This is a genomic window from Pseudomonas jilinensis, from assembly GCF_003586265.1.
GTDB lineage: Bacteria > Pseudomonadota > Gammaproteobacteria > Pseudomonadales > Pseudomonadaceae > Halopseudomonas > Halopseudomonas phragmitis.
Map to the genome: position 1 here is coordinate 1 of NZ_QJSA01000019.1, position 51,253 is coordinate 51,253.

Annotated in this window: 48 protein-coding genes and 2 pseudogenes; 27 read left to right on the forward strand and 23 right to left on the reverse strand. The window is 61.0% G+C overall.

What is annotated here, in order from left to right; genetic code table 11:
• Nucleotides 1-234: 234 nt before the first annotated feature.
• Complete coding sequence (locus tag C2846_RS17205; RefSeq protein WP_119702057.1) at nucleotides 235-1,758, reverse strand: fumarate hydratase; 1,524 nt, start codon at nucleotides 1,756-1,758, stop codon at nucleotides 235-237.
• Nucleotides 1,759-2,027: 269 nt separating this feature from the next.
• On the opposite strand from C2846_RS17205, the gene C2846_RS17210 reads away from it, so the two are divergent.
• Genes C2846_RS17210 through C2846_RS17220 form a run of 3 tightly spaced genes read left to right on the forward strand, consistent with a single transcriptional unit; the run spans nucleotide 2,028 to nucleotide 4,860 of the window.
• Nucleotides 2,028-3,152 carry a GGDEF domain-containing protein gene (locus C2846_RS17210; RefSeq protein WP_165443856.1) on the forward strand — a complete coding sequence of 375 codons (1,125 nt, stop codon included), beginning with the start codon at nucleotides 2,028-2,030 and terminating at the stop codon, nucleotides 3,150-3,152.
• The gene (locus tag C2846_RS17215) at nucleotides 3,145-4,080 is read left to right on the forward strand and encodes an iron-sulfur-binding ferredoxin reductase (RefSeq protein ID WP_165443857.1); all 936 of its coding nucleotides are present in this window, start codon (nucleotides 3,145-3,147) and stop codon (nucleotides 4,078-4,080) included. The genes C2846_RS17210 and C2846_RS17215 overlap by 8 nt, the downstream gene beginning before the upstream one ends.
• Before the next feature lie 15 nt (nucleotides 4,081-4,095).
• Nucleotides 4,096-4,860, forward strand: a complete 765-nt coding sequence (locus C2846_RS17220; RefSeq protein WP_119702060.1) for an enoyl-CoA hydratase — start codon at nucleotides 4,096-4,098, stop codon at nucleotides 4,858-4,860.
• Nucleotides 4,861-5,090: 230 nt separating this feature from the next.
• Here the strand turns inward: C2846_RS17220 and C2846_RS17225 are convergent, their stop codons facing one another.
• Both C2846_RS17225 and C2846_RS17230 read right to left on the reverse strand, forming a co-directional pair.
• Complete coding sequence (locus C2846_RS17225) at nucleotides 5,091-6,248, reverse strand: phospholipase D-like domain-containing protein (RefSeq protein WP_119702061.1); 1,158 nt, start codon at nucleotides 6,246-6,248, stop codon at nucleotides 5,091-5,093.
• Nucleotides 6,249-6,256: 8 nt separating this feature from the next.
• The gene (locus C2846_RS17230; protein WP_119702062.1) at nucleotides 6,257-7,039 is read right to left on the reverse strand and encodes an oxygen-binding di-iron domain-containing protein; all 783 of its coding nucleotides are present in this window, start codon (nucleotides 7,037-7,039) and stop codon (nucleotides 6,257-6,259) included.
• Nucleotides 7,040-7,359: 320 nt separating this feature from the next.
• Between C2846_RS17230 and C2846_RS17240 the strand changes: the two genes are divergently transcribed.
• Together C2846_RS17240 and C2846_RS17245 are read left to right on the forward strand one after the other, a co-directional pair.
• Nucleotides 7,360-8,112, forward strand: coding sequence for a GNAT family N-acetyltransferase (locus C2846_RS17240; protein ID WP_080051300.1), 753 nt, complete (start codon nucleotides 7,360-7,362; stop codon nucleotides 8,110-8,112).
• A 5-nt stretch (nucleotides 8,113-8,117) separates the two neighbouring features.
• On the forward strand, nucleotides 8,118-8,909 hold the full coding sequence (locus C2846_RS17245; protein ID WP_119702087.1) for a lysophospholipid acyltransferase family protein: 792 nt from the start codon (nucleotides 8,118-8,120) through the stop codon (nucleotides 8,907-8,909).
• Here the strand turns inward: C2846_RS17245 and C2846_RS17250 are convergent.
• The gene (locus C2846_RS17250; protein WP_119702064.1) at nucleotides 8,843-9,478 is read right to left on the reverse strand and encodes an acyl carrier protein phosphodiesterase; all 636 of its coding nucleotides are present in this window, start codon (nucleotides 9,476-9,478) and stop codon (nucleotides 8,843-8,845) included. The genes C2846_RS17245 and C2846_RS17250 overlap by 67 nt on opposite strands.
• Nucleotides 9,478-10,383: a coiled-coil domain-containing protein gene (locus C2846_RS17255; protein ID WP_119702065.1), complete on the reverse strand. Its 906-nt coding sequence runs from the start codon at nucleotides 10,381-10,383 to the stop codon at nucleotides 9,478-9,480. The genes C2846_RS17250 and C2846_RS17255 overlap by 1 nt, the downstream gene beginning before the upstream one ends.
• 214 nt (nucleotides 10,384-10,597) lie before the next feature.
• Between C2846_RS17255 and C2846_RS17260 the strand changes: the two genes are divergently transcribed.
• Nucleotides 10,598-10,957, forward strand: a complete 360-nt coding sequence (locus C2846_RS17260) for a hypothetical protein (RefSeq protein WP_080051303.1) — start codon at nucleotides 10,598-10,600, stop codon at nucleotides 10,955-10,957.
• Here C2846_RS17260 and C2846_RS17265 read toward each other — a convergent pair.
• On the reverse strand, nucleotides 10,954-11,997 hold the full coding sequence (locus C2846_RS17265; protein WP_080051304.1) for an NAD-dependent epimerase/dehydratase family protein: 1,044 nt from the start codon (nucleotides 11,995-11,997) through the stop codon (nucleotides 10,954-10,956). The genes C2846_RS17260 and C2846_RS17265 overlap by 4 nt on opposite strands.
• An 81-nt stretch (nucleotides 11,998-12,078) precedes the next feature.
• On the reverse strand, nucleotides 12,079-12,975 hold the full coding sequence (locus tag C2846_RS17270) for a LysR family transcriptional regulator ArgP (RefSeq protein WP_080051305.1): 897 nt from the start codon (nucleotides 12,973-12,975) through the stop codon (nucleotides 12,079-12,081).
• A 100-nt stretch (nucleotides 12,976-13,075) separates the two neighbouring features.
• On the opposite strand from C2846_RS17270, the gene C2846_RS17275 reads away from it, so the two are divergent.
• From C2846_RS17275 to C2846_RS17285, 3 genes are all read left to right on the forward strand, one after another.
• Entirely contained in the window at nucleotides 13,076-13,693 is a 618-nt protein-coding gene (locus tag C2846_RS17275) for a LysE/ArgO family amino acid transporter (RefSeq protein WP_080051306.1), read from the forward strand.
• 92 nt (nucleotides 13,694-13,785) lie between these two features.
• Entirely contained in the window at nucleotides 13,786-14,367 is a 582-nt protein-coding gene (gene sodB / locus C2846_RS17280) for a superoxide dismutase [Fe] (RefSeq protein WP_080051307.1), read from the forward strand.
• Nucleotides 14,368-14,580: 213 nt separating this feature from the next.
• Nucleotides 14,581-16,647 (forward strand): putative bifunctional diguanylate cyclase/phosphodiesterase, encoded by a 2,067-nt coding sequence (locus C2846_RS17285; protein WP_119702066.1) that lies wholly within the window; start codon nucleotides 14,581-14,583, stop codon nucleotides 16,645-16,647.
• A gap of 6 nt (nucleotides 16,648-16,653) precedes the next feature.
• Here C2846_RS17285 and C2846_RS17290 read toward each other — a convergent pair whose 3' ends face one another.
• Together C2846_RS17290 and C2846_RS17295 are read right to left on the reverse strand one after the other, a co-directional pair.
• Complete coding sequence (locus C2846_RS17290) at nucleotides 16,654-17,586, reverse strand: GIDE domain-containing protein (RefSeq protein WP_080051309.1); 933 nt, start codon at nucleotides 17,584-17,586, stop codon at nucleotides 16,654-16,656.
• Nucleotides 17,583-18,164 carry a LemA family protein gene (locus C2846_RS17295; protein WP_119702067.1) on the reverse strand — a complete coding sequence of 194 codons (582 nt, stop codon included), beginning with the start codon at nucleotides 18,162-18,164 and terminating at the stop codon, nucleotides 17,583-17,585. The genes C2846_RS17290 and C2846_RS17295 overlap by 4 nt, the downstream gene beginning before the upstream one ends.
• Before the next feature lie 165 nt (nucleotides 18,165-18,329).
• On the opposite strand from C2846_RS17295, the gene C2846_RS17300 reads away from it, so the two are divergent.
• Nucleotides 18,330-19,448, forward strand: coding sequence for an efflux RND transporter periplasmic adaptor subunit (locus C2846_RS17300; RefSeq protein WP_080051311.1), 1,119 nt, complete (start codon nucleotides 18,330-18,332; stop codon nucleotides 19,446-19,448).
• A gap of 12 nt (nucleotides 19,449-19,460) precedes the next feature.
• Nucleotides 19,461-22,490 carry a multidrug efflux RND transporter permease subunit gene (locus C2846_RS17305; RefSeq protein WP_119702068.1) on the forward strand — a complete coding sequence of 1,010 codons (3,030 nt, stop codon included), beginning with the start codon at nucleotides 19,461-19,463 and terminating at the stop codon, nucleotides 22,488-22,490.
• A gap of 145 nt (nucleotides 22,491-22,635) precedes the next feature.
• Here C2846_RS17305 and rpoS read toward each other — a convergent pair whose 3' ends face one another.
• From rpoS to C2846_RS17350, 9 genes are all read right to left on the reverse strand, one after another.
• On the reverse strand, nucleotides 22,636-23,637 hold the full coding sequence (gene rpoS, locus C2846_RS17310; protein WP_080051313.1) for an RNA polymerase sigma factor RpoS: 1,002 nt from the start codon (nucleotides 23,635-23,637) through the stop codon (nucleotides 22,636-22,638).
• Between the two features lie 175 nt (nucleotides 23,638-23,812).
• Complete coding sequence (locus C2846_RS17315) at nucleotides 23,813-24,655, reverse strand: peptidoglycan DD-metalloendopeptidase family protein (RefSeq protein WP_240638226.1); 843 nt, start codon at nucleotides 24,653-24,655, stop codon at nucleotides 23,813-23,815.
• A 58-nt stretch (nucleotides 24,656-24,713) separates the two neighbouring features.
• On the reverse strand, nucleotides 24,714-25,658 hold the full coding sequence (locus C2846_RS17320) for a polyprenyl-phosphate transporter (protein WP_465261939.1): 945 nt from the start codon (nucleotides 25,656-25,658) through the stop codon (nucleotides 24,714-24,716).
• Nucleotides 25,655-26,329 carry a protein-L-isoaspartate(D-aspartate) O-methyltransferase gene (locus C2846_RS17325; protein ID WP_080051314.1) on the reverse strand — a complete coding sequence of 225 codons (675 nt, stop codon included), beginning with the start codon at nucleotides 26,327-26,329 and terminating at the stop codon, nucleotides 25,655-25,657. The genes C2846_RS17320 and C2846_RS17325 overlap by 4 nt, the downstream gene beginning before the upstream one ends.
• Entirely contained in the window at nucleotides 26,326-27,078 is a 753-nt protein-coding gene (gene surE, locus C2846_RS17330; RefSeq protein WP_119702070.1) for a 5'/3'-nucleotidase SurE, read from the reverse strand. The genes C2846_RS17325 and surE overlap by 4 nt, the downstream gene beginning before the upstream one ends.
• Entirely contained in the window at nucleotides 27,078-28,136 is a 1,059-nt protein-coding gene (truD, locus tag C2846_RS17335; protein ID WP_119702071.1) for a tRNA pseudouridine(13) synthase TruD, read from the reverse strand. Before truD ends, surE begins: the two co-directional genes overlap by 1 nt.
• A complete protein-coding gene (ispF, locus tag C2846_RS17340) occupies nucleotides 28,133-28,606 on the reverse strand; it encodes a 2-C-methyl-D-erythritol 2,4-cyclodiphosphate synthase (protein WP_119702072.1) in 474 nt (157 codons plus the stop codon). The genes truD and ispF overlap by 4 nt, the downstream gene beginning before the upstream one ends.
• A gap of 133 nt (nucleotides 28,607-28,739) precedes the next feature.
• Complete coding sequence (fghA, locus tag C2846_RS17345) at nucleotides 28,740-29,594, reverse strand: S-formylglutathione hydrolase (RefSeq protein WP_119702073.1); 855 nt, start codon at nucleotides 29,592-29,594, stop codon at nucleotides 28,740-28,742.
• On the reverse strand, nucleotides 29,591-30,715 hold the full coding sequence (locus tag C2846_RS17350; protein WP_080051319.1) for an S-(hydroxymethyl)glutathione dehydrogenase/class III alcohol dehydrogenase: 1,125 nt from the start codon (nucleotides 30,713-30,715) through the stop codon (nucleotides 29,591-29,593). Before C2846_RS17350 ends, fghA begins: the two co-directional genes overlap by 4 nt.
• Before the next feature lie 106 nt (nucleotides 30,716-30,821).
• Here C2846_RS17350 and C2846_RS17355 point away from each other — a divergent pair, with 106 nt between their 5' ends.
• Nucleotides 30,822-31,715 (forward strand): LysR substrate-binding domain-containing protein, encoded by an 894-nt coding sequence (locus C2846_RS17355; RefSeq protein WP_080051320.1) that lies wholly within the window; start codon nucleotides 30,822-30,824, stop codon nucleotides 31,713-31,715.
• A gap of 207 nt (nucleotides 31,716-31,922) precedes the next feature.
• Nucleotides 31,923-33,257 carry an ammonium transporter gene (locus C2846_RS17360; protein WP_119702074.1) on the forward strand — a complete coding sequence of 445 codons (1,335 nt, stop codon included), beginning with the start codon at nucleotides 31,923-31,925 and terminating at the stop codon, nucleotides 33,255-33,257.
• 56 nt (nucleotides 33,258-33,313) lie between these two features.
• Here the strand turns inward: C2846_RS17360 and C2846_RS17365 are convergent, their stop codons facing one another.
• Nucleotides 33,314-33,700, reverse strand: a complete 387-nt coding sequence (locus C2846_RS17365) for a DUF4168 domain-containing protein (RefSeq protein ID WP_165443858.1) — start codon at nucleotides 33,698-33,700, stop codon at nucleotides 33,314-33,316.
• 225 nt (nucleotides 33,701-33,925) lie between these two features.
• Between C2846_RS17365 and C2846_RS17370 the strand changes: the two genes are divergently transcribed.
• The 6 genes from C2846_RS17370 to C2846_RS17395 all read left to right on the forward strand — a co-directional run bounded on the left by C2846_RS17370 (nucleotide 33,926) and on the right by C2846_RS17395 (nucleotide 42,194).
• Nucleotides 33,926-35,386: a sensor histidine kinase gene (locus C2846_RS17370; RefSeq protein WP_165443859.1), complete on the forward strand. Its 1,461-nt coding sequence runs from the start codon at nucleotides 33,926-33,928 to the stop codon at nucleotides 35,384-35,386.
• Nucleotides 35,373-36,752, forward strand: a complete 1,380-nt coding sequence (locus C2846_RS17375; RefSeq protein WP_119702075.1) for a sigma-54-dependent transcriptional regulator — start codon at nucleotides 35,373-35,375, stop codon at nucleotides 36,750-36,752. Before C2846_RS17370 ends, C2846_RS17375 begins: the two co-directional genes overlap by 14 nt.
• 82 nt (nucleotides 36,753-36,834) lie before the next feature.
• Nucleotides 36,835-37,518, forward strand: a complete 684-nt coding sequence (locus C2846_RS17380) for a VOC family protein (protein ID WP_119702076.1) — start codon at nucleotides 36,835-36,837, stop codon at nucleotides 37,516-37,518.
• Between the two features lie 116 nt (nucleotides 37,519-37,634).
• Nucleotides 37,635-38,855: an efflux RND transporter periplasmic adaptor subunit gene (locus C2846_RS17385; RefSeq protein ID WP_119702077.1), complete on the forward strand. Its 1,221-nt coding sequence runs from the start codon at nucleotides 37,635-37,637 to the stop codon at nucleotides 38,853-38,855.
• Between the two features lie 2 nt (nucleotides 38,856-38,857).
• Nucleotides 38,858-40,804, forward strand: a complete 1,947-nt coding sequence (locus C2846_RS17390) for a MacB family efflux pump subunit (protein WP_119702078.1) — start codon at nucleotides 38,858-38,860, stop codon at nucleotides 40,802-40,804.
• 37 nt (nucleotides 40,805-40,841) lie between these two features.
• A complete protein-coding gene (locus tag C2846_RS17395; RefSeq protein ID WP_165443860.1) occupies nucleotides 40,842-42,194 on the forward strand; it encodes an efflux transporter outer membrane subunit in 1,353 nt (450 codons plus the stop codon).
• A gap of 105 nt (nucleotides 42,195-42,299) precedes the next feature.
• Here C2846_RS17395 and C2846_RS17400 read toward each other — a convergent pair whose 3' ends face one another.
• On the reverse strand, nucleotides 42,300-42,656 hold the full coding sequence (locus C2846_RS17400) for a BON domain-containing protein (protein ID WP_119702080.1): 357 nt from the start codon (nucleotides 42,654-42,656) through the stop codon (nucleotides 42,300-42,302).
• Between the two features lie 333 nt (nucleotides 42,657-42,989).
• Here C2846_RS17400 and C2846_RS17405 point away from each other — a divergent pair, with 333 nt between their 5' ends.
• From C2846_RS17405 to C2846_RS19220, 3 genes and pseudogenes are all read left to right on the forward strand, one after another.
• Entirely contained in the window at nucleotides 42,990-43,436 is a 447-nt protein-coding gene (locus tag C2846_RS17405; protein ID WP_119702081.1) for a hypothetical protein, read from the forward strand.
• A 128-nt stretch (nucleotides 43,437-43,564) separates the two neighbouring features.
• Nucleotides 43,565-44,329: pseudogene (locus tag C2846_RS19215) on the forward strand (PAS domain-containing protein); the annotation flags it as partial.
• A gap of 138 nt (nucleotides 44,330-44,467) precedes the next feature.
• Nucleotides 44,468-44,860: pseudogene (locus C2846_RS19220) on the forward strand (methyl-accepting chemotaxis protein); the annotation flags it as partial.
• A gap of 55 nt (nucleotides 44,861-44,915) precedes the next feature.
• Here C2846_RS19220 and C2846_RS17415 read toward each other — a convergent pair.
• Nucleotides 44,916-45,518: a pyridoxamine 5'-phosphate oxidase family protein gene (locus tag C2846_RS17415; RefSeq protein WP_205890264.1), complete on the reverse strand. Its 603-nt coding sequence runs from the start codon at nucleotides 45,516-45,518 to the stop codon at nucleotides 44,916-44,918.
• A 179-nt stretch (nucleotides 45,519-45,697) separates the two neighbouring features.
• Here C2846_RS17415 and C2846_RS17420 point away from each other — a divergent pair, with 179 nt between their 5' ends.
• The 3 genes from C2846_RS17420 to C2846_RS17430 are packed head-to-tail and all read left to right on the forward strand — an operon-like array spanning nucleotide 45,698 to nucleotide 47,611.
• Nucleotides 45,698-46,312: a TetR/AcrR family transcriptional regulator gene (locus C2846_RS17420; protein ID WP_080051333.1), complete on the forward strand. Its 615-nt coding sequence runs from the start codon at nucleotides 45,698-45,700 to the stop codon at nucleotides 46,310-46,312.
• Nucleotides 46,281-47,168, forward strand: a complete 888-nt coding sequence (locus C2846_RS17425) for an alpha/beta hydrolase family protein (protein WP_080051334.1) — start codon at nucleotides 46,281-46,283, stop codon at nucleotides 47,166-47,168. Before C2846_RS17420 ends, C2846_RS17425 begins: the two co-directional genes overlap by 32 nt.
• Before the next feature lie 11 nt (nucleotides 47,169-47,179).
• Nucleotides 47,180-47,611 (forward strand): PaaI family thioesterase, encoded by a 432-nt coding sequence (locus C2846_RS17430; protein ID WP_119702083.1) that lies wholly within the window; start codon nucleotides 47,180-47,182, stop codon nucleotides 47,609-47,611.
• A 119-nt stretch (nucleotides 47,612-47,730) separates the two neighbouring features.
• Here C2846_RS17430 and C2846_RS17435 read toward each other — a convergent pair whose 3' ends face one another.
• A complete protein-coding gene (locus C2846_RS17435) occupies nucleotides 47,731-48,525 on the reverse strand; it encodes an enoyl-CoA hydratase family protein (RefSeq protein ID WP_119702084.1) in 795 nt (264 codons plus the stop codon).
• Between the two features lie 167 nt (nucleotides 48,526-48,692).
• On the opposite strand from C2846_RS17435, the gene C2846_RS17440 reads away from it, so the two are divergent.
• Together C2846_RS17440 and C2846_RS17445 are read left to right on the forward strand one after the other, a co-directional pair.
• Nucleotides 48,693-49,391 (forward strand): spermidine synthase, encoded by a 699-nt coding sequence (locus tag C2846_RS17440; RefSeq protein WP_119702089.1) that lies wholly within the window; start codon nucleotides 48,693-48,695, stop codon nucleotides 49,389-49,391.
• Between the two features lie 40 nt (nucleotides 49,392-49,431).
• Nucleotides 49,432-49,776 carry a YajD family HNH nuclease gene (locus tag C2846_RS17445; RefSeq protein ID WP_119702085.1) on the forward strand — a complete coding sequence of 115 codons (345 nt, stop codon included), beginning with the start codon at nucleotides 49,432-49,434 and terminating at the stop codon, nucleotides 49,774-49,776.
• Between the two features lie 339 nt (nucleotides 49,777-50,115).
• Here C2846_RS17445 and C2846_RS17450 read toward each other — a convergent pair whose 3' ends face one another.
• Nucleotides 50,116-50,922: a glycerophosphodiester phosphodiesterase gene (locus C2846_RS17450; RefSeq protein WP_119702086.1), complete on the reverse strand. Its 807-nt coding sequence runs from the start codon at nucleotides 50,920-50,922 to the stop codon at nucleotides 50,116-50,118.
• Nucleotides 50,923-51,253: the final 331 nt, after the last annotated feature.

Consider the following 51,253-nt stretch of genomic DNA (forward strand, 5'->3'; position numbering starts at 1 on the left):
AACATGGCTTCAATCCTTGAAGTCGGGGGGCAAGTCGGTGCAGCAACGTCGCAGTGTAGAGATATTGCGACTCAAGACAAGGGCAGCCCATGGCTATCATCTGGAAACTTGAACCACTTCATACCTCCTGGAAACACTCGGCATAATCAAGGCGAACTGTGGCTGCAAAAAAGCCCACTCCGATATCGGCAGTGGGCTTTTTCTTTATCGCCTGTCGAAGCCGATAGCGGTTCTTCAGATCTCTACGGCCAGGCTCTTGGCGGCGATCTTTTTCTGCCAGATCTGCGGGCCGGTGATGTGCGCCGACTCGCCGGTGGTATCAACCGCCACGGTGACCGGCATGTCCTTGACCTCGAATTCGTAGATCGCTTCCATCCCCAGCTCGGGGAATGCCAGCACGTCGGCCTTCTTGATCGCCTGGGCCACCAGATAGGCGGCGCCGCCCACGGCCATCAGGTACACGGCCTTGTGATCCTTGATCGCTTCGATGGCGATCGGGCCGCGCTCGGACTTGCCGATCATGCCCAGCAGGCCGGTCTGCTCGAGGATCTGACGGGTGAACTTGTCCATCCGGGTGGCGGTGGTCGGACCAGCCGGTCCCACGACCTCGTCACGCACCGGATCGACCGGGCCGACGTAGTAGATAAAGCGACCTTTCAGATCGACCGGCAGTTGCTCGCCCTTGTTGAGCATGTCGACCATGCGCTTGTGCGCGGCATCGCGGCCGGTCAGCATCTTGCCCGACAGCAGCACGGTTTCGCCGCTCTTCCAGCTCAGCACGTCTTCCGGGGTCACGGTGTCGAGGTTGACCCGACGCACGCTGGAGCCCACTTCCCAAGTGATTTCCGGGTAGGCGTCCATCGGCGGCGCTTCGAGTACCGCCGGGCCGCTGCCATCGAGCACGAAATGCGCGTGACGGGTCGCCGCACAGTTGGGGATCATGCACACCGGCAGGCTGGCGGCGTGGGTCGGGTAGTCCTTGATCTTGACGTCCAGTACCGTGGTCAGGCCGCCCAGACCCTGGGCACCGATGCCCAGCGCATTGACCTTGTCCATGATTTCCAGACGCAGCTCCTCAACCCGGTTCTGCGGACCACGGGCACGCAGTTCATGGATATCAATCGAATCCATCAGCGATTCCTTGGCCAGTACCGCGGCCTTCTCGGCGGTACCACCGATACCGATGCCAAGCATGCCTGGTGGACACCAGCCAGCGCCCATAGTCGGTACGGTCTTGATCACCCAGTCGACGATCGAGTCGGAGGGGTTGAGCATGACCATCTTCGATTTGTTCTCGGAGCCGCCGCCCTTGGCCGCAACGTCGATTTCAACCTTGTCGCCGGGGACGATCTGGTAATGGATCACCGCCGGGGTGTTGTCCTTGGTGTTGGTCCGCTTGCCAGCCGGATCAGCTAGAATAGAGGCGCGCAGTACGTTCTCCGGCAGGTTGTAGGCCCGACGCACACCTTCGTTGATCATGTCGTCCAGGCTCATGGTTGCGCCGTCCCAGCGCACATCCATACCAATCTTGGCGAACACGGTGACGATACCGGTGTCCTGACAGATCGGCCGGTGACCGGTGGCGCACATGCGCGAGTTGATCAGAATCTGGGCCATGGCGTCACGGGCCGCCGGTGACTCTTCACGCAGATAGGCCTCATGCACGGCCTGGATGAAGTCCACCGGGTGGTAGTAGGAAATGTACTGCAGCGCGTCGGCCACGCTCTGGATCAGATCGTCTTGCTTGATAACGGCCATGCTCGGACAGGCTCCTCTATATAGGCACCGGGCCATGCAACCAGGAAATTGCATACCGGGTTCACGGATAAGACAGGCCATCTGCACCGCTTGAGGATAGCTGCGCCCAACGACCCGCCAGAAAACGGGGCTAGAGTATACCCGAGCTTGACGAGCAGGCCAGTGCCAAGGCTATAGCTTTATTCAATGACTAGACAAAAGGACTAGGCAAAGCGCCTGCACAGGGTTACATTGACGTCAAAATGCCATCACGGAAAAGCAGGCATAAAATGACGTCCATGGATCCCAATCAGGCCAAGTTCCAGGCCCTGCGCCTGCAGCGCTTTTACATGGCCCAGCTTAACTACCTGATCACCTATACCGTGATCTGCGCCGCTTGGCTGGCCGACCAGTATCAGGCTTCGGCGCCAATGCTGGCGGTCCACATCGGTCTGGGCGTGGCGACTCAACTGGGGTTCTACTGGCTGATCCGCAGCGGTCGCAACCTGCGCTATCGCGACCCTAGCCTGACCAGCGGCCAGATCATCGTCGCCACCCTGCTGCTGACCTATCTGCTGGCCTACCTGGGCAGTTTCCGGGGCAGCCTGATCATGGTCTACCCTATCATCCTGATGTTTGGTGTATTCCAGCTCTCACGTCGGGAGTTTCTCAGCCATTCACTGCTGGCTCTGACCGGCTATGGCAGCCTGATAGCCTATGACTACATCTACAACCCTGGCACCCAGGATTTGCCCCTGACCCTGCTACAGTGGTTCGTCCTGGCCTGCATCCTGGGCTGGCTGAGCATGTTCTGCAGCTATATCCGTGAACTGCGTGAACGCCTGCAGCGCCGCCACTATACCCTGCAAGCCCACCAGGAAACCCTCAAGGGCATGATGGGACAACTGCAGAACCTGGCCACCACCGATGCCCTGACCGGGCTGGCCAACCGCCGCTACTTCATCGACGAAACACGTCGCCGGATGGCTCTGCTTGGCCCGCGCCAGCAACTGGGTCTGGCGCTGATCGACCTTGATCATTTCAAGCGAATCAACGACCTTTATGGACATGCGGTGGGTGATGAAGTGCTGCAACGCTTCGCCCAACTGGCCCGCGACAAGCTGCGGAGCGACGATGTGATAGCCCGCTTTGGCGGTGAGGAGTTCATTATTCTGTTGAGTAACTGCGACCTGGAAACCCTGCACCAATGCGTGGAACGGATTCGCCAGGCCTTCGCCAAACTGCAGTTTTCCGGTTTGCCGGAAGATTACTCATGCACGCTGTCGGCCGGCCTGAGCGTGGTCCGCCCTGAAGATGATCTGGAGGAGCGTATCAACCAGGCCGACCAGGCGCTTTACCAGGCCAAGCAGGGTGGTCGCAACCGCTGCACCACCCACCAGGCCGCCTATGCCTGAACTACGCATTGGCCCACAGCGGTTGCAGGTCGCCAGTGGCAGCAATCTGCTGGACGAACTGCTCGCTGACGGCCAGCCTGTCGCCTGGTCATGTCGCTCAGGGCACTGCCAGAGCTGCCTGGTCCAGGCCCAGCCAGGGCAAGCCCCTGAAGCAGCCTGCAGCGAACTTGATCCCGAACAGCAGGCCCAGGGCTGGCTACTGGCATGCCAGTGCCAGGTCCGGCAGGATATGGACCTGCATCTGCTTGATCCGGCCCAGGATGGCCTACCAGCGCAAATCAGCCGCATGGAATATCTGGCTGAGAACATCCTGCTCCTGGGCCTGCGCCCCGAGCGGCCACTACGCTATCAGGCCGGCCAGCACCTGAGCCTGTGGCTGGATGCGGAACTGGCCCGCCCCTACTCTATCGCCAGTTTGCCGGGCGAGCCGGAATTGCAGTTTCATATGGCGCTCAAGGCTCAAGGTCAGTTTTCCCAGCGCATTCAGCGCATGAATATTGGCGAGCGGATTTATCTCGGCCGGGCCAACGGTCATTGCCATTACCAGAGCGACTGGCAGGACCGACCGTTACTGCTGCTAGGGCGTGGCACCGGCCTCTCACCACTCCAGGCAGTGGCCCGCGACGCCTTGAAACATGGGCATCGCGCCGCTATCGAACTGTGGCACTGGCACCCCGAAAGCGGCGACTGCTACCTGCGTTCCGAGCTGGAAAAGCTCGCCCAGGCACACCCCCAAACCCTGCGTCTGCACCTGCACCCACAGTCCCAACTGTCCTCCGATATGGCCAGCTTGCGGCTTGCCTCACGCCATACCCTGGCGCTAGTCTGCGGTCATCCCGAATTTGTCGAACAATGGCGCAAACCGCTATTTATGGCCGGCCTGCCACGCCGGCAAGTATTCGACGAAGCCTTCGTGAGCCGCCAATAAGCCCAAGGAGCCACCGTGAGCCAAACCCTGCTGATCGACCGCAGCGATGCAGTCCTGACCCTGACCCTGAACCGCCCGGAAACCAAGAACGCCCTGACCCGCGAAATCTACAGCGGGCTGGCCGATGCCATCAATGCGGCTCAGGATGACCCGGCCATCCGCGCCATCGTCCTGCAGGGCAGCCAAAGCTGCTTCACCAGTGGCAACGACGTCAACGACTTCCTCAATGTACCGCCGGCCGGCCAGGACAGCCCGGTCTACCGCTTCCTCCGAGCCATTCTCAGCTCAGAAAAGCCCCTGATCGCCGCAGTCAACGGCCCAGCGGTAGGCGTGGGCACCACCATGCTGCTGCATTGTGATCTGATCTATGTGGCCGAGGATGCCCGGCTGAAGATGCCCTTCGTCAACCTCGGCCTGTGCCCCGAAGCCGGCTCCAGCTTCCTGCTGCCGCGCCTGCTCGGTCATCCGCGCGCAGCCGAATTGCTGCTGTTGGGCGAAGAAATCAGTGGCCGACGTGCCGTTGAGATCGGCCTGGCCAACCATGCCTTGGCTGCTGGCCAACCAGTACTGGACGCCGCCCGCCAGGCCGCCCTGCGACTGGCCGCGCAGCCACCCAGCTCGGTCCGGCTAACCAAGCGCCTGCTCAAACAGCACAGCCAGAAACAGGCACAAGAGGTTATGGAGCAGGAAGGCGCCCACTTCGCCACCCTGCTACAGGGACCGGATGCGCGTGAGGCGTTGAGTGCGTTTCTGGAGAAGCGCAAGCCGGTTTTTAGTTAAGGAAACGCTGACCAACTACACCTGAGCCTGACGGCTTGGGTGTCTGTTAAGGGAACACTGATTAATTGCAAGCCCGGTTGTCGCTGACCTGTTCTGGACTGTCGATGCCCCGGACGGGCATCGTCAAGCCCCCAGGGATGGGTTCACGGCGTGTCCAGAACAGGTCAGCGACAAGTGGGCCAGCACCGAAACCGATTTAATCAGTGTTTCCTTAAATGCCAGCACCGCCTTCAGCGACGAATCCCAAACCACAAAACCGCCAGCCGGTTGACCCAGCTCCACAGTCGTATTTTCAGCCGATGCCCCCAGCCCAAAGCCTTCCAGGCACCCAGGCTCCACTCCCGACTCTGGGCGAAGTCACGCTGAAAACAGTCCCGCACTGCAGCATTGAGAGACGGATCGACAACCTGCTGATTGGCTTCCAGATTCCAGTGCAGGGTCCAGTGATCGAAATTGCATGAACCCAGGCTGACCCACTCATCAACCAGCACCATCTTCAGATGCAGAAACCGCGGCTGGTATTCGTAGAGCCGAACACCGGCCTTGAGCAAGCCTGGGTAGAAGCGCTGCCCGGCATAGCGAACCGGAGCGTTATCGGTAATCTGACCACACAGCAGCAAACGCACATCCACCCCGCGCCGAGCCGCGCGCTTGAGTGCCCGCCGCACGCGCCAGCCTGGCAAAAAATACGGTGTTGCCAACCAGATCCGGGTTCGCGATCTTGAGACGGCCGCCAGCAGCGCCTGAACCACCTCGGTATGCTCGCGGGCATCGGCATAGGAGACCCTGGCGTAGCCTGAAGCATCAGGCGCAGGCGGCGCCGGGACGCGCACCCGGTGCCATTTTGGTGGTGCCAGCCGCAGGCGCCGGCCGGACACCTGCCACTGCCGCTCGAACAACTCGGCCCAGTCATGCACCACCGGGCCACGCACCTCCAGCATCAATTCATGCCAGAGGCTCTGGCGCTGATCCGGACGGTAAAAGTCATCGGTCAGCCCGGCCCCGCCGACAAACGCCAACGTCTGGTCAATGACCAGAAGCTTGCGGTGGTCCCGATGCAGGTTACCTCGCCCGGCCAGCCAGTACAGAGGATTGTAGAAACGCAACTCGACCCCGGCCTGAAGCAGATACTGGCGATCGGTTGTGGACAACTGCAGGCTGCCGAAGCCATCGAGCAGGCAGCGTACCCGAACGCCGCGCGCCACAGCCGCGACCAGGCTATCGAGCACCTGACGGCTGGCCTGCCCGGAACTGATCAGATAGAGCTCAAGATCGATGCTGCTACGCGCCCCGTCCATGGCCTGCAACATGCGCGGAAAAAAGCTCTCGCCATCGACCAACAACTCGAAGGTGTTGCTTTTACGCCATGGATAGATAGGGCCAGCCATGTACCGCCTTAGGGAATCCGGTAATCCTCCTGCTCGAGCAGATCCATGCCACACTGCAATTGGCTGATCCAGTCGAGGAACGCTTTGATCATAGCAGGCCCGACGAACGGCCGCCCGTGCTGCGGCACGATCATCGACGGGTTGAGAGTGCGGATCATGTTGGCCCACAACCGGCAGACCTTGTTGCCAGCCATGTAGCGCCTGTGAAAGCCCTCCATGCTGGGCACATGGGCGGCGAAGTCGGTTACCGGTTCGGCATCATCGACCATTGAGGCGCCCATATCGCCGGAAAACAGAATGCCGCTGACCGGATCGAAGAACTGCAGATTGCCCACCGAGTGGAGAAAATGCGCTGGCAAAGCCTTGATCATGGTTTCGCCCAGCGGAATGGTCTGACCACGATCCGGTACCGCGATCATCCGCTCCATGGTGCTAACCCCGTGCCTGGCGGTCAGATAGCCGGCAGACAGGTGCGGCAGAAAGCGCGCCCACAGCCGCGAACAGACCACCTTGCAGCGAGTATGCAAAAACCACTTGTCCAGAGAAGCAATGATGTCCGGATCCTGGTGCGAGGCAAACACATAGGTCAGATCCTGTAACGGAATATGCTGGCTGACTGCCAACGACAGAGGCATGTAGGTCAGATCGCCGCCCGGATCAAGCAGAGCGTGCTGATCATGATCGATAATCAGAAACTGGTTGGACTGGATACCGTCACCGGTCACCAACTGGTCGAAGCACAGTACCTTGTGCACACCATTGTCGAACAGCACGCGCGGGGGATGGGCCATAGCGTTAAACTCCTGTAACAAACCAGCCGCCGTTATATAGAACTACCTCCAAGTGAGTACTGACCTGCCTCAAGGAACCTCTGAAAAACTACCTGCGTTGGCAATACGGCGTTAAAAACAGCCTCAAAATGCTCATTTACCACATGTAAACTGCGCTTTTTCGGCTGTTTTTGCCTTGTCTTGCCTGCCTCGCCTACGTTTTTCAGAGGTTCCTCAACCCTGACATCCGTCATTCAACTGCCATCAAAGTTTCACCGTCCTGACACGCCAGCTTCCTAGCATCGACACTGATGCTAATGGCTGCCTTGCGGAGGTACCCGATGACAGATGCTGCGCTCGCGTTGGACACACAGGACAATCGTCACCTGCAGACCGAACTGGTCAAAGACCATGCCACCCTCAAAGAAGCGCTGGCACTGCGTTTCAAGGTCTTCAGCGAGGAATGCGGGGCCAGCCTGCCCAATGCCGACAGCGGCCTGGATCAGGACAGCTTCGACCTGCACTGCGAGCATTTGGTCGTGCGCGATCAGTTCAGCGGCCAGGTGGTCGCCACCACTCGCCTGCTAGACAGCCAGCGGGCTCGCCATGCCGGTGGTTTCTATAGTGAAGGCGAGTTCCAACTGATCGGTCTTGGTGAACTGCGCGGCGATGTCCTTGAGATCGGCCGGACCTGCGTTCACCCCGACTACCGCAATGGCGCTACCATCGGAGTACTGTGGGCCGGGCTGGCACAACTGATGAACGAGCGCCAGTACGGCTACCTGATGGGCTGCGCCAGCATCGGCATGGGCGATGGCGGGATTCAGGCTCACGCCATCATGCAGCGACTGCGCGAGCGCTACCTGTGCCGCGATTGGCTCAACGCCATACCGCGCCTGCCAATCCCCGAGCGCGACCTGCCGGCCAACGTCACTGCCCAGTTGCCGCCGCTGCTCAAGGCCTACATGCGCCTGGGCGCCAAGATCTGCGGCGAGCCCTGCTGGGATCCCGAGTTCAACGTTGCCGACGTGTTCATTCTGCTGCGCCGTGAACAGCTGTGCCCACGCTACGCCCGACACTTCAAGGCGGTATGAACAGCATGGGCGTGAAACGTAGCTGGCGAGCCTTGTGCGTTGCCGGGTGGATTCTGACCGGGCTGTTACTGGCCACCTGGACAGCCCTGCTGCAACCGTTCAACCCTCGTTGGCTGGCAGCACATCGTCAACGTCTGACCCGCCATTGGATGCGTACGCTCATCCGCCTGCTACCTCTGCGCATCCGCTGCCACGGCACGCCGCCCAACGGCACCACGCTTTGGGTCAGCAACCACGTGTCCTGGCTCGATATCGTGGTACTCGGCGCCCAGGCGCCGGTGCACTTTCTGTCCAAGGCCGAAGTTCGCCATTGGCCGGTAATCGGCTGGCTGGCGGCTGCGGCCGGCACCCTGTTCATCAAGCGCGGCCAGGGCAGCGGCTCGCAGTTGCAGGAGCAGTTGAGCCACGCGCTGAATCAGGGCCGCAGTCTAGTGCTGTTTGCCGAAGGCACGACCACCGCCGGCGATCAGGTGCGAACCTTCCACGCCCGCATGCTGGCCTGCGCTCAGACTACCGGCACCCCGGTTCAACCGGTGGCCATCGCCTACCGCTACAACGGTCAACGTGACCAGTACGCGCCCTTTATCGGTGACGACGAGTTCACCCGCCATCTGTGGCGGCTGCTCGGCTGCCCCGGGGTGATTGAGGTTGAGGTGTATTTTCTGCCGCTGCTGGACAGCCAGGGCAACGAGCGCAACCAACTGGCCCGCCAGGCCCAGTCGGCAGTAGCTCAGGCGTTGGGGCTGCCCGACAGCAGCGCGCGCAAATCCGGATCGGATTTCAAGGCCGCCGCCTGAGTGGCGGCATAGTCGATAACCTCGGGCATGAACGCCAGAAAGTCAGCCTCGAATCCGCCGTAGTCCCGCTCCAGCTCGAGCACCGAGCCGGCCAGCCGGTTGTCGCGACGCAAACGCCGCCCCATATTGGTCAGGGCTCGTTCCAACTGCTCCAGCTCGGCATAACTGCTCAGCCAGTCCTGCTCGGCCATACGCTGGATCACCGGCCAGGCATGCTCGGGGATCAGCGCCTGTTGGGCCAGTAAGCCGGCATACATCTGCTGGGTGAAATGCTCGATCGGCTGGGCTGAAAAGCGCCCCCAGTGCCGTGCCAGCAGGTGATCGTAGAACATGTCGACCATGATCCCGGCAAACCGCCGCCGCTCGCTGCTGACTCGAGCCTTACTGGCCAGAACCAGCGGATGGCTGTCGGTAAAGACATCGATCCGCCGGTGCAGCCAGACCCCTTCACGCACCGCAGGCGGCAGGGCCAGGTTCGCCACCGGTCCCTTGACGAAATCGCCCAGCAAGCTGCCCAGCGCCTGCTGGGGCTGTGGTGGCCCCAACAGCAGATGGGCGAGGAAGTTCATCAGGGCTGCCCCACACGCTGCTGCAGGGTGTTGAGCTGGTTTTGCAGGGTGTTGAGGGTACGATTGGTCTGCAACCGGTAACTATCGATGGCTGCCAACGCATCCTCGGTCGAACTCAGACGCTGGTCTATCTCACTGCGCAACACCAGCATTTCCTGGTCCAGGTTACGCGCCGAGGCCTGATTCGACAGACTCTGCAGCGTACTTTGCTGACGCCGGAGCTGCTCAGCCTGCTCACCGATACGCTGCTCCAGCCCCGCCAGCGCCCGGATCTCTTCACGCAGCCCGCCCAGCTCACCAGCCAGTGACTCATGCCGCTGACCACCTTGCTTCAGAGCTTCATCCAGACTCCCCAGACGACCGCTCTGGGCCTCCAGGCGCTCCTGCAATTCATTGGCCTGACCACTGATGCCATCCAGACGACGCTGCCGCGCCTCACCACTTTGCTGCAGACTGGCCAGGGTGCTGGCTTGCTGCTCCAGCTTGCGGGTCAGTTCCTGCACGCCTTTTTCCAGCGCCGTCAGCTGCGCCGCACGAGCCTGTTCCGTTTCGCTCAGGGTAGACTCGGTAGCACTGACCTTGCCAGTGATGTCCTGAATCCGCCCAGCCGCCTCCTCGCTGATACGAGCAAAACTGTTCTGGGTAGCCACCAACTGCTGCTGCAAACGGGTCTGCTGTTGATGGCTCCAATAACCCAGGCCCACCAGCCCAAGACTCAAGGCCGCACACAAAGCCCACAAGGCACCATTACCAGAGCCTTTGGGTTCACTGCGTACAGGCGAGCGCAACGGCTCGTTCGGTATCTCTTTATCAGCCTTCTCCGCCTGGGGCTCCAGCGTGCCCGGCCGCTCATCTGCGGTCGCCCGGATACTGGGTAGCTCGCCCTCAAACTCACGATCTCTCATTGACTCCCCTCAACTGCAAAAAGAGCGCACCAAAGCAATGCACGGCGCACCACAAGATCGCACGCCATCGCCTTTAGTGCCTGTTTCAGAACACTTTGACCGGCCCCAGGCAGCATAAATCCCCGGATCGACCAATCTGGTACATATTCTGCTTGCAAGGCTCTAGCCTGGCTACCGGAACTGCTTTCCGAACAGCACGAAAGGGAGAATCAGCATGATCGCCGAAGCCCAGTTCAATCGCGCCACCCTCGATTGTATGACTGCACTGCGCAGACGCCTGAAACAAAGCCTGGGGGTTACCGTCCATCTGAGCGAGCCGGATGCTGCCGAACACATGATCGACCTCAGTCGCGACTGCGCCCAGGACGACATCCGCGACCTGGGTGAACGTCTGGCCAGCATGCTCGAACCAATCGCTCCCGAGCCCGAGGAAGCGTTCGGCCTGCAGAGCGCGATTGCCGCGCGCCAACGCCAGATGAGCCAGCCCCGCGCCACTCGCCCACCCGAGCCTGCCCCCGCCAGCATGGGCGCCGGCAGCGTGCGGATCTATCGTGGCCAGGTTATTCGCAGCTAACCCAGCGCATGGCCTGCACGCTCGTTGCTACTCCAGGCACTTTCCAGGCCAGCCGGCATTCCGGCTTCCCACCAGCGGGCAAAGGCCTCAAGCCCATCAGCCACACTGACCTGAGGTTGATAACCCAACTGCGCCCGCGCGGCGTCGATGTTCAGATTGAAATCACGCGCCATGACCGCCATCCCCAGCCGCAGGATAGCCGGCTCAGGCTGACCAGGAGTCAGGTGCGCACGCCATTCGGCCAGGCAGGCCATGCCGTAAGCCAACGGATAGGGTACATGACGGGTCAATGCTGGCATGCCAAGACGCTCCAGCAAACGATTGAAAGTCGGCCAGAACGCCACCGGCTCGCCATTGCTGATGTTGTAGGCTTGCCCCAACGCCGCTTCGGGTGCGCGTATGGCCAGATCCAGAGCCAGATTGAGGTTTTCCACCGGCGTCAGGTCAACCTGATTCTCACCACGACCAATGATCTTCAGACGCCCGCTTTGATGAGCCCGCAGCAAACGTGGAAAGATAGCCGTGTCGCCAGCACCAATCACGAATCGCGGCCGCAAGGCAATCACTTCGAGCCCCTGACGCCCGGCAGCGAAAACCTTCTGTTCGGCCAGATACTTGGTGGCCCCGTAATGGTCGAAAAACCGGGGCGGGACGAAGTCTTCGGTAATATCGCGGTGATCACGACCATCGAAATACATCGACGGTGACGACAAATGCACCAGGCGGCGCACCTTGCTACGCAGCGCGGCGGCCAACACATGCTCGGTCGTGCGTACATTGGCATCGTGAAAATAACTGTAAGGGCCCCAGGTGCCCACCGCACCGGCGCAATGCACGATGACCTCGCATCCCTCAGCCAGGCGCTCGGAGAATCCCGGATCCAGCAGGTCACCCGCCAGGCACTCGGCGCCACGCTGCTTGAGCCAGCTCAGCGGCTCGGCCCGGCGTCCGCTGCAACGTACCTCATAGCCCAGGCTCAGGGCATGCGCCGCAAAACGACCACCGATAAAACCACTAGCCCCGGTTACCAGAATTCGCATTATTGTTCTCCCTGTCGGACTATGACTTTCCCCACCTTACTCCGCAGCGCCAGCCGGTACCAGTGGCGCGACGCCATCGCCTCAGCCCTGGCCCGCCGCCAACAGTGCGCTGGCGCGCTGAGCCAGTTCTGCAGTCAGGGTATCCAGCAGCCGACCACCATGACGCCAGTAGTGCCAATACAACGGCACATCCACCACCGCCCCCGGCACCAACTCGCGTAGAGCGCCGCTGGCCAGTTCCACCGGGATTTGCAGTGCCGGCACCATACCCCAGCCCATACCGGCACTGAGCAAACGGACAAACCCCTCGGACGATGGGCACAGGTGGTAGCGAAACTCACCGCCATAGTCCAACCCACTCAGAAACCGGTGCTGGAGCTGGTCATCAGGCCCAAAAACGATTGCCGGGGCGCGCCTGAGCGCCGTCTGACTCACCCCATCGGCAAAGTAGCGGGCTATGAACTCCGGGCTGGCCACCGCCAGATAACGCATATTCCCCAAGGCCAACACCCGGGCGCCAGCCACCGGCTGGGCACTGGCGCATACGCAGCCGGCCACCTCACCGGCACGCATGCGCCGCAACCCGACATCCTGGTCATCGACCACCAACTCGAACTGCAAGGCTTCACGAATACTCAACTCGGCAACCGCCTGGGCCCACCAGGTGGCCAGGCTGTCGGCATTCAAGGCAATGCGCAGGCGTGGCGGCAGATCGTCTTCACCAGCCATAGGGACAGCCTCGCGCAAGTCGCGCTCCAGCAACCGCACCTGCTGCACATGGTTGAGCAAACGCTGCCCGACTTCGGTGGCCTGGGGTGGATTCAGGCGTATCAGCACCGGAGCGCCGACCCGTGCCTCCAGCAACTTGACCCGCTGTGACACCGCTGATTGTGAAAGCCCCAGCATCTGGGCCGCCCGCTCAAACCCACCTTGCTCGATCACCGCCGCCAGGGCAGCCAACAACTTGTAATCCAGCATAAAATTTCCTTATGTGATATCAGGATTATTTGTTTTTCTTATTAAAGAGTCCAGCGCAGACTCAGCAGCATCTTTCCTGTTATGAGTGAGCCCATCCGCCATGCCCGTACTACACAGCTATTTCAACGGCCTGCTGGTCGCCGCCGGACTGATCATGGCGATCGGTGCCCAGAACGCCTTCGTTCTCGCTCAGGGGCTGCGCCGCGAACACCATTTGAGCGCCGCGCTGGTATGCATGAGCTGCGATATCGTGCTGATTCTTGCCGGCACGCTGGGCCTGGCGGTACTGCTTCAACAATCGCCGCTGGCCATGGAAATCACTCGCTGGGGTGGGGTCGGGTTTCTTTGCTGCTATGCCTTTCTGGCCATGCGCCGGGCGTTTTCCAGTCAGGCACTGGGGGCCGATCAACAGCCGCCACGCAGCCGCAAGGCAGTACTGTTGGCGACCCTGGCAGTGACCTTGCTCAACCCGCATGTCTATCTGGATACCGTAGTACTGATCGGCTCGATCGGTGCCCAGCAAAGCTGGCCACTGCTGTTCGCTCTGGGCGCGGCCAGCGCCTCGATCATCTGGTTCTTCAGTCTGGCGCTGGGCGCCGCCCGGTTGGCTCCGTGGCTACGACGCCCATCGACCTGGCGCTGGATCGATCTGGGCGTGGCCGCCATGATGCTGAGTGTCGCCTGGAGCCTCGCCGCCCCGGCCCTGAAACAGCTCTGAATCGCTATATCCCTACACTTGTTACGTGGATAGCAGACCGCACAGGTGCTATGATCAGGCTCTTCCGTGCACCTGATAAATGGAGAAACACCATGGCTTTTGAATTGCCTGCACTTCCTTACGAAAAGAACGCTCTGGAACCGCACATCTCCGCTGAAACCATCGAGTACCATTACGGCAAGCACCACAACACCTACGTGGTCAACCTGAACAACATGGTTCCCGGCACTGAGTTCGAAGGCAAGACCCTGGAAGAGATCGTCAAGAGCTCCAGTGGTGGTGTATTCAACAACGCCGCCCAGGTCTGGAACCACACCTTCTACTGGAACTGCCTGAGCCCGAACGGCGGTGGCCAGCCGACTGGCGCCCTGGCTGACGCCATCAACCAGGCTTTCGGCTCCTTCGACAAGTTCAAGGAAGAGTTCACCAAGACTGCCATCGGCACCTTCGGCTCCGGCTGGGCCTGGCTGGTCAAGAAATCTGACGGTTCCCTGGCCCTGGCCAGCACCATTGGCGCCGGCTGCCCGCTGACCTCCGGTGACACCCCGCTGCTGACCTGCGACGTCTGGGAACACGCCTACTACATCGACTACCGCAACCTGCGTCCGAAGTACGTCGAAGCCTTCTGGAACCTGGTTAACTGGGATTTTGTGGCCAAGAACCTCGCCGCCTGAGACCCCAAATGAGCAGTACCACACACCCCGCTTTTGCGGGGTGTGTCATTTTATGGCAATGTCAAAGTGACTTTACTTTGACCTCAGCCCAGCACGATGTTAATACTCTTGAATATCGAAGTGCTGCCTGCGGGCCAGAACGCTTGCATGATCATAATAACTACTTGCATGATGCAAGGATTGCCAACCACAAGCATTGGATAGAGCACTAATTTGAAACTGGAGCGTCGGCACAGTCTTTCCATCAAACTGCTGCGCTTGGTCCTGATGTGGGCACTGCTGGTAGGTTTGATCCTCAGCTTTGCTCAGATCCTCTATGACCTGCGCAAGGAACGCAGTCTGATCGACAGCACAGCGACTCAGATCCTGGCCATGGCTCGTGATCCAGCCACTCAGGCGGTTTACAGTCTTGATCGGGAAATGGCCTTGCAGGTGGTCGAGGGTCTATTCGAGCATCAGGCCGTGCGCTTTGCCTCTATCGGCCACCCCGACGAATCACCGCTGGCCATCAGAGAACGCCCCCTGATCGACACCCGCTCACGCGGGCTGAGCGACTGGCTGTTCGGGGTTGACCAGGACTACACCATCAAGCTCTTTGGTCGCGCACCCTACAATGAATACTACGGCGATCTGCGCATCACTCTGGATACTGCCCCCTACGGCCAGGAGTTCCTCCAGCGTTCACTGATCATCATGGTCTCCGGTACTCTACGGGCCATGGCCATGGCCTTTATGCTGTATCTGCTCTATCACATCCTGCTGACCAAGCCGTTATCGCGGATTATTGAACACATCGCTGAGATCAACCCCGATCAGCCAGGCAAGAATCTGATCCCGATGTTGCCGGGGCACGAGCGCAACGAACTGGGCATCTGGATCAACAAGGCCAATCAACTGCTCGATTCGATTGAGCGCAACAGCAGCCGACGCCGCGAAGCCGAGGCAAACCTGCTGCACATGTCCCAGCACGACCATCTTACCGGCCTGCCCAATCGCAGCATGTTGCAGGAACAGCTCAATCGCATTCTCGCCGACGCAGGCCGCCGTCAGCGCGGCGTGGCCGTGCTGTGCTGCGGCCTGGATGACTTCAAGGAAGTCAACGAACAGTTCAGCTATCAAAGCGGCGACAGCCTGCTGGTAGCGGTGGCCGACCGCTTGCGTGCCAACAGTGCCCAGTTGGGCTGCCTGGCGCGCCTGGGTGGCGACCAGTTTGCGCTGGTCCAGACCGGCGTCAGTGAACCTTATGAAGCGGCCGAGCTGGCCCAGACCATTCTCGATGACCTGGTCCGCCCGTTCGAGCTTGGCGCCCATACCGTCAGCCTGCGCGCCACCATTGGTATTACCCTGTTCCCCGACGATGGCGACAACGCCGAAAAGCTGCTGCAAAAAGCCGAACAGACGATGATGCTGGCCAAGGCCCGCTCGCGAAACCGCTACCAGTTCTACATTGCCAGCCTGGACAGCGAAATGCGTATTCGCCGCGAGCTGGAAAAGGATCTGCGTGGCGCGCTGCAACGCAACGAATTTCACCTGCTCTACCAACCCCAGGTGTGTTTCGATACACACCAGGTAATCGGTGTCGAGGCCCTGCTGCGCTGGCAGCATCCCGAGCGTGGCCTGGTACCGCCGGACCTGTTCATCCCACTGGCCGAACAGAACGGCTCAATCATCGAAATTGGCGACTGGGTCCTCGACCAAAGCTGCCGGCAACTGCGTCAGTGGCACGATAGCGGCTTTCCACAACTGCGGATGGCGGTCAACCTGTCGACCGTGCAACTGCACCATGGCGAACTGTCCAAGGTCGTCACCAACCTGATGCAACGCTACCAGCTCCCGGCCCAGAGTCTGGAGCTGGAAGTCACCGAGACCGGTCTGATGGAAGACATCAGCGCCGCCGCAGGACATTTGAACAGCCTGAAAAAGGCCGGGGTGCTGATCGCCATCGACGATTTCGGTACCGGCTACTCGTCACTCAGCTACCTACGCGGCCTGCCGCTGGACAAGATTAAGATCGACAAGAGCTTCGTTCAGGATGTGCTGGTTGATGTCGATGACGCCACAATCGTTCGCGCCATCATTCACCTGGCTCGCAGCCTCAACATGCAGGTAATTGCCGAAGGCGTGGAAACCAGAGAGCAGGAAGCCTACATCATCGCCCAGGGCTGCAATGAAGGTCAGGGCTATCTCTACAGCCGCCCCCTACCGGCCAGCAGCCTGATCGACTGGCTGCGCAGCTATCAGAGCGAGATGGCCAGACAGACCGCGACCCAGGCCAACTGAAGCGTTTTAGCCAGCCTGGACCAGCGCCAGCAACAGCCAGCCACTGGCCGTAGCGCAAAGCAGAAATCCACCAAGACTCAACAGCGATGCCCGGCGCATGCGCCGGCTCAAATGCTCTTCATGGTGATCCGACAACAGAAACGGCAGCCCCCGATGAGGTGGCTTGCCCAGCGCATGCACCACCGGCGCCTGCCCCGCCACCCGAGCCTGACGTCGCGCCTCCTCACCGGCAGCCTGACGCACCTGCTCCCATTCACGCTCATCCAGCCTTCCATCACCATTACGGTCGAACCGACTGAGCAGATCCGGGTAGTCGGCTTTCCACTGGCTGATGATCTGACGGGCAATGGCCTGCTCATCGATCGCCTCACGCCCACCGCCACGGCTTTGGAACCAGCCCAGAGCGTACAGGGTTTCGCCCTCCTGCAACCATTCCTCGGTATAGCGATAACGCCGCCCAAGCAGGCTGCTCATGATGCCGGTACGCACCGAGCGCCCAGCCGGCCAACGCTGGCTGCCTTCCCAGCGTTTACGCTGACGCGGATGCACTTCGGCCCCCAACGGATTGATCCAGCAACTGCCGGTCGCATCGCGCAACAGAAACGGCCGTTCCGAGACACCCCGCTCAACGGTGCGCCAGTTGCTGTTCTTGCCCGAACGACGGTATTCCTCGACCTGAAACCGATACCACAGGCATGAGATTTCGCTGAGTGGCGACAACAGCGGGGCATACCCGCCAGCATCGACCTGACCCTGTAACTCGACCAGCCCTTGAGCCGCCGAGCGAATCCGCGAGGTCGGGGTATCTTCAATCCAGCGCGCCCGGCGCAGCCGGGTCAGCCAGTTGTACAGCGTGATCAGGGTGAATAGCCCGGCCAACCCAACAGCCATGGCGTAATGCGGGTACGACAACAGCATGACGCCGTGCACATCAATCATGAAAACAGAGCCCAGATATCCACATCGGCCTTTTCAGCCTCAGAAAATTGCAGCAGATCAGCCGATGGAAAACTGAACATCCGCGCAATCAAAACATCGGGGAACTGTTCAATCCGCACGTTGTTGATGTTCACCGCCGCGTTATACAGCTCACGCCGATCGGCAATACCATTCTCCAGACCGGTGATCCGCTCCTGCAGATGACGAAACGACTCATTGGCCTTGAGTTCAGGATAATTCTCAGCCAAGGCGAACAACTGACCCAAACCGGCTCGCAGTACGGTTTCAGCCTGCCCAAGTCCCTTGACGTCGGAACGCTCACGGGCCTGAGCCACGGCACCACGGGCAGCGACCACCCGTTCCAGCGTTTCCTGTTCATGCTGCATGTAGCGCCGGCAGGCCTCCACCAGTTTCGGCAACTCCTCATGACGCTGACGCAGCAGTACATCGATATTGGCCCAGGCCTGGCTGACCGCATGCTTGATGCTCACCAACTGGTTGTACAACACGATGGCATACAGCCCGGCAACTACCAGCACGGCGATGATCGCCCAGGTAACGGGATTGGTCAGATCCATTAGCATCTCCCTCTATCATTTGTCATTATCGGCACCTCTGCGGCTCCATTGCGCCAATTTCATGAGACGTTTTGCAACAGGCGGCACTGGATAATAGCCGCATTCGGCGCATAATAGGCAGCTTGCAATCTGCCCTTGTGCCGCACTGCCTGGAAGGATCCGAAAATGTTGTTGCGCCGCTTCGTTGTCATGCTGGTACTGTTCTTTCTCGTGGTACTGGCCCTGGCCGCCTATAAAGGCTGGTCAATCTATCAGCAAATCCAGATGTTCAGCGCACCGCAGCCCCCGATTCAGGTAGCCGCGGCGGCCGCAGAACAGAAACTCTGGGAAACCCGTCTGCCTGCGATTGGTTCGCTGACCGCCGCCCTTGGTGTGGAACTGACCGCCGAAGTCAGTGGCACCGTCGAACAGTTGCACTTCCACTCCGGACAGCGGGTCGAGGCCGGTCAGCCGCTGCTGAGCATGAACACCGCCGTTGAGCAGGCCAGCCTGAAAACCGCTCAGGCCCAGGCCGAACTGGCCCGACTCGAGTTCAACCGGCAACAGAACCTGTTCGAGCGCCAGAGCATTTCCCGCAGTCAGTTCGACCAGGCCCGCTCTACCCTGCAACAGGCCAGTGCCCAGGTCGAAGAACTGCACGCCATCCTTGAACGCAAACGCATCGTCGCACCGTTCAGCGGTCGCATCGGCATCAGCCAGATCGACCCCGGCGACTACCTGTCACCCGGCACCGTAATCGCCACCCTGCAGAACCTCGAGGATTTGTTTGTCGACTTCTTCGTGCCTGAACAGCTGTACCCGCAGCTGGCACTGGAGCAGTCGGTACTGGTGCGGGTTGGGGCCTATCCGGGCGAAGAGTTCAAGGGCCAGATCGCCGCCATCAACCCCCGGGTTGAGACCGGTTCGCGCAATTTGCAGGTCCGCGCCAAGGTTGGCAATCCGGATGAGCGCCTGCTGCCCGGCATGTTCGCCGACCTGGAAGTGGTGATGCCTACTCCCGAACCGCAGATCGTGCTACCGGAAACCGCCATCACCTACACCCTCTATGGCAACTCGGTATACGTAGTCAAACCCCGGCAGGATGAGGCTGGCAACGAACTGAGTGACGAAGACGGCCAACCGCAACTGGAAGTCGAGCGACGGTTTGTCAAAAGCGGGGACCGGCGGGCCGGTGAAGTGGTCATTCTCGAAGGGCTTGAAGCCGGCGAACTGGTCATCACTGCCGGTCAGCTCAAGCTGGATAACGGTGCGCATGTAAGCATCAACAACAGCAATCCCCTGTAAGGCGAACCCAGCATGGCTTTTACCGATCCTTTCATCCGTCGCCCGGTACTGGCGACGGTGATCAGCCTGCTGATCGTCCTGCTCGGCCTGCAGGCTTTCACCAAGCTGACCATCCGCCAGTATCCACAACTGGAAAATGCCCTGATCACGGTGACCACCGCTTACCCAGGCGCCAACGCCGAGGTCATTCAGGGCTACATCACCCAACCGATCCAGCAAAGCCTGGCCAGCGCCGAAGGTGTCGATTACATCAACTCGGTCAGCCGCCAGAACTTCTCGGTGGTGCAGGTCTATGCCCGTCTGGGCGCCGATACCGACCGGCTGTTTACCGACATCATGTCCAAGGCCGCCGAAGTCCGTAACCAGTTGCCGGCCGAGGCTCAGGACCCGGTAATCAGCCGCCAGGCCGCCGACTCCACAGCGCTGATGTATGTCAGTTTCTTCAGTGAAACCCTGACCAACCCGCAGATCACCGACTATCTGTCGCGGGTGGTCCAGCCGCGTCTGGCAACCCTGCCCGGCATCGCCGAAGCCGAAATTCTCGGCCAGCAGAACTTCGCCATGCGCCTGTGGCTGGACCCGGTACGCATGGGCGCCCATGGGGTGACGGCAAGCGATATCAACCAGGCCGTCAGCCGCTACAACTTCCTCTCCGCCGCGGGTGAAACCAAGGGCGAGTACGTGGTGACCAGCGTCAACGCCTTCACCGACCTGAAAGACCCGGAAGCCTTTGCCGCCATCCCGATCAAGACTGACGGCGACACCCGGGTGCTACTCAGAGATGTTGCCCGGGTCGAACTGGGCGCGGAAAGTTACGACGCCATCAGCTTCTTTGACGGCATACCCTCGGTCTATATCGGCATCCAGGGCACCCCCACCGCCAACCCGCTGGAAGCCATCCAGTATGTCCGCGAGGCCATGCCGCTGATCGAGGCGCAGTTGCCACCGGAGCTGAAGCTGTCGATTGCCTACGATGCCACCGAGTTCATCCAGGCCTCGATCGACGAAGTAATCAACACCCTGGCCGAAGCCGTGGTCATCGTCATCGTGGTGGTATTTCTGTTCCTGGGCTCTCTGCGCTCGGTCCTGGTGCCGATCGTCACCATCCCGCTGTCGATGATCGGGGTACTGTTTTTCATGCAGTTGATGGGCTACTCGATCAACCTGCTGACGCTGCTGGCCCTGGTCCTGGCTATCGGCCTGGTGGTCGACGACGCTATCGTCGTGGTGGAAAACATCCATCGGCATATCGAAGAAGGCAAGCAGCCAGTGCAAGCGGCACTGGAAGGCGCGCGCGAGATCGCCATGCCGGTGGTGGCCATGACCATTACCCTGGCGGCGGTCTACGCTCCGATCGGCTTTCTCGAAGGCCTGACCGGCGCACTGTTCAAGGAGTTCGCCTTCACCCTGGCCGGCGCCGTGATCATTTCCGGCATCGTTGCCCTGACCCTGTCACCGATGATGTGCTCCAAGCTGCTGCGCCACGAGGAAAACCCCAGCGGGCTGGCTGCCCGCCTGGACAAGCTGTTCGACGGCTTGCAGCAACGTTACCGGCAACTGCTGCACCACAGCCTCAACACCAAGAGTGTCACCCTGACCTTTGGCGCTCTGGTACTACTGCTGATTCCGGTGCTGCTGGCCTTTACCCGCAGCGAACTGGCCCCGGAAGAGGATCAGAGCATCATCTTCATGATGGCCAGCGCACCCAAGAGCGCCAACCTGGAGTACCTAACCCACTACACCGACGAACTGACCCGTAAACTCAAGGAATTCGACGAGTATGAGTCGCACTTCCAGATCAACGGGTTCGACGGAGTGCAAAGCGGTATCGGTGGTTTTCTGCTCAAGCCCTGGGATCAGCGCGAGCGCAGCCAGATGGAGCTGCTGCCGATAGTCCAGCAGGAACTGGACAGCATCGCCGGCCTGCAGATCTTCGGCTTTAACCTGCCATCGCTGCCCGGCACCGGTGACGGGCTGCCACTGCAGTTCGTGATCAACACTCCCAACGACTACGAAACCCTGTTACAGGTTACCGAGCGAATCAAGCAACGGGCGCTGGAAACTGGCCAGTTCTATTTTCTGGATATCGATCTGGCATTCGACAAGCCGGAGCTCACCGTGGAAATCGCCCGCGAGAAAGCGGCTCAGATGGGCGTGACGATGGAAGATATCGGCTCGACCCTGGCCACCCTGCTCGGCGAAGGGGAAATCAACCGTTTCACTATTGACGGACGTAGCTACAAGGTAATCGCCCAGGTCGAGCGTCCGTTTCGTGACAACCGCGATTGGCTCAAGCATTACTACGTGCCCACCGTGGATGGTGACATGGTCGCGCTGGGTACCCTGATCACGATGGGCGAGCAGGCCCGGCCAACCCAGCTCAACCAGTTCCAGCAACTCAATGCAGCACGGATTCAGGGGGTTCCCGGTGTCAGCATGGGCGAGGCGCTGAAAACACTGGAGCAGATCGCCGCTGAAGAACTGCCCCAGGGCTTCACCGTCGACTATGCCGGCGCCGCGCGTCAATTCAAGCAGGAGGGTGCGGCGCTCTACATCACCTTCGGCCTGGCGCTGGCGATCATCTATCTGGTCCTGGCCGCCCAGTTCGAAAGTTTCCGTGATCCGCTGGTGATCCTGGTTACCGTACCGCTGTCGATCTGCGGCGCTCTGATCCCGCTATTCCTCGGGTTCTCGACCATGAATATCTATACCCAGGTGGGTCTGGTGACTCTGATCGGCCTGATCAGCAAGCACGGTATTCTGATCGTCGAGTTCGCCAACCAGTTGCAGCGTGAACAGGGCATGGCCCTGCGCGAAGCGGTCGAAGCCTCAGCGGCGATCCGCCTGCGTCCGGTCTTGATGACTACTGCGGCAATGGTCTTCGCCATGATCCCCCTGCTGTTGGCCCAGGGTGCCGGTGCGGTCAGCCGTTTCGATATCGGCATGGTGATTGCCAGCGGCCTGACCATCGGCACGCTATTCACCCTGTTCGTACTGCCAGCGGTATACCTGGCAGTAGCCAGGCAGCACGAACAGGTCTGAGCAAAGCGAGTTAGGGAGACACTAATTAAATCAGTTTCGGACACTCCCAGGAGATTGCACGGAGGTTTGTGTGTGGCTTAGGTACGGGAGCGACTATGCGCTCCCGGCGTTATGGCGAGCCGCGTAGCGGCGTGGCCATCCAGACTTACTGAAACAGCGACTCCCCGGTCAGCCCATGCTGTTCGAGAATATCGCGCAGGCGCTTGAGCGCTTCGACCTGAATTTGCCTGACCCGCTCGCGGGTCAGGCCGATCTCCCGGCCGACTTCTTCCAGCGTGCTGCTTTCATGGCCGCGCAAGCCGAAACGCCGGGTCACCACCTCACGCTGCTTCTCACTCAGCTCGGACAGCCACTGGTCGATACTGGAATTGAGGTCATCATCCTGCAGCAGTTCACAGGGATCGGTGACATGGTCGTCGGTCAGGGTGTCGAGCAGGGTCTTGTCCGAGTCGGGCCCCAGCGACATGTCCACCGAGGCCACCCGCTCGTTTAGCCCAAGCATGCGTTTGACATCCTCGACCGGCTTGTCGAGCAGTTGGGCAATTTCTTCTGGCGACGGTTCGTGATCGAGCTTTTGGGTCAGCTCACGCGCAGCGCGCAGGTAGATGTTGAGTTCCTTGACCACATGAATCGGCAGACGGATGGTGCGGGTCTGGTTCATGATCGCCCGCTCGATGGTCTGGCGGATCCACCAGGTGGCGTAGGTCGAGAAGCGGAAGCCACGTTCCGGGTCGAATTTCTCGACCGCCCGGATCAACCCCAGATTACCCTCTTCGATCAGATCAAGGAGAGTCAGCCCACGATTGACGTAGCGCCGGGCAATCTTCACCACCAGTCGCAGGTTGCTTTCAATCATGCGTTTGCGCCCGGCCGGGTCACCCTTCTGCGCCAGTCGCGCAAAGTGGACCTCTTCCTCGGGAGTCAATAGCGGGGAAAAACCGATTTCATTCAGATAAAGCTGGGTGGCGTCGAGCTGCTTGGTGAACTCGAACGCATTCTCGCGCTTGTGGTTACGCGGTGTTGCGGTCTTGGTGCGAGTATCAGAGCCTTCCATGTTGCCCTCCTCATCGTCCATGCCGTCGCCCTCGAACAGTACGACATCGTCCTCTACAACGTGTTCAGGCTCGTTATTATTATTGCGTGCCATTATTGCGTGCCCCATTCCAGTCGAATCACGATTCGGTACCAGATCCCGAAGGATCACAGCAGTCCCCCACAACCTGTCAGCAGGCCAAAGCATCACCCTCCTGGTAACCCTCCTAAGCCTATCTGGCAGCCTGCCTATAATCTATGACAACCATATTGCGATTATTCACCGGCCTTCACAGTTTGGGTAAATACGTCAAAGGATCAACCGGTTGCCCCCTGCGACGTATTTCAAAATGCAACTTCACCCTGTCAGTGCCGCTACTACCCATCTCGGCGATCACCTGCCCCGCCTTGACCTGGTCCCCCTCATTGACCAACAAACGGTTGTTGTGGGCATAGGCACTGAGATAGGTGTCATCGTGCTTGATGATAATCATCTCGCCATAACCGATGAGACCACGCCCGGCATAGACCACCGCACCGTCTGCAGCAGCCTTCACAGGCTGTCCCAATTGGCCGGCAATATCAATCCCTTTATTCAAACTTCCGTTTGACTGAAACCGGGCGATCAACGGCCCTTGAGCTGGCCAGTTCCAACCGGACACCCGCGAAGGCACGCTGGGTGATGCTGGAGTGGCTGCTGGCGTAGCAGGACGGCTGGCCGGGGCCGGGGCGGTAGCTCTGGGCTGGGTGGCTGGAGCGGTTGTCCGGGGTGGAGTTGTCGCTGGCCGGCTAGTGGCTGCGGTCGTGGCTGGCCGCGCGGTTTGGGTAGTGCGGGCGGGCGTGCCGGCAGTACCTGGACGCAGGCTGATGCGCTGACCCGGGTAGATGGTATAAGGCGCGTTGAGGTTGTTGTTGGCGGCCAGCGCACGCCAATCCCAGCCGTAGCGGAAGGCGATCTGATACAGCGTCTCACCGCGCTGCACGGTGTGCTGGCCGGAAGTGACCTGTTGCGCCGTCTGGGCCCGCTGGCCACCGCGGCTGCGGTCATCGATCGGTACCGTGGTCGACGGTCCTGCGCAGGCAGCCAGCAGCCCGGCCAGCAGCATCAACCCCAGCTGCCGCCCCCACGCCATTAGCGGTCCGCCCACCACAGACATCCCCATGACCCATTCAGCTCCTAACGGTTCCGCATCAGCGCTCGGCCTGGCGTCCCCAATATTCCAGTGTCAACACTAATACCACGGCAAGCAGCATCAACGCCAACCCACCCTGCCAGTAGGCTGGCTCACCGGTGAGCTGCTGAAACTGGGCCGGCCAGACATTGCTCTGCACCAACGGTTCAAGCTGACCCTGTGAGTTCTCACGCCAGCTCAGGGTCTGCTTCCACGGCCAGACTTTATTCAGCGAGCCAATCAGCAAACCGGTCAGAAACGCCAGGGTGACACTGCGGGCATGGCTCAGCAGCCAGGACAGCAACCGCGAGAAACTCAGCAAGCCGGCCACGCAGCCCAGAATGAAGATTGCCAGCAACCCGACATCGAAGTTTTTGACCGCCTGCAACACGCTTGCGTACAGCCCCAGCAGCAACAGAATGAAGCTACCGGAAATGCCGGGCAGGATCATCGCGCAGATAGCAATCGCTGCGCCCAGGAAGATCACCGGGCCGGTAACCGGTAACTGCAGCGGAACCGCCACGGTAATCAGATAGGCAAATACAGTGCCGAGCAGCAGAGCCAGCACGCTCCAGGCGCTCCAGCGTGGAATCTGCCGTCCAACCAGCAATACCGAGACCACAATCAGGCCAAAGAAGAACGACCAGATCAGTTGCGGGTGCTGTTCCAGCAAGTAACTGATCAGTCGTGCCAGACTGGCAATACTGGTAAAGATGCCGGCCAGCAGAATGCACAGAAAGGTTCCGTCAATGGCCTGCCAGGTCTCGCGCACACGCCCACGGGCCAGCCACAGCAACTTGTTCGGCGTGCAGGCAGCAACCGCCGCCAGCAGCCGATCGTAGATGCCACTGATGAATGCGATAGTCCCGCCAGACACACCAGGCACCACATCCGCAGCGCCCATGGCCATGCCCTTGAGAAAAATGGCCAGAAAAGCCAGACCACGCTTGATCGGGTTACTCAAGAATTGATGGCTCCTGCCAACAAGGGAACAAAACGTACCGGTTCGACCTGCTGACGGATGAACTGTTCCCCGTCACGAATGATCAGGGTCAGGTATTGCTCACGCGCGCCGACCGGGATCACCATGCGACCTCCGTCGGCCAGTTGTGCCAGCAGCTCGGCCGGCACTTCGGCCGGTGCTGCGGTAACCATGATCGCGTCATAGGGTCCGTACTGAGGCCACCCCCAGTTGCCATCGGCATGCCGAAACACCACGTTACGAATATTGATGTCCTTGAGCACCGCCTTGGCCCGCTCCTGCAGTGGCAGGATGCGTTCAACGGTAAAGACCCGTTCGACCACCTGAGCCAGAATCGCGGTCTGATAACCCGAGCCGGTACCGACTTCCAGCACCTTGTCCAGCGGCCCGCCACCAAGCAACAGCTCGGTCATACGTGCGACTATGTAGGGTTGCGACAGGGTCTGATTGTGGCCAATTGGCAATGCGGTATCTTCATAAGCCCGGTGCGCCAGCGCCTCATCAACGAACAGATGCCTGGGGGTACGGCGAATCGCTTCGAGTACCTGTAAGTTGCGGATGCCTTCCTCGAACAGCCGCTCCAGCAAACGTTCGCGGGTACGCTGCGAGGTCATGCCAATGCCGTGTTTATAAAGATCTTCGCGCACGCTCATATACCCAGGTCGTTCAGCCAGTCACCGAGGTGGTCGAATACCTCGAAATGGGTCTTGTCGATCCGCAGTGGCGTTACCGACACGTAGCCCTGCATAACCGCATGGAAATCGGTGCCGTCGCCACCATCCTCGGCATCGCCGGCCACCGAAATCCAGTAGCCTTCCTTGCCGCGCGGGTCGACCCATTTGACCGGTTTGGCAGCCCGCGCCCGGTGCCCCAACCGGGTTAGCTGAATGCCTTTGATATGCTCCAGCGGCAGGTTGGGAATATTGATATTGAGCACCGTTCGCGGCGGCAATTCAAGCTGCTCGTGGGCCGTCACCAGTTGCCGGGCGATGGCCGCAGCCGCTGGAAGATTGTCCGGCTGACGCCCGACCAGGGAAAAGGCCATGGCTGGTCGCGCCAGGAAACGTCCTTCCAGCGCCGCCGCCACCGTGCCCGAATAAAGCACGTCATCTCCGAGATTGGCGCCCAGGTTGATACCCGCGACCACCATGTCGACGCTATCGTCGAACAACGCATTGAGCCCCAGGTGCACGCAATCGGTCGGCGTACCATTCAAACCGATAAAACCGTTGTCCAGGGTGAACGGACGCAAGGGCTTGTCCAGGCTCAGAGCGCTGCTGGCACCGCTGCGGTCTTCGGCCGGAGCCACTACCACGCAGTCGGCATAATCCTCGAGCGCGCCATGCAGCGCCTTGAGTCCCGGCGCCAGTACGCCATCGTCATTGGCAATCAGAATACGCATCAGATATCACTTTGCAGGCTGCCCTGCGAGTTGCTGGTCAACTCAACCAGCTCACGCAATACCGCTGTCGCGAAACAGCCGGTCGGCAGGGTGAATTCAAGTTCAAGACAATCCGCTGACGGATAATGCCACGTCAGGCCGCTGATGGGGAGGCGCAAAACACGTCGCTCCTGCTTCAGGCCCGCGGCCGCCAGCCAGGCGACCAACTCGGGCTCGGCTGCCGCCTGCGTCAATTCCAGGGCCAGGGTATCGGCACCGACCGCTGGCTCGCCCTGCCCCCACAAGGGACCAGTGGGATGCAGATCCAGCGCGGCCAGGCGCGGGTCATCCGCTACCAGCTCAGTGGCCGGGAAATGGCTGCGACTATCGGTAAAGGCCAACAGATCGCCGGGCAATACCTGATCCCAGCTTCCGGCCCCAACCCGCTCAGCCAACACCCGATTGAACAGCAGACTGCGGGCGCTCGACAGCAGCCGCGAGCGCGTACCGCGGGCCGGTGGCAAGACCGCGCGCTGAGCCCAACTGCGCGCCTGTTCGATATTGCCGCCCTGATGGCCAAAACGCTGGGGCCCGACATAGTTGGGCACACCGGCGACCGCCAGTTGCTGCAAACGCTGCTCCAGAGCTGCGTGATCGGCCTGCAGTTCATGCAGGCGAATGAGGAACCGGTTGGCGCTGTGAGCGCCACGCTGCAGCTTGCGTCGATGCCGGCCCTGAGCGCTGCAACGCAGCTCATCCGACCACAGCGCAGACAGATCCGGGTCAGCCTTGCCCGGTAGTTGCACACTGAACCACTGCCGGGTCAGGGCCTGGCGATCCTTGAGCCCGGCATAGCTGACATCACGCACAGCCACACCCGCCGCCCGCGCCAGTCGGCGGGCCACTTCTTCGGTATTGAGACCACGCTTTTCCAGCAGCAACCACAGATGCTCGCCCTCGCCGCTGAGCGGAATATCGAGCACTTCGGTTACCTGAAAGTCGTCCGGCGTAGCCTTGAGTCGCGCGCTACCACAAGGGGCACCCCAGGCCCGAGGGCCAAGTAGTTGCTCTTCGGTCATCGGGGCAACAACAGGGCCACAGCGTGAACGGCGATACCCTCCTCCCGTCCGGTGAACCCCAGCTTTTCGGTAGTAGTGGCCTTGACGTTGACCTGATCGAGCTCAACGCCCAGATCAGCAGCGATATGAGCACGCATGCTCTCGATGTGTGACGCCATCTTCGGCGACTGGGCAACGATGGTGGCATCGACGTTGCCGACCTGCCACCCCTTATCCTGCACCAGGCTCAGCGCATGGCGCAGCAGCACCCGGCTATCGGCACCCTTGAAACGGGGATCGGTATCAGGAAAGTGCCGACCGATATCGCCCAGCGCCGCAGCGCCGAGCAAGGCATCGGTCAGGGCATGCAACAATACGTCACCATCGGAGTGGGCAATCAGCCCATGGTGATGAGCAATCCGAACCCCACCCAGGGTAATGAAATCGCCATCCCCAAAGCGGTGAACATCGTAACCGTGACCTATGCGCATTGCTTACCCCGCCTGCAGAAAACCGGGGGGTGATGTTACCCTGTTTACCCTCCACAAGGTAGGAGCGGCCTTGCTCCTGCCCCCTTGTTTCGCGGCTGCCAGGCGCCCCTACTGAGGCTATTTACCGTGCGACCTAAGCATCAGTCAATGCACGGGCATGATGACGCAGATGGTCATCAATGAAGCTGGCAATGAAGTAGTAGCTGTGGTCATACCCCGGCTGGCGCCGTAGCGTCAGCGGATGCCCGGCCTTCGATGCCGCCTGGACCAGCGCCTCAGGCTTGAGCTGCTCAAGCAGGAAACTGTCGTCCTCGCCCTGATCGATCAACAGCGGCAACTGTTGTTCGGCAGTGGCAATCAGCTCACAGGCATCCCAGGCCTTCCAGGCCTCGCGATCAGCCCCCAGATAGTTACCCAGCGCCTTGTGCCCCCAGGGGCAGTTGCTCGGATTGCTGATCGGCGCAAAGGCCGAGACCGACAGGTAACGCCCGGGATTCTTAAGTGCACAGATCAATGCCCCGTGCCCGCCCATCGAATGACCACTGATCGCGCGTCGATCCGACACTGGGAAGTTGGCCTCGATCAGCGCCGGCAACTCGCTGACAACATAGTCGTACATGCGGTAATGCCGTGCCCAGGGCTGCTCGGTGGCATTGACATAGAACCCGGCGCCCAGGCCGAAATCGTAGGCGCCTTCCGGGTCGTCCGGCACGCCATCGCCTCGCGGGCTGGTATCCGGCGCCACGATCACCAGCCCCAGCTCGGCGGCCAGTCGCTGGGCTCCGGCCTTTTGCATGAAGTTTTCATCAGTACAGGTCAGCCCCGAGAGCCAATACAACACCGGCAGCGGCCCGCCCTGGTCGGCCTGCGGCGGCAGGTAAATGGCAAAGACCATATCGCAGCCCAGCACCTGCGAGCGGTGCCGGTACCGCTTGTGCCAGCCGCCAAAGCTTTTGTTGGCGGCAACCAGTTCCAGAGCCGTTGTCATGCCTGCTCCTTGAAATGAATCACCGTGCGAATGCTCTTGCCTTCGTGCATCAAATCAAAGGCCTCATTGATCCGCTCAAGCCCCATGGTATGGGTGATGAAGGTATCCAGCGGAATTTCGCCGGTCTGAGCCTTGGCCACATAGGACGGCAGTTCGGTCCGGCCCTTGACCCCACCGAAGGCGCTACCACGCCAGACCCGACCGGTAACCAACTGGAACGGACGGGTGCTGATCTCGGCCCCGGCTGGCGCCACGCCGATGATGGTCGACTCGCCCCAACCCTTGTGGCAGCACTCCAGCGCCGCACGCATCAACTGCACATTGCCGACACACTCGAAGCTGTAGTCCACGCCGCCATCAGTCATGTCGACGATGACTTCCTGAATTGGCTTCTCGTGCTCCTTGGGGTTGACGAAATCGGTGGCGCCCAGCTCCTCGGCAATGGCGAACTTGGACGGATTGATATCGACGGCAATGATCCGGCTGGCCCCTGCCATCTTGGCGCCAATGATCGCCGCCAGACCGATGCCACCCAGACCGAAAATGGCCACGGTAGCGCCAGCCTCAACCTTAGCGGTATTGAGTACCGCGCCGATCCCAGTGGTCACCCCACAGCCCAACAGGCAGACCTTTTCCAGCGGTGCTTCTTTGGGAATCACTGCCACCGACACTTCCGGCAATACGGTGTATTCAGAGAAAGTCGAACAGCCCATATAGTGGTAGACCGGCTCGCCGTTGTAGCTGAAACGGCTGGTACCGTCGGGCATCAGCCCCTTGCCCTGGGTGGTGCGCACCGAGCTGCACAGGTTGGTCTTGCCGGATTTGCAGAATTTGCACTCGCGGCATTCGGCGGTATACAGCGGAATCACGTGATCACCGACCTTGACCGAGGTCACGCCCTCGCCCACAGCCTCGACAATCCCACCGCCCTCGTGGCCGAGAATGCACGGGAACACCCCTTCGCTGTCCTGCCCCGACAGGGTGTAGGCATCGGTATGGCAGACGCCACTGGCAACGATACGCACCAGCACTTCACCAGCCTGGGGCGGCGCGACATCCACCTCAACGATCTTCAACGGTTCATTGGGGGCAAAGGCTACAGCGGCGCGAGACTTGATCATGGGGCTCTCCATGGAAGGTTGGTGTTTAATTGCACCAGTGTAGTAGAGCCATCAATTGTGGATAATCTCCCAATCAACAAAACATTATTGCTAGTCAGGGATAATCATGAACCAATGGGAAGGCATCGATGAGTTCGTTGCGGTCGCCGAACTGGGCCACTTCAGCGGCGCCGCCACACGTCTGGGCGTGTCCTCCTCACACGTCAGCCGCCAGGTAGCCCGGCTGGAAGATCGCCTGCAGACCCGCCTGTTCTACCGCAGCACCCGCCGAGTCAGTCTGACCGAAGCTGGCCAGACCTTCCTCCAGCACTGCCAGCGGCTGATCGATGCCCGCGACGAAGCCCTGCAGGCGATCACCGATCTGGGCGGCGAACCCAAAGGCCTGCTGCGCATGACCTGCGCGGTCGCCTACGGCGAAAGCTTCATCATGCCGCTGGTCAACGAGTTCATGCAGCAGCATCCGCAACTGCGGATCGAGATGACCCTGACCAATCAGACCCTGGACCTGCTGCACGGCAGTTACGACCTGGCAATCCGTCTGGGCCGGCTGCAGGACTCCAGCCTGATCGCCACCCGTCTGGCACCCCGACGCATGTATCTGTGCGCCGCACCCAGCTACCTGGCCCGCTATGGCGCCCCGCACAGCCTGTCGGAACTGCCGAGGCACAACTGCCTGATCGGCAGCAGCGATACCTGGACCTTCCAGCAGGATGGCCGCGAACTGCCGATCCGGGTACACGGCAACTGGCGCTGCAACAGCGGCCAGGCGGTATTGGATGCGGCGCTGCGCGGCTTCGGCCTATGCCAATTGCCGGATTACTATGTGCGCGAACACCTGCGCAGCGGCGCCCTGCGCGCCCTGCTCAACCAGCACCAGCCGCCACACACCGCGGTCTGGGCACTGTATCCCCAGCAGCGGCATCTGTCGCCCAAGGTCCGGCAACTGGTCGATCACCTCAAAGCCGGCCTGGCCCAGCGCGCGGAATACCAGCAAGACTGAAAACACTGCTTTGTGATGGTGCAACGCCAGTAGGCGCTGCACTAAAAGGCAGAGCGACCAGCCAGACCATCACCCCCGCCTCCCGGCAAGTGCCCGGTTTAGCCGCATCCGGCGACTTGGCACAGTTTTTTCATTCCTCCAGAGAAAGTTTAATTCCTGAAACTCACCAGCCCTGCTGGTCAACAACCCTCTGGGGAGCCAAAACCGATGGATGGATTATCTATAGAAGTCGCCTACGCGCTGGATACCTTCTACTTTCTGATGTGCGCCGCCCTGGTGATGTGGATGGCAGCCGGCTTCGCCATGCTCGAAGCCGGACTGGTCAGGGCCAAGAACACCGTTGAAATCCTCAACAAGAATGCCCTGCTGTACGGCATCGCCTGCACCGTCTACCTGCTGGTCGGCTACAACGTCATGTACCCGGACAGCCCGATCAGCTCGGTAATCCCCAATCTCGGCTTCCTGCTCGGTGAGGACAACAGTGCCGAGGCCGTGTTAGCCGGTGGTGATGACGCACCCTACTACTCGAACATGGCTGACTTCATCTTCCAGGCGGTGTTTGCCGCCGCGACCATGTCGATCGTCTCCGGCGCCGTGGCCGAACGTATGCGCCTGTGGCCGTTCCTGGTGTTTGCAGTATTCATGGTCGGCTTCATCTACCCGGTCGAAGGCTACTGGAAATGGGGTGGCGGCTTCCTCGACCAACTGGGCTTCCAGGATTTCGCCGGCTCGGTCGTGGTACACATGGCTGGTGCTGCCGCTGCTCTGGCTGCGGTGATTCTGGTTGGCCCGCGCAAAGGTCGCTACGGCAAGAACGGCGAAGTTTTCGCGATTCCCGGGGCCAACCTGCCACTGGCCACCCTCGGCATGTTCATCCTGTGGATGGGCTGGTTCGGCTTCAACGGCGGTTCGGAACTGAAGATCGCCAATGTCGAAGAGGCCAACGCAGTCGCCAAGATCTTCGTCAACACCAACGCCGCAGCCGCCGCCGGCATGGTCGTGGCCGCGCTGTTCTCCCGCGCCCTGTTCGGCAAGACTGACCTGACCATGACCATCAACGGTGCGCTGGCCGGCCTGGTCTCGATCACCGCCGAGCCGCTGGCGCCAAGTGCCGGCCTGGCGGTAATGATCGGGGCCGTGGGTGGCATCGTCGTGGTGCTATCGGTCCTGGCCCTGGACAAGTGCAAGCTGGATGACCCGGTAGGCGCCATCTCGGTTCACGGCACCGCCGGTATCTGGGGCATCTTCGCGGTGCTGCTGAGCAACGAAGACGCCACTTTCTTCGGTCAGTTGATCGGCACCGTGGTGACCTTCGCCTGGATGTTCGGCATGTCCTTCATCGTACTGTTGGCGATCAAGGCGGTGATGGGGCTGCGGGTCAGCGAAGAAGAGGAACTGGTCGGCATGGATCTGGAAGAGTGTGGCATGTCGGCCTATCCGGAGTTTGCCCCGGCCAGCCAGCCGATGGTCACCCCGCCCAAGGCACCGGGTGCCCACAGCGAGGAACCGCTCGCCAGCGACAACCCACTCACGGCCAAGTAACCGGCACACAGCAAAAAGGGGCCGCAACGGCCCCTTTTTGCATGCCCGCCTCAGACTCAGTTGTGCTGCTGGGCTCGCTGCTGCAGCTCAGGATCGGTTTGAATACGGGTGGCGATTTCGTTGTAACGCCCCACATCCAGGCCTTCATCCTGTACAGCTTCGACCATTTTCTCCTGGGCCTCCAGTTGCAGTGACTGGGCCTCTTCCTGGTTGTCTACCTGACCCAGGCGCTGGGAGAAATCATCGCGGATCTCGTTAACCTTGCTTTCAGCACTGACAAACTTCTGCAGATCGGCATCGCTAACCGGTGCGGCGGCCTGCTGCTCAGGCTGGCCATACTGCTGCCCGGCGGCCGGATCCTGGGCCTGGGCCATGGCCACAGGGGCGGCGATGGCGAATGAAGCAAAACCCATGGCGATAGTCAGTTTTTTCAAAGTAGTCATGCACTTCTCCTTTGTTGAAGTCACCCAACACATTCCAAGAGCCGTGCCAATTCACCAAAATCAACAACAAGACCATGATTTAAAAGGAAAAAACAATAAAAAATCGAAATTTTAAAACACGCTGGAGCTGGCGACTTTTCCAGCAATAATGTATACATTTTAAACATGAGCAAAAAATACCCGTTCAGATTCAACACAGTTACCCGCCCCGTAGGCCTGCGACGCTTGAGTAGTCTGCAACGTACCCTGCTGCTGTTTGTGGTTCTGCCTTTGCTGATCCTTACCGCCCTGGGCATCCGCTTTGGCCTGGGCCAGGCCAGCCAGTTTCAGGAGCAACGGCTGAAGAACGATCTGGAGCTGATCGGCCGGGCAATCAGCATTCCGGTCGGCGCCGCACTGGGCCAGGATGATCGCCAGGCCATCGAACTGGCCCTGGGTTCAGTGTTTGTGCTTGGCGAGGTCTATGGCGCCTCGGTGTTCGATGTCAACGGTACCCGCATCGCCTCGGCCGGCATTACCGAAAGCGACCTCAGCCGCACCACCATTCCCGAACGGATCGTCGCCACCGGGGAAAAGCAGGAAGCCTATAGTCGGGTGGCCGGGCGCGAGCTGTTCTCACACTTTCTACCTCTGTTTGACAACGCCGGGCAGATCAAGGGCCTGATTCAGATCACCCGCCGTGCCAGCGATTTCAGCCGGGCGCTGGACCAGTTGAAGATCATCGCCTGGCTGCTCTGGGGGCTGCTCGGGCTGAGCATCCTTGGCGCCGTGCTACTGGGTCATTACGGCGGTATTGGCCGGCATGTCGACAAGCTGCTGGCCCATATGCAACGCGTCGCCCAGGGCGATCATTCACACCGGGCCGCGCTGGAGGGTCCAAGCGAGGTCGCCACACTGGCCGCCGGCCTGAACCAGATGCTCGACAGCATCGAACGCACCCAGCGTGAGCTTGATGAACACAGGACCGCCGAAACCCAACTGTTGGCCCGGCTCAAAGACAACGAAAAAATGGCCGCCATTGGCGGCATGGCCCGGGGCATCGCACATGAACTGGGCGCGCCACTGAGCGTGATTGACGGCCGTGCCAGACGTCTGCAACGCAGCGCTGAACTGGATGAGCAGCAACAACGCCAGCTCGACGGCATCCGCTCTCAGGTAGCCCGCCTGACCCATACCGTGCGCCAACTCTTGGACTACTGCCGGCCCATGGCACCGCAACCGCGCAGCCTGGAACCGGCCCAACTGATCGAAACCGTGACCGAAGCCATGCGTCCGGAACTGGAAGCCAGCGGCAAACAGCTCCAGACCGAGATTCCCACCGGGCTGCCGACTCTGACCGGCGATGCCGGACGCCTGGAACTGGCCTTGCTCAACCTGTTGCGCAACGCCCTGCAAGCAGCCCACCAAAGCATTCAGCTCAGCCTCAAGACTGAAGGCGAACACCTGCTGATCCTGATCCGTGATGACGGCCCGGGGCTACCGCCCACAATAACGGTCGAGCAACTGCTGGAACCCTTCTTTACCACCAAATCTCCTGGCGAGGGCACTGGCCTGGGTCTGGCCATCGTCCAATCGGTTGCCGAAGAACACGGCGGCCAGCTGGAACTGAGCAACGCGCCCCAGGGCGGCTGCCTGGTTCGCCTGAGCCTTGCACTGAATCCGGAGAACTCCCATGCCCCAACCTGAACGCATTCTGCTGGTGGAAGATGACAGCGGCCTGCGTGAGCTGCTGCAGGAAGAACTCGAGGCCGAGGGCTATCAGGTCAGCGCCTGCGCCGATGCCGAACAGGGCGCACGGCTTCTGGCCGAGATGCAGCCAGACCTGCTGGTCAGTGATCTGCGCCTGCCCGGCACCGACGGTCTGACCCTGCTGCAACCCAGCCATCAGCTCAGTCGCCCACCGGCAGTATTGATCATCACCGCTTTCGGCTCAGTACAACAGGCGGTTCAGGCGCTCAAGGCAGGAGCCGATGACTTTCTCACCAAACCGCTGGAAATGGATCATTTCCTCCTGACTGTCAGTCGACTGCTGGAAAACCGCCGACTGCGCACCGAAGTCCAGCGTTACCGCTCGATGCTCGCAGTCGAGCAGTTCAACGGCATCGTCGGTCAGAGTCCAGCCATGCAGCAACTGTTTCACCAGATCCGCCAGATTGCCCCGGCCGACGGCCCGGTACTGATCCAGGGCGAAAGCGGCACCGGCAAGGAACTGGTAGCCCGCGCCCTGCACGACCTCAGCGCGCGCAAGGACAAGCCCTACCTTACGGTCAACTGCGGCGGCATACCTGGCGAGCTGATGGAAAGCGAATTCTTCGGCCACGCCGCCGGAGCCTTCACCGGCGCCCGGCAGCAACGCGCCGGGCTGTTCCAGCAGGCCAACGGCGGCAGCCTGCTGCTCGACGAACTCGGTGAAATGCCGCTGGCACTACAGGCCAAGTTGCTCCGGGCCCTGCAAGACGGCCGCGTCCGCCCGGTCGGCAGCGATCATGAAATTCAGGTCGACGTGCGGGTCATTGCCGCCACCAACCGCAATCTGAGTGACGCAGTTGCCGCCGGCGAGTTCCGCGAGGATCTGTTCTACCGGCTGGAAACCTTCACCCTCCAAGTGCCCCCGCTACGCGCCAGGGGCGATGATATCCAGCGCCTGGCCGAGCTGTTTCTGACCCGCTTCAACACCCGGCGCCAGCGACGTATTCGCGGGTTTACCGATGAAGCGCTGGCGTTGCTGCTCAGTTATAACTACCCCGGCAATGTCCGCGAACTGGAAAACGCCGTCGAGCGGGCCGCCACTTTCTGCAGCGGTCCCTACATAGACGCCGCCGACCTGCCCCAGCGCATCCGTGACAACAGTGCTGAACAGGAAACGTCCAGCTCCAGTCAAGGCTCGGCCTTCAACCTCCCACTCAACCAGGACCCGAGCGGCCTGCCCGACCTGGAAAGCGTCCAGCGCCAGTACATCCACCAGGTACTAAAAGCCACCGGCGGCAACAAGCGCAAGGCCGCCGAGATTCTCGGCATCACTCGTCGCACGCTGTATCGCTGGCTGGAATGACTGACGATTCCGCTGCTGATTGACAGTGTCGCCAGCGGAGCCTGGCGGCTAGTCTGGCGGCACCTTGTACAGGAGCACCGCCATGGCTTTCGTCAAACCCTTCTTCGATGTCGGGCTGTTCAGCAACCGTGCAGAACAGCAGCAACAGTTCTGGACCGAACAGGTCGGCCTGAGTCTGGACCACACCCTCAAGCTCGGTGGCGGCGTACTGCAACACCGCTACCAGGCCGACGCCGCCGTCATGAAAGTGAATGTCGCGCGGGATCCTCTGCCACCTGGCGGCGACGGCCCGCTGCAACAGGTGCTGGTCGCCTGCTCCGACTGCACTTCAGTCGAATCGCTGCGCGACCCTGACGGCAATCGTATAACCCGGGTGCCACCAGGCCACAGAGGCATTCAGGGTCTGGCCGTGGAGCTGCAGGTAGCCGATGTGGCTGCCAGCAGTGCCTATTACCAACAAGTGCTGGGGCTGACGCTGCAAGCGCCTGGGGTTCTCACTTGCGGCCAGGGCCTGGTGTTTCTGCAACAGGGTCAGCCCGCCAACCCGTCCGCCCCAACGCCCCTGGCGGCCTCCGGCTTGCGCTACCTGACCCTGCAAGTGCCCGACTGTGACGCCGCCTATGCCCAGGCAATCGCCGCCGGAGCCACCTCTGGCCGTGCGCCGGTGACGCTCGGCAGTACCGCACGGATTGCCTTCGTCATAGACCCCGACGGCCTCTGGATCGAACTGTCCGAGCGCGCCTCCTTGACTGGCAAGGCGGTCTGAAAGGCTCCAGCCCCGGCGCACCTACGCACTCATTTACAGATTCTTTACCGAGCTCCAGCTCCCAGTTGACACTGGGGGCTTTACACTTGGCCCATGATCACTCTCTGGACCAAGCAATGAGCGCCGCAAAACCCAATCGTAAACGTCGCACCTCCTGGATCATCGCTATCGTCGTGACCGCTATCGGCCTGTCTGGCTGGTACTGGATCAGCAATGGTCAGGGTAACCCCGAGTACACCGTTGTCAGCGTCACGCGCGGTGATATCGAAGATAGCATCACTGCCCTCGGTACTCTGGAGCCACTCAATTATGTCGACGTGGGTACCCAGGTTTCCGGCCAGCTCAAGGTTCTGCATGTCGAACTCGGTGATCAGGTCGAGCAAGGGCAACTGCTGGCCGAGATCGATCCAACCGTGTACCTGGCCCGGGTAGAAGCCAGCACCGCGCAACTGGCCAACCAGCAGGCCCAGCTCAAGGACCGCGAAGCCCAGCACGATCTGGCACGACTGCAGGCTGAACGGCAACGCAACCTGTTCCGTGAAGACGCCACCAGCCGCGAAGCACTCGAGACCGCCGAAGCCAGCCTACGCTCAGCCGCTGCCCAGATCGACGTGCTCAAGGCCCAGATCCGCCAGACCGAATCAAGCCTCAAGGCCGACCAGGCCGATCTGGGCTATACCCGGATCTACGCCCCGATGACCGGCACCGTAGTCCAGCAACTGGCCAACCAGGGCCAGACCCTGAACGCCAACCAGACCGCACCAGTGGTGGTACAGATCGCTGACCTGTCGACCATGACCGTGCGCACCCAGGTATCCGAGGCCGACATCAGCCAGCTCCGCGTCGGCATGCCGGCCTACTTCTCCACTCTCGGCCAGCCGACCCGACGCTGGGAAGGCGAGCTGCGCCAAATCCTGCCGACCCCGGAAGTGATCAACAACGTAGTGCTGTTCAACGCCCTGTTCGATGTGCCCAATCCTGGCGGCGACCTGCTGCCGCAAATGAGCGCCCAGGTGTTCTTCGTCCGCGCTGCGGCTGACAATGTATTGACCGTGCCGGTGTCCGCCCTGCGTCAAGTCAGCCACGCGGAACGTGGCCGTCAGGCCGACGGCGCGGACCAGAGTGAACAAGCCAGTCGCGGCCGCCCCTATGAAGTACAGGTACTGGACGCCCAGGATCGTCCGCAGGACCGCATGGTACGTATCGGCGTGCGCACTCGCGTGCTGGCCGAGGTTATCGACGGCCTGGAAGAAGGCGACCGGGTGGTAACCGGCAACCTGCGCACCAGTGCTCAAAGCAGCCAGCCGCAGGGCGGCCCGCCGCGCAGGTTCATGTAATCATGAGTACCCCACTGATCCGCCTCGAAGGCATCGGCAGAACCTACCGCAATGGCGAGCTGGCCACGACGGTGCTGCGCGACGTCAACCTGGATATCCAACAGGGCGAATTCGTCGCCATCATGGGTACCTCCGGCTCCGGCAAATCGACCCTGATGAATTTGCTCGGCTGCCTGGACCAGCCCAGCACCGGACGCTACCTGTTCAATGGCGAGGACATTGCCCAGTTCGGCAGCGACGAGTTGGCCAGGCTGCGGCGCAAGACCTTTGGCTTCATCTTTCAGAGCTATCACCTGATCCCCTCGGCCACCGCCACCGAGAACGTCGAGGTACCGGCCATCTACGCCGGCCTGCCGCGTGAACAACGGCACCAGCGGGCCCAGGAACTGCTTACCGAACTGGGCCTGGGCGAACGCCTGAACAATCGGCCCAGCCAGCTTTCCGGTGGTCAGCAGCAACGGGTATCGATCGCCCGGGCGCTGATGAACGACGCCCAGGTGATCCTGGCCGACGAGCCCACCGGCGCACTCGACAGCCAGAGCGGCCGCGATGTACTGGCCCTGCTCAAACAACTGCACCAACGCGGCAAAACCGTCATCGTGATCACCCATGACCGCGACGTGGCCAGCCATGCCGACCGGCTGATCGAAATCCGCGACGGCCAGATCATTCATGACAGCGGCAACCCAGCGCCGGAGCAGCCGGCCCCAGCCACACCGGTAGCCGACGAAGATCACCCCGCCAGCGCCGCCCTGGCCGATACCGGCGAGGCCGTGCGCATGGCCCTGCGGGCACTCAAGGCCAACCTGTTCCGCACCGTACTGACCCTGCTTGGTATCGTCATCGGCGTAGCCTCGGTGGTGGTGATGCTGGCGGTCGGCAACGGTGCCCGCCAGGAAGTGCTGGACCGCATCAGCTCGATGGGCACCAACCTGCTGCTGGTACGCCCCGGTGCGCCCAACACCCGGCGCTCGCAGGACGGCTCCACCAACACCCTGACCGTGCAGGATGCCGAACAGGCCGCCCTGGTCGACAACGTGGTCGCCGCCGTGCCGGAAATGAATGGGCGGGTCACAGTGCGCAGCGGCAACACCGACTACCAGACCCAGGTCACCGCCACCAGCGCCGACCTGCCCATCGCCCGCGACTGGCCGGTGGCCTCGGGCGTGTTCATCAACGACGAGGACGACCAGCGCTATGCTGCCGTCGCCGTGCTCGGACGTACCGTGGCCACCAATTTGTTCGGCAATGCCGACCCGATTGGTGAATACGTGCTGATGAACAATGTCCCGTTCCAGGTCATAGGGATCATGAGTGAAAAAGGTGCCGCCCCTTGGGGGGCCGATCAGGACGACGTGGTCTTCGTCCCGCTCAACACCGGTAGCCTGCGCCTGATCGGCCAGCGCTACCTGAACTCAATCACCATCATGATCGACGATCTGCGCCAGGCAGATGCCACCCAGGAAGCGGTGTTCCAGGCCATCCTGCAGTCGCATGCCGGGGTCGAAGACTTCCAGATCCGCAACATGGCCTCACTGCTGGAAAACGTCGCCCAAACCCAGAACACCTTCACCGTGTTGCTCGGCTCGATCGCCGCCATTTCCCTGCTGGTAGGCGGCATTGGAGTAATGAACATCATGCTGGTCAACGTCACCGAACGCACCCGCGAGACCGGCATCCGGGTCGCCACCGGTGCCCGTACCAGCAACATCCTCCAACAGTTCATCGTCGAGGCAGTTGTGGTCTCGGCCATTGGCGGCGCCCTGGGCGTGATCGGCGGCCTGGCCTTTGCCGGCGGCCTGCAGTTCTTCGGCACCGCCATCCAGTTCACAACCGGCCCGGTACTGCTGGCCTTCGGCTGCGCTTTCGCTACCGGCCTGATCTTTGGCTACATGCCCGCCCACAAGGCGGCGCACCTTGACCCTGTGGTGGCTCTCAGTGCGGATTAAACCGACCCTTATTAAACCGGCTCTGATCTCTGCAATCTTGGCCCTCAGCGGCTGCGCCATCAACGCACCGCTGCCAGACGCTCAGATTGCTGCGCCGACCCAGTGGAGCCAGCCAGCTGATCAGTCAAGCTGGCCGACCAGCGCCACCTGGGACAGCTACGGCTCCGCCGAACTCCAGGCGCTGCTGCAACGTGCCCGCACCAACAACCTGGATCTGGCCAGCGCTGCCAGCCGCCTGGTGCAGGCCGATGCCCAATTGCGTCAGACCGGCGCCAGCCTGCTACCGCAGGCCAGCAGTGGCCTGGGCACCACCCGCAGTGACAGCAGTCGCACCGATGCCAATGGCGACAGCAGCCGCACCAGCTACAGCGCCAACCTGAATGTCAGCTATGAAGTCGACTTCTGGGGCCGCAACCGCAATCTGGTGGAGTCGGCCCGGGCCAGCCTGGACGCCAGCCGCTTCGACTACTCGACCCTGATGCTCAGCATCGAGGCCAGCGTCGCCAACACCTGGTTCCAGCAGTTGGAAACCGAACGCCGCCTGCTGCTGGCGCGCGAGAATCTGGCCGCCGCCGAGCGGGTACTGGAACTGGTCGAAGCACGTTACCGCTACGGCGCTGCCGACAGTCTGGAACTCAGTCAGCAGCGCACCCTGGTCACCCAGCAGCGGGCCAGCCTGCCAAGCCTGGAGCAGCAACAACTGGCCCTGCGCAACGCCATGGCCCTGCTGCTCGGCGAAGCACCGGACGCCGACCTGCCGATTCCCGGCGATCTGCAAAGCCTCCAGTTCCCGGCTATCGAAGCCGGCTTGCCGGCCGAACTGTTACAGCGTCGCCCGGACATTCGCGCCAGCGAAAGCCGGCTGGTCGCCGCCAATGCCGACCTTGGCGCCGCCCGCGCAGCCTTGTACCCCAGCATTCAGTTGACCGGCCAGTACGGCGCCCAAAGCCTGGCGCTCTCGACCCTGGTCAACAACCCAGTCACCAGTTGGTCACTGGCCGCCGGCCTGACCCAACCGATTTTCCAGGGCGGACGCCTGCGTGCCCAGGTAACCCAGGCCGAAGCCCGGCAGGAAGAGCTGCTGATCGACTATCAACGCAGCATACTGAGTGCCTTTGGCGAGGTGGACACCGCCCTTGGCGCCCTGCGTCAGGCTCAGGTGCGTCACGACTATCTGGCCCAGGCCACCGAAGAAGCCGAACTGGCCTTCCGCCTGGCCGAAACCCGTTACCGCGCCGGCGCCATCACCCTGCAAACCCTGCTCGACACCCAGCGCACCCTGTTCCAGAGCCAGGACAGCCTGACCCAGCAACGCTCAGCCTGGCTGCAGGCCAGCGTTGACCTGTTCCGGGTACTGGGTGGCGGCTGGGCCGAAACCAGCGACAGTTGAGCGGCCGCGCAACTGCTTCCACTTACCCTTGATGATATCGCTGTTCATGTTGCCTCCTGGTCGACTGAACCGGGCCGGGAGTCTCCCGGCCCACGGTGTCATGACTTATTCGGCTACTTGCAGAGCGTCAGCGGAAACGTCCTGGACACCCTCGATGTTCCGGGCAGTGCTGATGGCCAGATCACGCTCGGCCTCGGTGGCCACCACACCCGACAGCGTCACCACGCCCTGCTTGGTCTCAACCCCGATCTCCATCGCGCTCAAAGCCGATTCGGCAACGAAGCTGGACTTGACCTTACCGGTGATCCAGGTATCCGAAACACTCTGCTGAGCAGAGTCCATGGCATCAGCAGCCCTGTCGCGGGTAGTGTATTCATCGGCATGTACGCTGGCGGACATGGCAAGACCCAGCGCAGCGGCAGTCAGGGTGGCAATGGCAAAACCTTTGGTAGACGTTTTCATGGATTCAACTCCTGTTGCTTTCCAGTCAACTCTGCAACTCAAAACAAGCTGCAGGCTCACAGGGACTGTCGCAAGCCCTGTGCCAACTCGACAAACAACACAAAATCCATATTTTTCAATTATTTAAAGAACACACAAAACTATATGAATCGTGCAATTCACCGAATCGGCTCGCCTCCGGCCGTGCAAATTGCATGACCCGGCCACGGACTCCAGCTAGCCGCAGCCGAACGACGGCGGTAAGCTACCCATCCCGAGAGTACACGGGCAGCTCCCCGGCGAGCAGCGCTTATCAACCGGCTCTCAACCTGTTTTCAGCCAAGGGAGAACACCGTGTCAGCCATCCTGCACATCGCCACCCTGTGCAATCGCCAGTTCCAACTGCATCCGGCTTCACTGCGTCAGGTAATCGTGCATCTGGATGGCCTCGACGCCCTGTGCAAAACCCTTGGCGTCACCCCGATCAGCCACTTCATCGACCTCACTGCAGTGGAATTCGAAGAAGCGGCAGCCCTGACTGGCGACACCAATACCTCCAGCAGCCCCGATCCGGAAACCGGGCTGGCCTATGGCATCGAAGACATGGAATGGCTGCCGATCAGTACCGGCATGATCAGCTTTGAAGCCCTGATCAGCCATTTGCAGCGCAACCGCCCGAAAGAACTGAACGGCGCACCGTTAATGCAACTGGTGGAAGAACTGCAACGCTGCGAAACAACCCTGGCACCGCTGGAGATCGAAGGCGGGCAATTCAATTTGAGCGCCTGCACCTCGGCGTAGAGTTTGATAACTGGCGCAAATGAGTGCTGGCAATTTGACGTCAATCAGATGATGAACTAGCGTCAAGGAGGGTAACTGACCCATCAGTCATAACGATAATGAATGCGCTCATCGGAGGAGCCATAGCCATGCTCTTCGCACGCTCGCAACACCACCAGCAGTTGGCGGCACAACAGTCACAGATCGAGCAGTTGACGCTCGAACTGCGAGCCATCCGCAGCAACGTCGCGGTCATCGAGTTCACTCCCGACGGCCAGGTACTCAACGCCAACGCTCTGTTTTTGCAGGCCAGCGGTTATCCGCTGGAACTGATAATCGGTCAGCATCACCGCATGTTCTGTGAGCCGGACACCATCAAAGACCCGGCCTACGCCAGCTTCTGGCAGCAACTGGCCAGCGGCCAGAGTCAGCACGGCACCTTTCTGCGGCGGCGCAAGGACGGCTCCACCCTGTGGCTTGAAGCCTCGTACTTTCCGGTGACTGACGATAGCGGCAAGGTAATCCGGGTGATGAAGATCGCCAAGGACGTTACTGCCAACCAGCAGGCACTACGCGCCAAGAACGCCCTGTTCACCGCCCTCGACCGCTCACTGGCGGTGATCGAGTTCACCCCGGACGGGCACATCCTGCACGCCAATAACAACTTCCTGGCCACCACTGGCTACACCCTGGAACAGATCGTCGGCAAACATCACCGGCTGTTCTGTCATGACAGCTTTTACCGCGACAATCCCCGCTTCTGGGAGTCGCTAGCTGCCGGACAATTTTCGTCCGGACGCTACGAACGACGCCACGCCGCAGGTCATACCATCTGGCTGGAAGCCACCTACAACCCGATCCTCGATGACAGCGGCAAGGTGCAAAAGGTAATCAAGTTCGCCGCCAACATCACCGAGCGCGTCAACCGCGCCTTGCGGGCCGGCGAAGTAGCTGCCTCAACCTCTGAAGAAGCCTCGCGCATTACCGTGCAGGCCAAGCAGGCACTGGAGCAGGCAGTTGCCGCCTCAGACCGTATCAGTCTGCAAGTCGAGCAGGCCAATGCCATCAGCCAGCGCCTGCAGGCCCAATCTGACAACATCAACGAGATTGTCACCACCATTCGCAGCATCGCCGACCAGACCAATTTGCTGGCCCTCAACGCCGCCATCGAAGCCGCCCGCGCCGGCGAGTCCGGACGTGGTTTTGCCGTGGTCGCCGATGAAGTCAGAACCCTGGCCGGGCGCACCAGCAAGGCCACCAGCGAAATCGCCAGCGTGGTCAGCGCCAATGCCGAGCTGATTGCTCAGGTCAGTCAACAGATGGGCCAGATCAGCGACTCATCGCACCAGGGGCATGAACTGGTGGCCTCGGTGAACGCCGGCATCGCCGAGGTCGAACAAGGCGTGCAACACCTGGCCGAAACCATCCACCAGATCGTTTCCTGACAGCACTGGCAGGTGCTGTCGGCTGCTGGCGAGCCCACAGCACCCCAGACTGATTTCATAAATCAGCCTCGTAGCGCGCCAGCATCTGCGCCTGAGTTTCCGGTTCGGCGGTATCGCCAGTCTGATCCTTGATCATTTGTCCCATGCTTGGCAGCACCTCGCGCGGCTGGCGGCTTGACTCAGCCCACAGGCCAGAGCGCATCAACGCCTTGGCGCAGTGCAGATAAGCTTCGCGCACTTCAACCCTGATCACTAGCCGTGGCGCACGCTTGTCGTCGGCAAAACGAGCGCACAATGCTGGCTCGGCCAATAAGCGCGCAATTCCGTTGACCCGAAGGGTTTCATCAATACCAGGGATCATGAACAGTAACCCGACCTCAGGCCGGGCAATCAGGTTTTCCAGAGAGTCCAATCGATTGTTGCCGGGTGAATCAGGAATCAGCAGGTGACACTCATCTTCCACCTGCACAAACCCCGGAGCCCCACCACGCGGCGAGGCATCCAGTCCAGAACTGTTGCCCGACGCCAGTACCACGAACGGTGACAGGGCAATAAAACGCTGACAGTGCTCATCCAGTTTCACCAACTGCTTTTTCAGCGCCCGCTCCTTGGCCGGCGGGTACAACGCGCGCAACGCCTCAACTGACTCAATCAACATGCCCCACTCCCTGGCAAAAAAACGAAAGCGACACTTTACCGCTCGCAGCGCAACCGGCAAGCCCCGCCCTCTGATCACAGAGCAAGAACCACAATCTCATAGCGCAGCATGCGCATTACCCCTCAAAAATGGCAGAAACAACACTTATCACTAGACCGACCGGTCTACATACTAATCCCATGAAAACCCATGACACCAAACAGCGTCTGATTCTTGCCATGGTCGATGCGCTTCAGCGCAAGGGCCTGCACGGGGTTGGTCTGAACGAATTGCTTGAGCGTGCAGAGGCGCCCAAGGGTAGCCTTTATCACCACTTTCCCGGCGGCAAGACCGAGCTGGCGGTGGCGGCCATTGAGCATATCAGCCGCAAGATCGACGTTTTCTTTGTGCAGTTGTTCAACGAGCAGCCCGACCCGTTGCAAGCCATGGAGCGCTGGCTGGAGAGCATGCTTGAACAACTGGAACACAGCCGCTTCGAGCGCGGCTGCCCGCTGGCGACCATTGCCCTGGAAAGCACCCCGGACGATGTCGAAATTCGCGCCGCCCTGGCCCAGACCTTTGCCAGCCTGCGCACAGCCCTGGCCAAGCAACTGCACGGTTTGGGCTTTGCTGCAGAGCAGGCCGACAGTTTCGCCAGCCTGTATATCGCCCTGTACGAGGGCGGCCTGCTGCAGGCCCGTGTCGCCGGCAGCGGCGAACCGCTGAAACAGGCCGGTCAGGCCCTGTTTCGGCTCATCCATCATTACCCGCGAGATACCAGTCATGACCACAGAACTGCCGCAGATCAGGCGTGAAGACTTCCGCCTGCTGGCTACCGACGGCTACCCGCTGGCCGCCAGCATCTACCATGCCGAGCAACCCAAGGCCCACTTGCTGGTTGGCGCGGCGACCGGCGCTCCGCGCGGCTTCTATCGACGCTTTGCCGAATACGCCGCGCAGCAGGGCTTCTCTACCCTGACCCTGGACTATCGCGGCATAGGCGAATCCAAGCCCGACAACCTGCGCGGCTTCGACATGCACTATCTGGACTGGGCGACCAAGGATCTGGCCGCCGCGCTGGACTACCTGCACCGCCCCGAACTGCCGCTGTTCATGGTCGGCCACTCGTTCGGTGGCCATGCCTTTGGCCTGCTGCCCGGCCATGAACGGGTCAGCGGCCTCTACACCTTCGGCACCGGTGCCGGCTGGCACGGCTGGATGCCAGGCGTCGAACGTTATCGGGTGGCGTTCATGTGGAAAGTCGTAGCCCCGCTGATCGTCGCCAGCAAGGGCTATCTGGCCTGGGCCCGGCTGGGCATGGGTGAAGACCTGCCCAAGGGCGTCTACACCTGGTGGAAACGCTGGTGCAGCTTCCCACGCTACTTCTTCGAAGATCCCAGCATGGCCGGCATTGATGAGCAGTTCGCCCAGGTACGCACGCCGATCATTGCCGCCAACAGCCTGGACGACCTCTGGGCCCAACCGGCCTCGCGTGAGGCCTTCATGGCCGGCTACCGCAACGCCCCCTACCAGGCCCGCGATATCGACTCACAGGCCGAAGGTCTGGGTGCGATTGGCCACATGGGCTACTTCCGCGGCAACGCCCAGCCACTCTGGGACGAAGCATTGAACTGGTTCCAACAACTACAGGGTCAGGCCCAAACGGCCTAACAGGAGACACAATGAATCCGAAAAACATGACCGGCCTGGAAATCATGCAGGCCTTCGCCCAGGGGCTGTTTCCCCGCCCCGGCATATCCAGCACCATGCCAATGGATATGCAGCATGTGGAAGCCAACCGCGTAGTTTTTGCCGTCACCGCTGACGAGCGCCACACCAACCCGCTCGGCGGTGTCCATGGAGGCTTTGCCGCTACCGTGCTGGACTCGGTCACCGGTTGCGCCATTCATACCGCGCTGGCTGCGGGTGAAAGCTATGGCACCATCGAACTGAACGTGAAGATGTGCAAGCCCGTCCCCTTCAACAAAACCCTGACAGCCGAAGGCAAGGTCATCAACATCACCTCACGCCTGGCCATCTCTGAAGGCAGCATCCGTGATGAAAACGGCACCCTCTACGCACATGCTACTGCCACCTGCATGATCCTGCGCTAAGACCAAGGGATACCCAGAACGCCTCAAGAGGCGCGCCGCAACGTGGCAATCCAGACTTTTACCAAGCGACTGGATTGCCACAGGCCAAGGCCTTCGCAATGACCGCAACGGCAGCGACTTCACCCAAACTGCGGTGCGCGTTTGCCCTTGAACGCGGCAATGCCCTCGGCCGCCTCTGCCCCGCCCAGCGCCTGCGCCATCAACTGCTTCTCACGCTCCAGCTGACGCTCGAACAACTCACGCCCCGGCCCGTCCAGCAGTTCCAGAATCGCCGCCTGCGACTCACGCGGCCCGGCGGCCAACTCCTGCGCCAGCTCCAACGCCACATCCAATGCCGCACCCTGCTCCACCACCCGGTTAACCACACCAGCCGCCGCAAAGCGCTCCACCGGCAAACGGCCGCCAAACAGGGCAATCTCCGCCGCCAACTGATGCGGCAAGGTCAGGGCCAGAAAGGCCGAGCCGCCACCATCGGGCACCAGCCCGGCCTTCACATAGGCCATGGAAATGTAACTGCCCTGCGCCGCCACAATCAGGTCGGCGGCAAACGCCAGTGACGCCCCGGCCCCGGCTGCGCCACCTTCGATTGCGGCAATCACCGGTTTGGGGAAGAATTTCAGCTTGCGCACCAGGCTATGCAGCCGCTCAATCAGCGCGGCGCGCTCCTGCGTCGGCAGCGCCGCACGGGTCGCCAATGAGTCCAGATCACCGCCGGAACAGAAGAAATTCCCCGCCCCGGTCAGCACCACATTGGCAATCGCCGGATCAGCCAGCGCCGCGTCCAGATACGCTTCCATCTGCACATACATCGCGGTTTCCAGCGCATTGCGCTTGTCCAGGCGATTGAGGGTGAGCACGCAGGTCGGGCCATGGTTGTGGGCCAGCACGCTGGCGTTGGCAGCAGGTTGGGTCATTATCGATTCCTCAGCTATCTGTCTGCGCAGTGTGTGCGCCGCTGGCCCAGGTGTCCATGCATCGTGCCGCGACAGAAAGCCCGTGAATGACCGGTCAGAAGCATTCCTTGGCCGTCATGCCCGGCGATCAGGCATACTGCCGCACTCATTCCCGCACCGAGACCGTCATGAAACGCTTCGTCCTGCTCGATACCACGCCCATCCCCAACAACGGCGGCGCCTTGTCCCTGTTTGAGTACGGCGAAGACTTCGTCATCAAGCTCGAAGGTGGCAAGGGCGGGCAACTGATGAATACGCGCATGCACGGCTCCGAAGACGCTCTGGCTGAAATCCCCTGCAAGCAAGTCGCCGCCAGACCCGCCGCTCGGGTGCTGATCGGCGGGCTGGGCATGGGTTTCACCCTGGCCTCCGCACTCAAACACCTGGGCCCGGATGCCGAGGCGCAGGTCGCCGAACTGGTGCCCGGCGTCATCGAATGGAACCGTGGCCCACTGGGCGCCAAAGCCGGCAACCCATTGAACGATCCGCGCACCACAGTGCTCAATGCTGACGTGGCCCAGGTACTGCAAGCCGAGCCCAAGGGCTACGACGCAATCATGCTGGATGTCGACAACGGCCCCGAAGGCCTGACCCATAGCGCCAACACCTGGCTCTACTCGCTCGACGGCCTGCACACCTGTGCCCGCGCCTTGCGCCCCCAGGGCCTGCTGGCCGTGTGGTCTGCCAGCGCCGACCGGCAATTCTCCCAACGCCTGAACCAGGCCGGCTTCAAGGCCGAGGAAGTACAGGTCTACGCCCACGGCAACCGCGGCCCCCGCCACACCATCTGGATCTGCCAACTGAAATCCGCCGCAGGCAAAGCCTGAGCGCTAGACTGAATACAGAACCCATCACGCGAGAGTGACCATGAGCAAGCACAGCAGCGCCGACAGCCGCGAACAGGGCTACCGGGAAAAAGCCCTGAGAATGTACCCCTGGGTATGCGGCCGCTGCGCGCGTGAATTCAGCGGCAAACGCGTCAGCGAACTCACCGTGCACCACCGCGACCACAATCACGACAACAACCCCGAAGACGGCTCCAACTGGGAGCTGCTTTGCCTGTACTGCCACGATAACGAACACGCCCGCTATACCGACCAGCAGTACTTCAGCGAATCCTCGACAGCCACCCCCAAAACCCAGAAAGCCACGCACAAAGGGTTGGCGGGGTTGGGGGCGTTGCTGGGTAAGACGGAAGACAAAGAGGACTGAAACGCCCCTTCCCGGTCATTGCGACGGTCGTCGGCTAGGTGGCTGTCCTGCGGTCACTGCGACAGTCGTCAGGCAGGTTGCCGCCCCTACCGTCATTGCGAAGACCGTCAGGTCTGAAGCAATCCATACGCGCTATTTCCACCCACCGTGCCCGGCTGCCACACCGACTGGATTGCCACGCCGCTGCGCGCCTCGCAATGACGGCTAGGTGGCTATCCTGCTGTCACTGCGACAGCCGTCAGGCAGGTTGCCTCCCCCGCCGTCATTGCGAAGACCGCAAGGNGGTTGCCTCCCCCGCCGTCATTGCGAAGACCGCAAGGTCTGAAGCAATCCATGCAGCTAGACCTTACCGGAACCAGAATCGCCGCTGGCCGGCTGCAGCGTCAGAATGTGATCGGTAAACACCCAGTCCACCCCACGACTGACCTCGCGGTTGAGCACAAACCTATTCTCGACCAACCCGGTGCCGATCTGCCGGCCCTGTTCACGCAACTGACGCAAACACCCCGCCCCCATCAATACGAACGAGCCCGCCAACGCGCCGTGCCCCAGCGCCAGATTCTGCCTGAGAATCTCAGCCGTATTGGCCTCGGCCACATCGACAAAAGCCGAACGCGGGATATCCCTGAAGCCTTCAAGATGGTCAGGCACCAGGCTGAGCAGATGGTAGTCCTGACCAGGAGTCAATGAAGCCAGCCACGGCGTGATGCGCTGCGGCAGGCTGGCACGGTCGCGCCAGGACTCCTTGATTTCCAACATCAGGTGCATGCGCCCGGCGCTTAACTGCAACACTTCATCCAGATGCGGAATCTGCGGCACCGCCGCACGCAGATCACGAAAGCGGGTCTGGGCAATGATGATGTCCGGCCGGTTGAACAGACGGCCGCAATCCGCATCATGATGCACCACCGGCTCGCCATCGCGGGTCAGGTGGATATCCATTTCTGCCCCCCAGACACCCATGTGCAAACACAGCTCGAAGGCTTCCAGGGTGTTCTCCAGCACCAGACCGCGAGGCCCATCACCGTGCGCACCACGGTGGGCTACCAGCCCTACATCCGCACAATTGACCGGCACTCTGCTCTGCGGCGCCCAAGCCCACAGGCGATTTGCCAGGGTGTTGAGTCTGTCAGCGATGGTGGTCATAGACTTTATATGAGTTATTGCCTGTGCTCAGGATATGCCTTTGGAGGGGGAAGTGCTATGTGTGGTTGGTTACCGTGACGGTATTGGCAAGCTGGCTTTATACTCAGAAATTGCAATACTTGGAAAGATATTAATAAATCCTCTCTTTCTCATCTTTCCACCCTGTAAGAATACCTCTAGCGTGTTAGCTAGAGCAGCGACTGAGTGGAAACTGGCTCAATTGTCCATTTTATTTCAGACAATGCCGATCCTCTCGAGCACATCAAATAGTTCCGTGCTATACAACAGGCACTGCGACCTAAATAACAGGGCGGCGGCAAAAACTGAGTGC

Bases quoted from the DNA above. Each gene is read 5' to 3' on its own strand.
- C2846_RS17205 (WP_119702057.1), bottom strand. From the start codon at position 1,758: ATGGCCGTTATCAAGCAAGACGATCTGATCCAGAGCGTGGCCGACGCG.
- C2846_RS17210 (WP_165443856.1), top strand. From the start codon at position 2,028: ATGACGTCCATGGATCCCAATCAGGCCAAGTTCCAGGCCCTGCGCCTG.
- C2846_RS17215 (WP_165443857.1), top strand. From the start codon at position 3,145: ATGCCTGAACTACGCATTGGCCCACAGCGGTTGCAGGTCGCCAGTGGC.
- C2846_RS17225 (WP_119702061.1), bottom strand. From the start codon at position 6,248: ATGGCTGGCCCTATCTATCCATGGCGTAAAAGCAACACCTTCGAGTTG.
- C2846_RS17230 (WP_119702062.1), bottom strand. From the start codon at position 7,039: ATGGCCCATCCCCCGCGCGTGCTGTTCGACAATGGTGTGCACAAGGTA.
- C2846_RS17240 (WP_080051300.1), top strand. From the start codon at position 7,360: ATGACAGATGCTGCGCTCGCGTTGGACACACAGGACAATCGTCACCTG.
- C2846_RS17245 (WP_119702087.1), top strand. From the start codon at position 8,118: ATGGGCGTGAAACGTAGCTGGCGAGCCTTGTGCGTTGCCGGGTGGATT.
- C2846_RS17250 (WP_119702064.1), bottom strand. From the start codon at position 9,478: ATGAACTTCCTCGCCCATCTGCTGTTGGGGCCACCACAGCCCCAGCAG.
- C2846_RS17255 (WP_119702065.1), bottom strand. From the start codon at position 10,383: ATGAGAGATCGTGAGTTTGAGGGCGAGCTACCCAGTATCCGGGCGACC.
- C2846_RS17260 (WP_080051303.1), top strand. From the start codon at position 10,598: ATGATCGCCGAAGCCCAGTTCAATCGCGCCACCCTCGATTGTATGACT.
- C2846_RS17265 (WP_080051304.1), bottom strand. From the start codon at position 11,997: ATGCGAATTCTGGTAACCGGGGCTAGTGGTTTTATCGGTGGTCGTTTT.
- C2846_RS17270 (WP_080051305.1), bottom strand. From the start codon at position 12,975: ATGCTGGATTACAAGTTGTTGGCTGCCCTGGCGGCGGTGATCGAGCAA.
- C2846_RS17275 (WP_080051306.1), top strand. From the start codon at position 13,076: ATGCCCGTACTACACAGCTATTTCAACGGCCTGCTGGTCGCCGCCGGA.
- sodB (WP_080051307.1), top strand. From the start codon at position 13,786: ATGGCTTTTGAATTGCCTGCACTTCCTTACGAAAAGAACGCTCTGGAA.
- C2846_RS17290 (WP_080051309.1), bottom strand. From the start codon at position 17,586: ATGATTGATGTGCACGGCGTCATGCTGTTGTCGTACCCGCATTACGCC.
- C2846_RS17295 (WP_119702067.1), bottom strand. From the start codon at position 18,164: ATGGATCTGACCAATCCCGTTACCTGGGCGATCATCGCCGTGCTGGTA.
- C2846_RS17300 (WP_080051311.1), top strand. From the start codon at position 18,330: ATGTTGTTGCGCCGCTTCGTTGTCATGCTGGTACTGTTCTTTCTCGTG.
- C2846_RS17305 (WP_119702068.1), top strand. From the start codon at position 19,461: ATGGCTTTTACCGATCCTTTCATCCGTCGCCCGGTACTGGCGACGGTG.
- rpoS (WP_080051313.1), bottom strand. From the start codon at position 23,637: ATGGCACGCAATAATAATAACGAGCCTGAACACGTTGTAGAGGACGAT.
- C2846_RS17315 (WP_240638226.1), bottom strand. From the start codon at position 24,655: ATGGCGTGGGGGCGGCAGCTGGGGTTGATGCTGCTGGCCGGGCTGCTG.
- C2846_RS17325 (WP_080051314.1), bottom strand. From the start codon at position 26,329: ATGAGCGTGCGCGAAGATCTTTATAAACACGGCATTGGCATGACCTCG.
- surE (WP_119702070.1), bottom strand. From the start codon at position 27,078: ATGCGTATTCTGATTGCCAATGACGATGGCGTACTGGCGCCGGGACTC.
- truD (WP_119702071.1), bottom strand. From the start codon at position 28,136: ATGACCGAAGAGCAACTACTTGGCCCTCGGGCCTGGGGTGCCCCTTGT.
- ispF (WP_119702072.1), bottom strand. From the start codon at position 28,606: ATGCGCATAGGTCACGGTTACGATGTTCACCGCTTTGGGGATGGCGAT.
- fghA (WP_119702073.1), bottom strand. From the start codon at position 29,594: ATGACAACGGCTCTGGAACTGGTTGCCGCCAACAAAAGCTTTGGCGGC.
- C2846_RS17350 (WP_080051319.1), bottom strand. From the start codon at position 30,715: ATGATCAAGTCTCGCGCCGCTGTAGCCTTTGCCCCCAATGAACCGTTG.
- C2846_RS17355 (WP_080051320.1), top strand. From the start codon at position 30,822: ATGAACCAATGGGAAGGCATCGATGAGTTCGTTGCGGTCGCCGAACTG.
- C2846_RS17360 (WP_119702074.1), top strand. From the start codon at position 31,923: ATGGATGGATTATCTATAGAAGTCGCCTACGCGCTGGATACCTTCTAC.
- C2846_RS17365 (WP_165443858.1), bottom strand. From the start codon at position 33,700: ATGACTACTTTGAAAAAACTGACTATCGCCATGGGTTTTGCTTCATTC.
- C2846_RS17375 (WP_119702075.1), top strand. From the start codon at position 35,373: ATGCCCCAACCTGAACGCATTCTGCTGGTGGAAGATGACAGCGGCCTG.
- C2846_RS17380 (WP_119702076.1), top strand. From the start codon at position 36,835: ATGGCTTTCGTCAAACCCTTCTTCGATGTCGGGCTGTTCAGCAACCGT.
- C2846_RS17385 (WP_119702077.1), top strand. From the start codon at position 37,635: ATGAGCGCCGCAAAACCCAATCGTAAACGTCGCACCTCCTGGATCATC.
- C2846_RS17390 (WP_119702078.1), top strand. From the start codon at position 38,858: ATGAGTACCCCACTGATCCGCCTCGAAGGCATCGGCAGAACCTACCGC.
- C2846_RS17400 (WP_119702080.1), bottom strand. From the start codon at position 42,656: ATGAAAACGTCTACCAAAGGTTTTGCCATTGCCACCCTGACTGCCGCT.
- C2846_RS17415 (WP_205890264.1), bottom strand. From the start codon at position 45,518: ATGTTGATTGAGTCAGTTGAGGCGTTGCGCGCGTTGTACCCGCCGGCC.
- C2846_RS17420 (WP_080051333.1), top strand. From the start codon at position 45,698: ATGAAAACCCATGACACCAAACAGCGTCTGATTCTTGCCATGGTCGAT.
- C2846_RS17425 (WP_080051334.1), top strand. From the start codon at position 46,281: ATGACCACAGAACTGCCGCAGATCAGGCGTGAAGACTTCCGCCTGCTG.
- C2846_RS17430 (WP_119702083.1), top strand. From the start codon at position 47,180: ATGAATCCGAAAAACATGACCGGCCTGGAAATCATGCAGGCCTTCGCC.
- C2846_RS17435 (WP_119702084.1), bottom strand. From the start codon at position 48,525: ATGACCCAACCTGCTGCCAACGCCAGCGTGCTGGCCCACAACCATGGC.
- C2846_RS17440 (WP_119702089.1), top strand. From the start codon at position 48,693: ATGAAACGCTTCGTCCTGCTCGATACCACGCCCATCCCCAACAACGGC.
- C2846_RS17445 (WP_119702085.1), top strand. From the start codon at position 49,432: ATGAGCAAGCACAGCAGCGCCGACAGCCGCGAACAGGGCTACCGGGAA.
- C2846_RS17450 (WP_119702086.1), bottom strand. From the start codon at position 50,922: ATGACCACCATCGCTGACAGACTCAACACCCTGGCAAATCGCCTGTGG.